Source organism: Pseudomonas sp. yb_2 (assembly GCF_043103905.1).
Lineage (GTDB): Bacteria > Pseudomonadota > Gammaproteobacteria > Pseudomonadales > Pseudomonadaceae > Aquipseudomonas > Aquipseudomonas alloputida.
This window is the reverse complement of sequence record NZ_JBICKH010000079.1, coordinates 1-50,336: the sequence shown is the minus strand read 5'-3', so window position 1 is coordinate 50,336 and position 50,336 is coordinate 1. Positions and strand designations below refer to the sequence as shown.

The window sequence follows — 50,336 nt, the reverse complement described above, 5'->3', positions numbered from 1 at the left end:
GCACTGACGAAACACCCCCATGAGGTATCCCCCGTGACACCCGCCATGCCTGACCAAGGCGCCGCCGGCATCGCCACCGCCGTCGCCGAAAGCGTGCAATACCAAGGCCGCAAGACTGCCCGCCAAGGCAGCGAACAGCGTCGCCAGTTGATTCTCGATGCCGCCATGCGCATTGTCGTGCGCGATGGCGTGCGCGGTGTGCGCCACCGGGCAGTGGCCGCCGAGGCCGGCGTGCCATTGTCGGCCACCACCTACTACTTCAAGGACATCGAGGACCTGCTCACCGATACCTTTGCCCAGTACGTCGAGCGCAGTGCGGCCTACATGGCCAAGCTGTGGGCCAATACCGAGGTGGTGTTGCGCCAGTTGCTGGCACAGGGCGATGGCAGCCCGCAGGCACGGGCGCGGCTGGCTGACGACGTGGCGCGCATGACTGCCGATTACGTTCAGCGGCAACTGCTGAACCGCCGTGACTTCCTGATGGCCGAGCAGGCTTTCCGCCAGGAAGCATTGCTGTGCCCGCGACTGGCTGAGCTGGTGTGCGCTCATGAGCAGATCCTGCTGCACGGCACCCGGCAATTGCTGCAGGTCGTGGGTTCGCGGCAGCCGGAGCAGGATGCACAGATGTTGACGGCGATTATCGAGCAGTTGGAATATCAAGGCCTGCTCAAGCAAGCGAATGCGCAAGCCGATGGGCAGATGCTCGCTATGCTTACCCGATACCTGCAGCTGGTGCTGGCATCGGCCTGAGCCGAGAACGACCTTTTCAAGGAGAACCTGATGAGAGCCTGGCGTGTGGTGTTGTTGACTTTGTCATTCCTGCTGCTGGGCGGTTGTCTGGTGACCTTCCATGAGCCTTTGCCCAGCAACCAGGCAGCGCCCAAGGCCTTGCTCGGCAAGTGGAGCAGCAAGGACGCCTGGGGGGAACCGTTGAAACTGGTGATCAGCCGTAGCGGTGGCGACGCCTACAAGGCGGTGGCCACGGCCAAGGGCAAGGCCCCTGAAGAATACGTGTTCACCGTGTCACGCCACGGCAACCGCTGGTACCTGTCGGCCGGCGTGCCCAAGCGCCTGGGTGGCAATTTCCTGATTGGCGGCTTCGATATCGTCGATGGCAAGGAACTGGTGGTCTACAACCTGGATGTCGAGCAGGTACAGCAGGCGGTGGACAAGAAGGAACTGAGCGGTCGTAGTACCGAAGTGCCGGAGGACAACGGCGACGGCGTGCTGATCGACAGCCCGGCGGCGCGGGTGCTGGCCTACCTGGACGACCCGGCCAACTCCGACCTGTTCGTCGAAGTGGCGCGGTTCCAGCGCTCGGGCAAATGACCGTGTTGGCGTCTTCGCGGGCTTGCCCGCGAAGAGGCCGGTACAGGTTTCGTGTACTAGAAAGGAGTTCCCGGTGGACGAATACCAGCAAACCATCCGCGCCCTGTCCGACCGCATCGTCGCGGCACAGACGCCGATCCGGGTCCTTGACGCGGTGAAGTGGGACGACAACATCCGCCAGGGCTTTCTCAAGGCCAAGGGCAAGGAGCCGCCGGCGGTTGATCGCGCCTACTACCAGTCGCGCCCGCTGTCGTTCGACTCCAGCGCGGTCAAGGCCGAGTTCCAGGGCATCGAGCGCGACATCATTCGCCAGTTGGGCCAGTTCAACCCGGTCGGGCAGATCATGAAGCGCATGTGCCGCGAATACCGCATGGTGGTTCGCATGCTCGAAGCGCGCGGTACCGAGGACTTCGGCCTGATCTCCCAGGAGCTGTACGGCGCCGCCTCGGATGCCTTCCACGCCGGTGACCCGACCCTGGCCGACCTTGGCCTGATGCTGTCGGACTACCTGAACAACATCGATGGCCGTGGTGACCTCAAGGATGAGCCAAAGAATCTCACCGCCAAGGAGGCGGTGGAGATCCTCCAGCACCGGCTGAACAACGTGTTCGGCGAGGCCGAAGGTACCATTCGCGTGTTCGAGTCCGACGGTATCGTCGCCGACGCCGCAGCCGGTGCCGACTACATCAAGGTGCGTGCCGATGCCATGTTCAACGCCCGCGATGTGCGCGCCCTGGAGGTGCACGAAGGGTTGGTGCACGTCGGTACCACGCTCAATGGCCTGAACCAGCCGATCTGTACCTTCCTGGCCAAGGGCCCGCCCTCGTCGACGGTAACCCAGGAGGGCCTGGCGATTCTCATGGAGGTGATCGCCTTTGCCTCCTACCCCAGCCGCCTGCGCAAGCTCACCAACCGCACCCGTGCCATCCACATGGTCGAGGAGGGCGCAGACTTCATGCAGGTCTACGGTTTCTTCCGCGAGCAGGGCTTTGAGATGGCGCAGAGCTACAGCAACGCCAGCCGGGTGTTCCGCGGCTCGGTGCCCAACGGCCTGCCATTCACCAAGGACTTGTCCTACCTCAAGGGCTTCATCATGGTTTACAACTACATTCAGTTGGCCGTGAAGAAGGGCAAACTGGAACAGATCCCGTTGCTGTTCTGTGGCAAGACCACCCTGGAAGACATGCGCACCCTGCGCCAACTGGTTGAGGAAGGGTTGGTCGAGCCGCCCAAGTACCTGCCTGAACAGTTCCGCGACCTGAGTGCGCTGTCGGCCTGGATGTGCTTCTCCAACTTCCTCAACCACCTGAGCCTGGATCGCATTGAAGCCGACTACGCGAACATTCTCTGAGCACTGCCGCCTGCTCGTCCTCGGCCTGGCCCTGCTGAGCCTTGGCGGCTGCAGCAGCCTGTTGTTCTACCCCGAGCGTGGTCAGGCCTTCACCCCTGAGCGTGCCAAGCTGGAATACCGCGATGTCACGCTGACCACTGCTGATGGCATCCGCCTTCACGGTTGGTGGCTGCCAGCCAAGGCCGGGGTCGAGGTCAAGGGCACGGTGCTGCACCTTCACGGCAACGGCGGTAACCTGCCAGGGCACCTGGGGGGTAGCTACTGGCTGCCGAAGCAGGGCTACCAGGTGCTGATGATCGATTACCGCGGCTATGGCTTGTCTCAGGGCCAGCCGAGCCTGCCGGAGGTGTACCAGGACATTGCTGCAGCCATGGCCTGGCTGCAGCAGGCGCCCGAGGTCAAGGGCAAGCCGCTGGCACTGCTGGGGCAGAGCCTGGGCGGTGCCATGGCCATTCATTACCTGGCGGCCCACCCCGAGCAGCGTCAGCGCTTCAGCGCCCTGGTGTTCGATGGTGTGCCGGCCAGTTACCGCGCGGTGGGGCGCTTTGCGCTCAGCACCTCCTGGATGACCTGGCCATTGCAGGTTCCGCTGTCGTGGCTGGTGCCGGACGGCGACAGCGCGATCCGCTCGATCGAGCGATTGAGCAGCCCGCCCAAGTTGTTTTTCCACAGCATCGACGACAACCTGGTGCCGATGGACAACGGCATCCGCCTGTATCAGCACGCGCCACCACCGCGGGTGCTGCAACTGACCCGAGGGGGGCACGTGCAGACCTTCGCCGACCCTACCTGGCGCCAGGTGATGCTGCGGTTCCTCGATGATCCCAGCCATTTCAACGGCCTGCGGCGGCTTGCCGAAGTGCCCAATTTCCCTGACGAGAAGAACAAGCAATGAGTGAAGAACGCAACGCCATCCCGCTGATCCTGACCGGCGTCGGCAGCATCATCGTGACGGTGGGGGCCTTGTGGTATTACGGTTACCTGCATTTCGCCAAGCCCGAAGATGCCCTGCTGCTGCAGGACTTCACCATGCTCAAGACCATCCCCGGCGAGGACTACAAGGTATCGCTGGACCCGGCGCCGCAAGTGGCCCAGTGCGTCGACGGCGTGCTGGTGCTGTTCGACACCCAGCAGAAAGGCCTGACCGGCGTGCTGGTGGACAACCGCAAGCGCGCGGTGCGCTGCATGGGCGAGGAAACACCGCAGCAGGTGCAGTGAGTGTTCGGCGCAGCATTTTTGGCGCCCGCGAGATCGAGCGCCGCCCGCGCGGCGCATCGCGAGCAAGCTCGCTCCTACATCAGTTTCGGGCCAGTTACGCCTGTGACAGACGCGCGCGACCGCCTTGTTTGTACGACGCGATATCGCGCCATGCGCCAAGGCGTTCGCGCGCAAATCCCACAGGAATAATTGGCCCGAAACAGATGTAGGAGCGAGCTTGCTCGCGATGCGCCGCGCGGGCGGCGCTCGATCTCACAGGCGGCACAACATTATCGGCGAACAAAGAAAAGCCCCGCGTCGATCGCGGGGCTTGTCCTTTCAGCTAGCCAGCCTTAGCGCTGAACCTGGCTCACCGAGCGTGGTGCCACCGGCTGGTTGTCGTTGGAGATGGTCACCTCCACCCGACGGTTCTGCGCACGTCCCGAGTTGCTCGAGTTGTCCGCTACCGGGTACTCCTTGCCATAGCCCTGGGAAACGATACGCGCCGGATCTACCCCGGCACGCACCAGTGCCATGCGCACGCTGTTGGCACGGCGCTCGGACAGGGTCTGGTTGTAGTTGGCCGAGCCGACGCTGTCGGTGTAGCCCTCGACGATCACCTTGCGTTCCGGGTTTTCCTGAAGGAACTGGGCCAGCTTGGTGATGTTCGGGTAAGCGCTGCTCTTGAGTTCGGCCTTGTTGAAGTCGAACAGCACGTCGCCGAAGGTTACCAGCGTTCCGCGGTCGGTCTGCTTGGCGTTGAGGCTGTCCTGCAGCTTGGCGATCTGCGCGTCGCGGGCATCCAGCTTGGCCTGGGCGCGCTGGGCCGAGGCATTCTTCAGTTCAGCTTCGGCGGTGCGCAGGGCAATGGTCTGCTTGGCCACTTCGACGCGCTGGTTGGTCAGGTAGGCCAATTGGTCGACTTTCTTCTCGTCTTCACGGTCCATGTAGGCCTTGTCGGCCTTGTTCAGCCAGTCCTGGGCGTCCTTGGTCTCCAGTGCCGCGACTTTGCTCGCTTGCGGGTCGCTCTGCAGCGAGGAGAAGTTGGTGCGGGCCGCTTCCAGATTGGCATTCGGATCGTGCGAGCAGGCAGCAAGACCGACGCTCAGGGCCAGCAGGGCGGGAATCATGACGTGTTTGCGCATAGTGTTCATCCTTTGATCGTGTGCGAAGGCTAAGGTTGGCGGGGCAGGGCTCACTGAACGCTGCGCAGGCCTTCCTCACGTACGTCCTGAACGCCCTGGCGGGCATCCTGCACGGCCTTCTGGGCTTTGGCTGCCTGGGCCTTGCGTTCGGCGAGGCGTGCATCCCACTCGGCCTGTTGGGCCAGGCGCTTGGCCTCGTCGTACTTCTTGTCGTGCATGGCGATTTCGGCTTGCTTGAACTTGTCCTGAGCCGCTTTCATTTCCACGGCGGCGAACTCGGTACCGCCAGCGCTGACGGCGGAGTTCACGGCGGACTGGGTAACGGCATACTGCTCGGTGGGCGGATTGCCCGCACAGCCGGCCAGGACCAGGCTACTGCCCAGCGCCAGCGCGGCCAGCTTGAACCCGCGCACATGAGTGGATGACAGTTGGCTAGTGCGGGTCTTCATGGTGGTCAGCTCCATTGGATCACTCCTGATAACGACGATGTCCGTAGCAGTCCATCGCTCAATCCCTGACATAACCGCGCGCTTCAGTTCAACGGTGCACGAGGGCAGTGTGCAGGGTTTTAGCGTGATGGCTATTGGCTCCGACTCGAAGGTTTTTCGAATAGTTCAGAAAAAAGCGCCGTGATCGGATAACTATTTCTGACTGATCGGTCAGTGCGATTTGCCTGGAACTTTCCCAGGATGGAGCGGTATTCCGGGCCTTGAGCAGGCCCGGAATGCTGGCGCGCAGGATTATTTGTCGCTGTCGACGGTCGCGTTGCTCAAGTTGTGCAGGTGCTGGCGGGACAGGGAGAGAAAGCGCGGCGTAGGACCAACGTCTTCGTACAACGGGTCGCCTTCTTCGTCGGTGGCGATGACCTGGCGACCCTGTACATAGGGGAAGCTGGCCTCCAGTTCTTCAAGGGCGGCGGCGACCAGTTCGCCGAGCAGTTCTTCGGCGGTGCGCTTGGGGTACATGTCGATCAGCGCGGCCAGGCGCGCTTCGGACTCCAGGTCCAGGTGCAGGACATGACCGGTACGGCTGAGGGTACCGGCGGCATTCTGTTCCCAGTGCTGGGCGAGTTCACGGATTTTCATGATGACCTCTGTTGACGCCTGGAAAGGCTGCACTGCATGGGAGTGCTGTGCTTTCACTTTAGTTTGGTTTGGCCGATCACGGCTTGCCATCGTCGCTCGGCTGTGGGCACTCTTGGGGGATACCGCTCGCTCCTGCACAGGGCGCGCTGAGGCTGATAGGGATGCAACGGAGAGAGCGCCAATGACCGATATCGATGTGCGTTTGCGTGAAGATGTCCATGTGTTGGGTGAACTGCTTGGCGAAACCATTCGCCAACAGCATGGCGATGCGTTCCTGCAGAAAATCGAGGACATCCGCCACAGTGCCAAGGCCGACCGTCGCGGCCCGGGTGAGCAGCTGAGCTCGACCCTGGCGGACCTGGCCGAAGAAGACCTGCTGCCCGTAGCGAGGGCCTTCAACCAGTTCCTCAACCTGGCCAACATGGCCGAGCAGTACCAGTTGATCCGCCGCCGTGACGCCGACCAGCCCGAGCCATTCGAAGCGCAGGTACTGCCCGAGCTGCTGGGGCGCTTGAAGCAGGCCGGCCACAGCAACGATGCCCTGGCCCGGCAACTGGCCAAGCTCGATATCCAGTTGGTGCTCACCGCACATCCCACCGAAGTGGCCCGTCGCACGCTGATCCAGAAGTACGACGCGATCGCCGGCCAACTGGCCGCACAGGACCATCGTGACCTGACCCCGGCAGAACGCCAGCAAGTGCGCGAGCGCCTGCGCCGGCTGATCGCCGAGGCCTGGCACACCGAGGAAATCCGCCGTACCCGGCCTACGCCGGTAGACGAAGCCAAGTGGGGTTTCGCAGTGATCGAGCATTCACTGTGGCATGCCATCCCCAGCCACCTGCGCAAGGTCGACAAGGCCCTGCTGGAGGCCACTGGCCTGCGCCTGCCGCTGGAGGCCGCGCCGATCCGCTTTGCCTCGTGGATGGGTGGGGACCGTGATGGCAACCCCAATGTAACGGCTGCTGTCACCCGCGAAGTACTCCTGCTGGCGCGCTGGATGGCCGCCGACCTGTTCCTGCGCGACATCGATGCACTGGCCGCCGAGTTGTCCATGCAGCAGGCCAACGACGCCCTGCGCAAACAGGTTGGCGACAGTGCCGAACCCTACCGCGCTGTGCTCAAGCAACTGCGCGACCGCCTGCGTGCGACACGCGCATGGGCGCATTCGGCCTTGACCAGCAACCAACCGGCCGGTGCCGACGTGCTGGTGGACAACCGCGAGCTGATCGCGCCGCTGGAGCTGTGCTACCAGTCACTGCACGAATGCGGTATGGGCGTGATCGCCGAGGGGCCGCTGCTCGACTGCTTGCGTCGTGCGGTGACCTTCGGCCTGTTCCTGGGCCGCCTGGACGTACGCCAGGACGCTGCCCGCCACCGTGATGCGCTGACCGAGATAACCGATTACCTGGGCCTGGGGCGTTACGCCGACTGGGATGAGGAGCAGCGCATCGCGTTCCTCCAGGCCGAGCTGAAAAACCGCCGGCCCCTGCTGCCTGCGCATTTCAAGCCGCAAGCGGACACCGCCGAAGTGCTGGCGACCTGCAGGGAAGTGGCCGCTGCGCCGGCCGCCTCGCTGGGGTCTTACGTCATCTCCATGGCCGGTGCCGCCTCGGATGTATTGGCGGTGCAACTGTTGCTCAAGGAAGCCGGCCTGACCCGCCCCATGCGTGTGGTGCCACTGTTCGAGACCTTGGCCGACCTCGACAACGCCGGCCCGGTCATGCAGCGCCTGCTTGGCCTGCCGGGCTACCGCGCGGGCCTGCGCGGCCCGCAGGAAGTGATGATCGGCTACTCCGATTCGGCCAAGGACGCCGGCACCACCGCTGCTGCCTGGGCGCAGTACCGGGCTCAGGAAAACCTGGTGCGTATCTGTGCCGAGCATCAGGTCGAGCTGCTGCTGTTCCACGGCCGTGGCGGTACGGTCGGGCGAGGCGGCGGTCCGGCCCATGCTGCGATCCTGTCGCAGCCACCGGGTTCGGTGGCGGGGCGTTTCCGCACCACCGAGCAGGGTGAAATGATTCGCTTCAAGTTCGGTTTGCCGGGCATCGCCGAGCAAAACCTCAACCTGTACCTGGCCGCCGTGCTTGAGGCCACGCTGTTGCCACCACCGCCCCCGCAGCCGGCCTGGCGTGAAGTGATGGACCAGTTGGCCGCCGATGGTGTCCAGGCCTACCGCAGCGTGGTACGGGAGAATCCCGATTTCGTCGAGTACTTCCGCCAGTCGACGCCAGAACAGGAGCTGGGGCGCCTCCCGTTGGGCAGCCGCCCGGCCAAGCGTCGCGCCGGGGGCATCGAAAGCCTGCGGGCCATCCCGTGGATCTTCGGCTGGACCCAGACCCGGCTGATGCTGCCGGCCTGGCTGGGCTGGGAAACGGCGCTGACCAATGCCTTGGCCCGTGGTCAAGGGGAGTTGCTGGCGCAAATGCGCGAGCAATGGCCGTTCTTCCGCACCCGAATCGACATGCTGGAAATGGTACTGGCCAAAGCGGATGCGCAAATTGCCGAGGCCTACGACGAACGTCTGGTGCAACCGCACTTGCGTCCTTTAGGTGCGCACCTGCGCGACCTATTGTCGCAGTCATGCCAGGTCGTGCTGGGTCTGACCGGGCAGCCGGTGCTACTGGCGCACAGCCCCGAGACACTGGAATTCATTAGCCTGCGCAATACCTATCTGGACCCGTTGCACCGCCTGCAGGCAGAGTTACTGGCCCGCTCGCGCAGCCGCGAAGCCGCTCTGGACAGCCCGTTGGAGCAGGCCTTGCTGGTGACCGTGGCGGGTATTGCCGCCGGGCTGCGCAACACCGGCTAAGGGCAAGCCCGGGTCATGTCTGGTGACGGCCATACAGGCCCGGCACAATGACGGGGAGGGCGGTTGCGCCAGGCGCAACCGCCTGCCCGGTCAGCCGCAAGTGGCGCATTCCTGCAACTTTGGGACGCTTGTCTGGCTGCCGGGCGCTGTGTATCTTGAGCAGCCTTCTGACCGATTTATGGTCATACCCGATTATCCGGACTTGGCCCTGGTCGCCGAATCCATTGAATTTCATACAAAAATTTGAGGAGCACAAGATGCGCGTAATTCTGCTGGGAGCTCCCGGGGCCGGTAAAGGTACTCAGGCAAAGTTCATCACCGAAAAGTTCGGTATTCCACAGATCTCCACCGGTGACATGCTGCGTGCCGCCGTCAAGGCCGGCACCCCGCTGGGCCTGGAACTGAAGAAAGTCATGGATGCCGGCCAGCTGGTCTCCGACGAGTTGATCATCAGCCTGGTGAAGGAGCGCATCGCTCAGCCTGATTGCGCCAACGGCTGCCTGTTCGACGGCTTCCCACGCACCATCCCACAGGCCGAAGCCATGGTCGCTGCCGGTGTCGACATCGATGCCGTGGTCGAAATTGCCGTGGACGACGAGGAAATCGTCGGCCGCATGGCTGGCCGCCGCGTGCACCTGGCCTCGGGCCGTACCTACCACATTCAGTACAACCCGCCGAAAGTGGAAGGCAAGGACGACGAGACCGGTGAAGACCTGATCCAGCGTGACGACGACAAGGAAGAAACCGTTCGCCATCGTCTGTCGGTCTACCACAGCCAGACCAAGCCGCTGGTGGATTTCTACCAGAAGCTGTCGGCTGCCAATGGCGGCAAGCCGAAGTACAGCCACATCGAAGGTGTCGGCTCGGTTGAAGCCATCACCGCCAAGGTCCTGGCAGCCCTAAGCTGATCCGGCGCCTGACGCACCTCGACAACGGCCCGCTTGCGGGCCGTTGTCGTTTGTAGGCCGCACAGCGCCCCCTCAGGACACAACGCCGCTGCTGCTCTATACTGCCGCTCTTTTTCATTCGCACCTGGATACCCGTTCGATGACCACCCTGCTGGCCCTGGATACCGCCACCGAAGCCTGTTCCGTCGCGCTGCTGCATGACGGCAAGGTGACCAGCCACTACGAGGTGATCCCGCGCATGCATGCCCAGAAGCTGCTGCCGATGATCAAGCAACTGCTGGCCGACTCTGGCGTGGCACTGAATACGCTGGATGCCATTGCCTTTGGCCGTGGCCCGGGCGCGTTCACCGGCGTGCGTATTGCCATCGGTGTGGTGCAAGGCCTGGCCTTCGCCCTCGAACGCCCGGTGCTGCCGGTGTCCAACCTGGCCGCTTTGGCCCAGGGTGCATTGCGCGAGCATGGCGTGCAGCAGGTGGCCGCTGCCATCGATGCGCGCATGGATGAGGTTTACTGGGGCTGCTACCAGGCCACAGCGGGCGAAATGCGCCTGGTCGGCCGTGAAGCCGTGTTGCCGCCCGAGCAGGTGGCGCTGCCGGCAGGCAGCAATGGCGAGTGGTTCGGTGCCGGTACCGGGTGGGGCTATGCCGATCGCCTGGCGGTACAGGTGGCGGCGAGCAACCCGGCTGCCTTGCCCAATGCTCTGGACATTCTCAGCCTGGCCACCTTTGCCTGGGCCCGTGGCGAGGCAATCGTCGCCGAGCAGGCGCAACCGGTTTATCTGCGCGATAATGTAGCCACGCCCAAGAAACACTGAGTGCTGTTCGTCGGTTATCGCCGAACACGCTAAAACCTTTTGCGCGATCTGTGGTCCAGTTATCACTCAAGCATTAGCGACGGAACCCTGATGCTGCTAAATTGCCATCATTGGTCCTGAGTGCTCATGCCATGCGTATCGACGGTTTCTCATCGCAGTCCTACCCGCTCAAGCGCACCTCGCGCAAAGCAGCGGTGCGTGACGAGGCCATCGACGATGCCGAGGTGATCGAGGAGGCAGAAGCTGCCCCGCAGGAAGCCACCGCCCGCCGCCCTGGTGGTGGACTGCCAGTCCGCCAGCAGGACATGGTTTTCCCTCGCGCCCGTGACCGCCGCACCGCCACCGCACTGGCCAGCTACCTGAGCACTGCCGGCTTTACTGACTGGGACATGGAAGTACTGGGGCTCGACCTGTACATTTGATGGATGAACCCCTTACCACTGCCTTACTTTCTCGGTTGCCCGTCGTGGAGCGAAAACGCCTGGCGCGACTACCTGTACCCCGCTGACGCCAACAGTAACCAAATGCTTGGCTTCTACAGCCAGGTGTTCAACGCCGTCGAAGGCAACACCACTTTCTACGCACGTCCCGCTCCCGGCACCATTGCCCGCTGGGCGCAGGTCATGCCCGAGCACTTTCGCTTCACTGCCAAGTTTCCGCGGGATGTCAGCCATGAAGGCGACCTGCGAGACCAGCTTGAGCCTGCCTTCGACTTCACCCGGCTGATGGCCCCGCTGGGCCGGCGCGTATCACCCTACTGGCTGCAGTTGCCGGCCCAGTTCGGCCCGGCGCGCTTGGGTGAGCTTTGTCACTTCCTTGATCAGATTGCCGTGCCCGTGGCTGTGGAAGTGCGCAACCAGGCCTTTTTTGCCAAGGGTGACGAAGAACGCCTGCTCAACCGCCTGCTCCACGAACGCGGTGTGGAGCGCATCTGTCTCGACCCACGTGCGCTGTTCAGTTGCACCTCGCGCGACCCTGCCGTGCTGCATGCGCAGTCGAAGAAGCCCAAGGTGCCTCCGCGGCCGGCAGCCTTCAGCCAGCACCCGCAGGTTCGCTTCATTGGTCATCCTGAACTGGAGGCCAATCACACCTTCCTTAGCCCTTGGGTAGAAAAAGTCGCCGCCTGGATCGAAGAAGGCCGCAATCCCTATATTTTCCTGCACACCTCGGACAATCGCCTGGCTGCGGCGCTGGCCCAGCGTTTCCATCAACGCCTGATGGCACGCCTGCCGGGCCTGGCACCTTTGCCGGAATTGCCGCGCGCCCCTGAGGTCGAACAATTGGGGCTACTCTGACCTTTCCCTGACTGCCGGAGGTTGAACCATGGATGTGCAAACCCTGCGAGCTGAGGCCTTCAAGGCGTTACACGAGCGCGACGGCGCGTTCGTCATCCCCAACCCGTGGGATGCCGGCTCCGCCAAGTTGCTCGCCAGCCTGGGTTTCGAGGCGCTGGCTACCACCAGTGCAGGCCTGGCCTTCAGCCTGGGCCGGCCAGACGCCGAAGGCGCCTTGAGCCTGGACGATACACTGGACAATGCCGGCGAGATCGTCGATGCCACCGCGCTGCCGGTGGCCGCCGATCTGGAAAACGGCTTTGGCGACTTGCCCGAAGACTGTGCCCAGACCATTCTGCGTGCCGCCGAAATTGGCCTGGTGGGCGGCTCCATCGAAGATGCCAGTGGCCGCAGCGATGCGCCCATCTATGACTTCGGCTTGGCTGTGGAGCGCGTGCGCGCCGCTGTGCAGGCTGCGCGAAGCCTGCCATTCCCGTTCACCTTGTGTGCCCGGGCAGAAAACCTGCTGCACGGACGCATGGACCTCGACGACACCATCCTGCGCCTGCAAGCCTATGCCGAAGCCGGTGCCGACGTGCTCTACGCCCCCGGGCTGCGCACCGTGGAGGAAGTCCGTGCCGTGGTGCAGGCAGTCGCACCGCGCCCTGTGAATGTGCTGATGGGCATGGCGGGCGTGCCGCTGAGCGTCAACCAGTTGCAGGACCTGGGCGTGCGCCGCGTCAGCGTTGGCTCGTCGCTGGCCCGTGCTGCACTCGGGGCCTTCTACCAGGCGGCGCAGGAAATTCGCGATGAGGGCACGTTCGGCTACGGTGAGCAGGCAAAGCCGTTTGCCCAGCTGAACGACCTGTTCCGCCGCTGATGAGGGCATTGCTGGCGCTACTGGCCGGCCTGCTGACGGTGGCCGGCCTGGCCTGGCACTTCGGCTGGAGCCTGCCTGCCACATGGAACCCCTGGGCGCCGCTGGACGTACGCCAGCCGCCCAACCTGCTGACCCCCTACAAACTGTCGCGCCTACGCGATGACCCAACGCTGTGCCGGCAGGCGCTGGAAACCAGCCACCTGCGTTACCGGGCACAAGCCGACAGCCCGGCGTCGGCCAACTGCCCGCTGCAGAACGTATGGCGCATCGAGGGCGGCCAGGCGCGGCTGAGCAGCAGCTTTCTGGCCAGTTGCCCGGTGGCGGTGGCCTATGCACTGTTCGAAAACCATGGCTTGCAGCCGGCGGCGCAGGAGGTGTTTGGGCAACCGGTGACGCAGGTCGATCACTTGGGCAGCTTTGCCTGCCGCAACGTCTACCACCGCAAGCAGGGCAGTTTGAGCCAGCACGCCACGGCCAATGCGCTGGACATCAGCGGTTTTCGCCTGAAGGACGGCCAGCGCATTATCCTGGCGCGTGACTGGCAGGCGGGCGGGCAGAAGGCGGAATTCTTGCGTCAGGTGCAGCAGGCCGCTTGCGAGAGCTTCAGCACGGTACTGGGGCCGGATTACAACGCTGCGCACCGCAACCACTTTCACCTGGACATGGGGCGCTGGCAGATCTGTCGTTAGCCTCAGGCGTACGCGCGCACGTTGTTCAGCACCACTGGGCGCGCCCAGTGGATGTCGAACGCCAGGTCATTCTGCTGCTTGGCCAGGGTGGCGTCGTCGAACGGTTCCGGGGCCGGGTCCAGCAGGTTGCTTTCCAGCTCGGCGATGGGCAGGAACAGTGACCGTGGCGTGGGGCCAGGGCCGGGTTCGGCGATCGGCTGACCCTGGTTCATCACCACCGGGCGCAGCCAGCTGTTGTTGATGTCGAGCTGACGCTGCTGCTCGATCAGTTCCATGGCGCTGAACGGCTCGGGGGCGGGCGGCAGCAGCTTGGCTTCAAGCTCGGCCTTGGGCAGAAACAAAGGTTCGGGCGGCGCCACGATGGTGTCGTGCACCGGGCAGGCGCGCTGGGCGTCGATCAACGCCAGGGCACGGGCCCCGCCGATGGGTTCGCCGCTGTCCTGGTCGTACTGCACGAACGACTGGCTGATGCCGTCTACGGGCTCTTCCTGCTGCTCGGCCATCGCCCGGGCAAAGAAATCCTGCCACAGGTGGCTGACGCCCCCGAGTGCCTGGGTGTTGTGCTGACTGTAGTTGCCGACAGGCGACAAATAGGTCAAGCCGATGGGAAGAGTATCTGACATGGCAGTCGTGCGCGCTGTGCTCTGGCAGAATAGCGGGATATTGCCTGTATCGGCCGTGGCTGCCGATTCATTAAGGGCTTGGTTTGATTTTTCGGGTGTGAACGATGGAAGAGCAAGGCACGGGTATCAGGGTCGAGGCGATGACAGCTGAGTATGCGCAACAGGCCAGGGCGTGGGCTGAACGCCTGGGCCTGCCGCTGCAGGACGATACCGCCGCCTTCGCGGTGCAGGTGGGCGCCGACGGCTTGCAGATTCAGCAACTGGGCCCGCAGGCGCCTGGGCCGGTGCGTGTGGACTTCGTCGAAGGCCAGGCTGCGCATCGCCGCCAGTTTGGTGGTGGCAACGGGCAGATGATCGCCAAGGCTGTGGGCATTGCCCAAGGTATCCGGCCGCAGGTACTGGATGCCACGGCGGGGCTGGGCAAGGACGCGTTCGTGCTGGCCAGCCTTGGCTGCCAGATGACCCTGATCGAGCGCCAGCCGCTGATTGCCGCGCTGCTGGAGGACGGCCTGGTGCGGGCGCGAGCGGACGAAGAAGTGGGCCCGATTGTCGGGCGCATGCGTCTGCTGACCGGCAACGCCATCGAGCGCATGCGCGCCTGGGAAGGGGAGGCGCCGCAGGTGATCTACCTCGACCCGATGTTCCCCCACCGTGACAAGAGCGCCCTGGTGAAAAAGGAAATGCGCGTGTTCCGGCCTTTGGTGGGCGATGACCTGGATGCCCCGGCCCTGCTCGAAGCCGCCCTGGCGCTGGCCAGCCACCGGGTGGTGGTGAAACGCCCGCGCAAGGCACCGATCATCGACGGGCCGAAGCCGAGCCATAGCCTTGAGGGTAAGTCGAGCCGGTATGACATTTATCCGAAGAAGGCGTTGAAAAACTGATAGGGTTTTTTGAATAAGCCTTATCAATTCCAGATTAATAATTGTGTTCGGATTGCATACGCTTTTGGATCAATGTAATTGCCTGTGAAGTCGAGGTAGGTTGGCGATGGTGAGCTGATTTTTGGCCACGTATGCGATGGCTCACTAGGTATTATAAAGGGAGAGAAGGAGGTAGGGGTGACATATCGCGACTTCTTGCCTTCGACCTTTTCCAGTACCAGCGTTGTCAATTTTGACTCTTGGAGGGCAGCGTTCAAAGATCTTTCTTCACCTTTCTTTCTCAAAGTGCTGGAGCTCGCCTGTATCTCGGCACTTGCTTTATATTTTTGATAGTCAATGTGCTCTTTGAGTATTCTGTATTCTCGTTTTGTAAGATTTGGGTTCTCTTGATCCAGACGGGGTATTATGTTTTTTGCCTTATAACCGCCGAGTATAAGTTTCACCAAGGAGTACATTCCACTGGGATCCGATTTGTTTACAGGGTCATTTTCACAGTAGGCGTAAGCATTGATCCCCCCTTTTTCAAAGGGTGACAAGTTGTCTCGACTGTGAAAGCGCATCAGTCCTGGATTGAACAGGCGATGACCATTGCCCAGTAAGTAGCCTATGGCAGAGGGTAACCAGTTCTGGCCTGTGAATCGAGATAGTAAGGGGTTGGTAGGCGGGCAATTGTCATTGCCGTAAGGGCTGTAGTTGATGTTTCTCTGGCTTTTCGAGCCAATGCTGACTGTTGATTCTTGTGCGTCGGTGGCCAATAGACGTACTTGTGGAGGGGTATTTGTCGTTTCGCTTAGATTCCAGTTATTGGCGCTGAGCAATGTCTGGTGAGTACTCCCTGTATACCAGGTTGAAAGCTTATTATCCTTATAGAACAAAATCAGTCTGTGCGCTGGCATGGTGGTGCGTTCATATTAATGAGTTAGATATGAACCTACCGGGAGTTTTTCTGTTTGGCTACTGGCAGAAATGCTAGGTAGGCGCATTGGTTAAACAGGTTCGGCTGATTGGTGAATATGGCCCGTTGTGCGCCTCTATCGCGACACAAGGCCCCCTACAATGGCCTGTGTCCAACACCGATCAGTGTGTAGGAGCGGGTTTACCCGCGAATACGGTGGCGGCGGAAACGGTGAACGGCAGGTGGGAATTGGCCGGCAGGCCCGGCCCTTTCGCGGGTAAACCCGCTCCTACAGGGGGACGTGACAGGTGTTTTCAGGGTGGAAAGCCCGCAAGAATACTGCTACCACCTCTCGCACATGTGCTTCGGCCTCATCTCCCTCCAGCGGCCCCGCACAACCCAGCAGCAAGCGGTAATCTGGCGCCCCCTTGACCAGGCAGAAGAAGTGCTCCGCCGCCCTCAATGGGTTGTCGATGCGCAGCAGTCCGCGCTCATGTGCCCCGCGCAGTAGCGCTTCCATGCCTGCGAGCACGCGCTTGGGCCCGGCTTCGTAGAAGTACTCGCCAAAACTCGGGTCCAGGCTGCCCTGGGCCATGATCAGGCGGCTGAGCTTGACCGCTTCGTCACTGCTGATAAGCGCCTGGAAGTTGCGGGCAATGGTCAGCAGCACGTCTTCCACCGGCACCCCCTCGGGATACTCGAACAGCAAGTCAGGCAACTGGATCTGGCAGGTGGCCATGACCGCCGAGCAGAACAGGGTCTGCTTGTCGGTGAAGTGGCTGTACACGGTGAGCTTTGAAACACCTGCCGCCGCAGCGACCGCATCCATGCTGGTGTTGGCATAGCCAAGGCTGAGGAACAGCGCCTTGGCCGCTTCGAGAATCGCCTCGCGCTTGGCCAGGTCCTTGGGCCGGCCCGGGCCGATGGGTGCGTCGTTGAGCATTGTGGTCTGCATCTGGTTTAAGAATCCCCATCTTAACGGGTCAGCCGCGATACGGCTAAACCTAGCTCACATTTACCTGCGGCCTGCCAGCGTTCAGTTGATCGACAGGGTGGGCGTTCAGCCGCCGCTTGATCTCACCGGCGCCAGAGGGCTCCAGCCAGGTCGTCGAAAAGCCAGAGCATGCCCTTCCCGGCATCGTTGCGCTGATTTAATATACCAGCCAGTACAAATATTAAATGTGCACTCCGCGAAAGGATTCATCATGTTGCGCCATGCCTTGTCCATCGCTCTGCCCGCCGCCGCTGCCCTGCTTCTGGCGGCGTGTGGTCAGGAAGCCGCCCCACCCGCCGCGCCGCGCCCGGCGCTGGTGGTGCAGCCACAGCCGGCCGAAGCCGCTGCCGACAGTTACCCCGGCGAAGTGCGCGCGCGCTTCGAGCCGGAGCTGGCCTTCCGCATTGGCGGCAAGGTCAGCAAGCGTCTGGTGGAGGAGGGGCAGCGGGTCAAGGCCGACCAGCCGCTGGCCGAACTGGACCCGCAGGACGTGCGCCTGCAACTTGAAGCCAACCGCGCCCAGCTGGCGGCTGCCGAGGCCAACCTGGCATTGGTGCGCGCCGAACGCGACCGCTATCAGAAGCTGCTGGAACGGCAGATGGTCAGCCACTCCCAGTTCGACAACGCCGAAAACCTCTACCGCGCCGGCCTTGCCCGTCTGAAGCAGGCCAAGGCCGAGTTCGAGGTGGCGGGCAACCAGGCCGAATATGCCGTATTGCGTGCGCCGCAGGCCGGGGTGATTGCCAAGCGCCAGGTTGAAGTGGGCCAGGTGGTCGCCGCCGGGCAGACCGTGTTTACCCTTGCCGCCGATGGCGAGCGAGAAGTAGCCATCGGCCTGCCGGAGCAGCAGTTCGCCCGCTTCGCTGTGGGCCAACCGGTGAGCGTGGAGTTGTGGTCGCACCCGCAGGCGCGTTTCCAGGGGCGCATTCGCGAGCTGTCACCGGCCGCCGACCCGCGTTCGCGCACGTTCGCGGCGCGCATCGCCTTTACCACGTCCGCCGTACCGGCTGAACTGGGCCAGAGCGCCCGGGTTTTCATCGCCAAGGACGGGCTGATCCCGCTGGCGGTACCGCTGTCGGCCGTGACTGCGGAAAACGGTCAGGCCTATGTCTGGCGAGTGAACAAGGAAAGCCGCCTGGAGCGGGCGACCGTGCGCCTGGGGGCTTATGGCAGCGACAGTGTGCCGGTGCTCGAAGGCCTGGACCCGGGTGACTGGGTGGTTGCCGCTGGTGGCCATGTACTGCGCGAGGGCCAGGAGGTACGCCCCGTTGACCGCAGCAACCGTGTAGTGAACCTGACGGCCAAGGAGTAAGTCCCGATGGGTTTCAACCTTTCTGCCTGGGCGCTGCGCAACCGCCAGATCGTCCTGTTCCTGATGATCCTGCTGGCCGTCATTGGCGCCATGTCGTACACCAAGCTTGGCCAGAGCGAGGATCCGCCATTCACCTTCAAGGCCATGGTCATCCGCACCCTGTGGCCAGGCGCCAGCGCTGAAGAAGTGTCGCGACAGGTGACCGAGCGCATCGAAAAGAAGCTGATGGAAACCGGTGAGTACGAGAGAATCGTCTCGTTCTCTCGCCCCGGCGAATCGCAGGTTACTTTCATGGCCCGCGACTCGCTGCACTCCAAGGACATCCCCGAGTTGTGGTACCAGATCCGCAAGAAGGTTGCGGACATTCGCCACACCTTGCCGCCGGAGATCCAGGGCCCGTTCTTCAACGACGAGTTCGGCACCACCTTCGGCAATATCTATGCGCTGACTGGCGAAGGCTTTGACTATGCGGTGCTCAAGGACTACGCCGACCGTATCCAGATCCAGTTGCAGCGGGTCAAGGATGTGGGCAAGGTCGAGCTGATCGGCCTGCAGGACGAGAAAGTCTGGATCGAGCTGTCCAACCTCAAGCTGGCCACCCTCGGCGTGCCGCTGGAAGCCGTGCAGAAGGCGTTGCAAGAGCAGAACGCGGTGAGCACCGCCGGTTTCTTCGAGACGCCCAGCGAGCGCTTGCAACTGCGCGTGAGCGGGCGTTTCGACAGTGTCGAGCAGATCCGCCAGTTCCCCATTCGCGTGGGTGATCGCACCTTCCGGATTGGTGATGTCGCCGAGGTGCACCGTGGCTTCAACGACCCACCTGCACCGCGCATGCGCTTCATGGGCGAGGATGCCATTGGCCTGGCGGTTTCGATGAAAGACGGTGGCGACATCCTGGTACTGGGCAAGGCCCTGGAAGGCGAGTTCGAGCGCCTGGCGCATAACCTGCCTGCCGGCATGGCGCTGCGCAAGGTTTCGGATCAACCGGCGGCGGTCAAGGCCGGTGTGGGCGAGTTCGTGCAGGTGCTGGTCGAGGCGTTGGTCATTGTGCTGCTGGTGAGCTTCTTCTCGCTGGGCCTGCGCACTGGCCTGGTGGTGGCGCTGGCCATTCCGCTGGTGTTGGCCATGACCTTTGCCGCCATGCATTACTTCGGCATCGGCCTGCACAAGATTTCCCTGGGCGCGCTGGTGCTGGCCCTGGGCTTGCTGGTGGACGACGCGATCATTGCCGTGGAGATGATGGCGATCAAGATGGAGCAGGGCTATGACCGCCTCAAGGCAGCCAGCTATGCCTGGACGAGTACGGCCTTCCCGATGCTCACCGGGACGCTGATCACGGCAGCGGGCTTTCTGCCGATTGCCACCGCGGCCTCCAGCACCGGCGAATACACCCGGTCGATCTTCCAGGTGGTCACCATCGCTTTGCTGACCTCTTGGGTGGCGGCCGTGGTGTTCGTGCCTTACCTGGGTGAGCGCCTGCTACCCGACCTGGCCAAGCTGCATGCCGCGCGCCATGGCAAGGACGGCCATGCGCCAGACCCCTACGCCACCCCGTTCTACCAGCGCGTGCGACGGCTGGTGGAATGGTGCGTACGGCGGCGCAAGACGGTAATCCTGCTGACCGTTGCCGCTTTTGTCGGCAGCCTCCTGCTGTTCCGCTTCGTACCCCAGCAGTTCTTCCCGGCTTCCGGGCGCCCGGAACTGATGGTTGACCTGAAGCTGGCCGAAGGCGCCTCGCTGGCCAATACCGCCGAGCGGGTCAAGCAACTGGAGGCGCTGCTCAAGCAGCAGGACGGTATCGACAACTACGTGGCCTATGTGGGCACCGGCTCGCCGCGCTTCTACCTGCCGCTGGACCAGCAACTGCCGGCAGCCAGCTTCGCCCAGTTCGTGGTGCTGGCCAAGTCGATGGAAGACCGCGAACGCCTGCGCAGTTGGCTGATCAGCACGGTGGACCAGCAGTTCCCTGACCTGCGCGCGCGGGTCACGCGTCTGGAAAACGGCCCACCCGTGGGCTACCCGGTGCAGTTCCGGGTCACTGGCGAGCATATCGAGAAGGCCCGCGCACTGGCCCGTGAAGTGGCTGACAAGGTGCGCGAGAACCCGCATGTGGTGAACGTGCACCTGGACTGGGAGGAGCCCAGCAAGGCGGTGTTCCTCGAAATCGACCAGGACCGCGCCCGTGCGCTGGGCGTGAGCACTTCGCACCTGGCCAGCTTCCTGCAAAGCTCGCTGATCGGCACCACGGTCAGCCAGTACCGCGAGGACAACGAGCTGATCGAGATCCTGCTGCGCGGCACCCTCCAGGAGCGCAGCGAGCTGGCCAATCTGGGCAGCCTGGCGTTGCCCACCGACAATGGCCAGAGCGTGGCGCTGTCGCAGGTGGCGACCCTGGAGTACGGCTTTGAAGAAGGCATTATCTGGCACCGCAACCGCTTGCCGACGGTGACCGTGCGTGCCGATATCTACGACCAGGAGCAGCCTGCGACGCTGGTGAAGCAGATTTTGCCGACCCTGCAGGAAATTCGCGCCAAGCTGCCCGATGGCTACCTGCTGGAGGTGGGCGGCACGGTGGAGGACTCCGAACGTGGGCAGAAATCGGTGAATGCCGGTATGCCACTGTTTATCGTGGTAGTCCTGAGCTTGTTGATGATCCAGCTGCGCAGTTTCTCGCGCACGGTGATGGTGTTCCTCACCGCGCCGCTGGGGCTGATCGGTGTGACCCTGTTCCTGCTGGTGTTCCGCCAGCCGTTCGGCTTTGTCGCCATGCTTGGCACCATTGCGTTGGCGGGAATGATCATGCGCAACTCGGTGATCCTGGTGGACCAGATCGAGCAGGACATAGCAGCGGGGATGGAGCGTTGGCAGGCGATCATCGAGGCAACGGTGCGGCGCTTCCGGCCGATCGTGCTGACCGCGCTGGCGGCGGTGCTGGCCATGATCCCGTTGTCGCGTAGTGTGTTCTACGGGCCGATGGCGGTGGCGATCATGGGCGGGCTGATCGTGGCCACGGTGCTTACACTGCTGTTCCTGCCGGCGTTGTATGCGGCGTGGTTCAGGGTGAAGAAGGGCTGAAGGCCGCAGGGGGAGGGCTTAGCCCTCCCTTCGCGGGTAAACCCGCTCCTACATCGCGCCGAAGACCTTCTTGGCCAGGCTGGTAGCCGCCGCTGCCGGGTTCTGGCGAATGTTCTGCTCCTGTTTGCCGATCATCTCGAACAGGCCATCCAGCGCCTTCTCGGTCACGTAGTTCTCGATATTGGCGTCATCCTTGACCAGCCCCAGGCCTTTGGCCTGGGCGGCGAAGGCATTGTACTGCTGGGCCACGCCAACCTTGTCGGTGGCCTGCTTGACGATTGGCAGGAACTTGGCGCGGATCTGCTCGCGGCTGCTCTTGTTCAGGTACTGGGTGGCCGAGTCGTCACCGCCGCTGAGAATGCCCTTGGCATCGGTCACGCTCATGTTCTTCACGGCATCCACCAGAATCGCCTGGGCCTGCGGCACGGCGGCCTCGGCGGCTTTGTTCATGCTGGTTTCCAGGGCTTCGACCTGTTCACCCTTGCCGAACATCTTCATCGCCTTGGCGGCTTTGCCCAGGTTGCCTGGCAGCTCGATGCGCACGTCCGGGTTGTTGCTGAAGCCGCCTGGGGTGCTCAGTTGCTTGACGGCCAGTTGCGCACCTTGGGTCAGGGCATCTTTCAGGCCGCCGGTGGCATCTTTCTGGCTGAGGTCGCCCAGCGACAGGGCCAGGGCACTGGCCGACAGCAGCAGGCCGGCGCACAGGGTGGTGAAGCGCAGGGAAGTGCGGATCATGAAGCTTTCCTTGTAAACGGATGAGTACGGGTATCAGCGAACCTGATCTACCTTGATGCGTACCGATTGCGGGTCACTGCCATCGAGCGCGACACCGTGGTGTTCGGTATTGATGAACAGCAACTTGCCATTCAGCTCAATGCGCGCACTTACCGCATAGCGCTGGCCAGGCTTGACCTGCGCGGGGTCATAGGTGAGATGGAACGGCAGCGGCACGTTGCCTTTGACCGGGCCGGCCTGGCGCGCCAGGGTCACGGCAGGGGCGTCCATCAGCGACACATCCTGCAGTTCCACGCTCAGGGTGGCGGCAGGCGGCAGGGCAATGCGCTGCAGGTAGAAGACTTCACCGTCCAGGCTGGCCTGGTTGGGTGGGGTTTGGCTGGAGCAGGCTGCAAGCAGGGATGCGCAACACAGCATAAAGAGCTTTTTCATGGAATCTCCGGTGTCCTTGGAGCTGGCTTGTGGCCAACCCCACGGACTTTAGCGGATTTTGCCGACCGATGAACCGTTAGAGGGTCGAAGTTTCCAGCCCGTCGTCACGGTGCAGGGCCACCTGGCGGATCGACAGGCGCAGCTCGGCCGACAGTACTCGCTTGGCCACGCCCTCGGCCAGCTCGCCGAGCTTGTCGTGATAACTCAGCTTGCCTTGCGCGTCGGCGTGCAGCACGCCTTGCTGAAGCAAGGTCTGAATGAAGTGGCGGAACAGCGTCTTGTCGAAGAACTCCGGTGCGTTCAGGCCATGCAGGATCGACAGGCGCTGGGCCATCATCACGCACAGGTCTTCCAGCGCTTCGGCGCTCAGGCTGTTCTGCCCGCTGTTGATCAGCAGCGAGGTTGCCATGTAGAAGCGCTGCAGGGTCTGGGTGATGGTGCGGGCGAGCAGGGTCAGCAACACGAACTGCCGCGAGCTGGGCGCCGGGCGCACGTACAGGTCGTTGTCCTGGCGCAGCAGGCCCTGTTCCACCAGCGCGACCAGCCATTGGTCGATGACCTCGTCCAGCTGTTCTGGCGTCCAGCGCAGGAACAGTTCGGCCTGTAGGTAGGGGTAAAGCGCGTGCACATACTGGCCCAGCAGTTCACGGCTCATGCGTGAACTGCTGAGGAAGAAGCTGGCCAGCAGCGCCGGCAGGGCGAAGATGTGCAGCACGTTGTTGCGGTAGTAGGTCATCAGCACCGCGTTGCCTTCATCCAGGTAGAGGATGCGGCCCAGGGCGTCCTTCTGCTCGGCCACCAGGTTCATGCTGCGCACATGTTCGATCAGTGCCTGGCCGTCGCCCTCGGGCAGGGTGGTGTGCGGCGAGTAGGGCACTTGGCGCAGCAGCGCCAGGTACAGGTCGAGTACGCGGATCAGGGCGCGCTCGTCCAGGGCAAGGCGGCTGGTCGACAGCAGTGCCAGGGCCACCAGGTTGACCGGGTTGATGGCGGCCGCCTCGTTGAGGTGACGGGCCACGGTTTCTCCCAGGCGGGCGGTGGTGGCGTTGAGCCAGTCCGGCCGGTACTGCGGACCGTGATCCTGTTCACGCCAGCCGGGCTGCTGCTGGTCGAGGAAACCAGCCAGGCGGATGGGTTCGCCGAAGTTGACGTAGACCTGGCCAAAGCGCTGCTTGAGTGCGCCGAACACCTTGAAGATGTCCAACACCGACTCCTTCTTCTTGCTGGCGCCGCGCAGTTCGCCCAGGTAGGTACGGCCTTCGAGCACGCGCTCGTAGCCGATGTACACCGGCACGAACACGATTGGCGTACGCGACGAACGCAGGAAGCTGCGCAGGGTAATGGCCAGCATCCCGGTGCGCGGCTGCAGCATGCGCCCGGTGCGCGAGCGGCCGCCTTCGACGAAGTACTCGACCGGGAAGCCCTTGGTGTACAGGGTATGCAGGTACTCATTGAACACCGCCGTGTAAAGCGGGTTGCCCTTGAACGTGCGGCGCATGAAGAAGGCGCCACCACGGCGTAGCAGGTTACCCACCACCGGCATGTTGAGGTTGATGCCTGCAGCCACGTGCGGCGGAGTGAGGCCGTTGCGGAACAGCAGGTACGACAGCAGCAGGTAGTCGATGTGGCTGCGGTGGCATGGCACGTAGATCACTTCATGGCCAGGGGCGATACCCTGCACCTGTTCGATGTGGTTGACCTTGATGCCGTCGTAGATCTTGTTCCAGAACCAGCTGAGCACCACTTCGAGGAAGCGGATGGCGGTATAGGTGTAGTCCGAGGCTATCTCGTTGCCATAGCGCAGTGCCTGGGCCTCGGCTTTGGCCAGCGGCAGGTTCTCGCGCTGCGCTTCGTCGGCAATCGCCTGGCGCACTTGCGGGGCATGGACCAGGCCTTTGACCAGGGTGCGTCGGTGCGAGATGTCCGGGCCGATGACGGCAGTCTTGAGGTTGCGAAAATGCACGCGCATCAGGCGCTGGGCCATGCGCACGGTGCGCTCGTGGCCTTTGTTGTGCTGCACCAGTTCGCGCAGGTGGATTGGCGCGGAGAACTGTACCCGGGTCTTGCGCCCCAGGATCAGTACGGTCAGCAGCCGGCGCAGGCGCCCGGTTACCGCCCAGCTGTCGGCGAACAGCAGCTTCCAGGGGCTGGACTCGCTGGCCGGGGTCTGGCCCCAGAACACGCTGACAGGAATGATCTGCGCATCTTCTTCGGCATGCTGGCTGACGGCAGCCACCAGGCGCTCGAGCGTGGGCGGGGCGCCGCTTTTGTCCTGGCGGCCGAGCCAGTCCGGGTCGGGGGTCAGGTAGAAGAACGCGGCGGGTTCCTGCAGTGGGCCGACGGCTACCGGCAGCACCGGGCGCGGCAGCCCCGCCTTGGTGCACTCGTGGTCGAGCACGGCCAGGTCGGTGAGCGCGGGCGAGGGCAACGCATAGAACACCGGCCGGCTGCGGTCGAGGTTGAGGGTCATGGAAGACTGGTTGATGGTCTCGGAGCGCACCCACAGGTACAACAGGCGACGCAGGCCGCCGAATATCAGGCGGTGCAGGGGGGAACGGGTCATGGGGTGTGTGCCCTGGGTGTGATTTTCAGGTGAGTATTCTGCTATTTAGTCTGCCGTATCGGCGTAAGTTCAGCAAAATTCGGCCAACGACGGGACCGTCATCAATTTTTTTTGTTCTGTGTCATATACTCGGCCTGCCACTTGCAGGATATTTCGGCAAGCGGCGTTGGCACGGGGCAGGTGACCTCGTGCCTGCAAGGCGATCTTCACAATAAAAATCCGGAGTAGTTCAGATGTCGTCTCGTGAGACTGGGAATGTAAAGTGGTTCAACGATGCCAAGGGTTATGGCTTCATTCAGCGCGAAGGTGGTGCGGATGTGTTCGTCCACTATCGGGCGATCCGCGGTGAGGGGCATCGTACCCTGGTCGAAGGGCAGCGGGTGGAGTACGCCTGCGTGCAGGGCCAGAAAGGCCTGCAAGCCGAAGACGTAGTGGGCCTCTGAGCCTCTGGTTTCAAGCCGTAGGAGCGGGCTTGCCCGCGAAGCAGCCACCACGGTGGCTGCCACGGGCATAGCCCGTATTCGCGGGTAAACCCGTTCCTACAGAAACGAGCAAGCCTGCCGTTTCATGATGTACGCCAGGTGATTTCCTCTTCACCGTCGGCGCTGATGCGGACCCAGCGGTCAGCATCTTCTTCCCCGTCTTCCTCGACCCAGCCACCCGGCGCGCAGCGCACTTCCACACCCAGCGCGGCAAATGCGGCGCGGGCGCAGGCAACGTCATCGGCCCACGGCGTCTGGTCGCTTTCCAGATACAGGCTGTTCCATTTCCCTACAGCCTTGGGTAACCAAGTGACCGGAATGTTACCGGCCTGGCATTTGAAGGTATGGCCTTTCTGCTTCCACTCGGTGCACGGGCCGATTGCCTGGGCGAGCCACTCGGCAATCTGCTTGTGGTCGACGTCGGCGTCCTTCAGGTAGATCTCGATATCAGGTTGACGCATAAGGGCTCCGGGTGTGCTCAGTCTTGGCGCACGAAATAGTCATAACGCATGGAAACCGTGACCTCGAACGGCTCGGGCTGGTCGATCACCCGGGCACGTTTTTCGGCGCTGGCGCGCCAGCCGTGTGGGGTCATGGCCAGCAGGTCGGCGCGGGCCTTGGGCGCGGCCAGGCTCAGGCGGAACTCGAGGGTTTCGCTGTGGGCGTGGGCCATGCCTTCAGGGACCAGGGCCAGGTGCTTGTCGTCGGCGTAAGGGCGTACTTCATCGTAGAGCACTTCACGCAGTTCCATCAGGTGGCCGCTGGTGGGGCCGACTCGCATCAGGCCGCCGCCGGGGCTGAGCAAACGCTTGGCCTCGGCCCAGTCCAGCGGGCTGAAAACGCTGGCGATGAACTGGCAACTGGCGTCGGTCAGCGGCACGCGGGCCATGCTGGCGACCATCCAGGTGACCGCCGGTGCTCGGCGGCAGGCACGCTTGACCGCTTCGCGGGAGATGTCCAGCGCATAGCCGTCGGCGGCTGGCAAGGCCTGGGCGATCTGTGCGGTGTAGTAACCCTCGCCGCAGCCGATGTCCAGCCAGGCGCCAGGCTGGCGCTCGGCGGCCAGCTCGGCCAGGCGGCGGGCGACCGGCGCGTAATGGCCGGCGTCGAGAAAGTCGCGGCGTGCCTCGACCATCGCCTGGTTGTCACCGGGGTCGCGGCTGTTCTTGTGCTGCACCGGCAGCAGGTTCAGGTAACCCTGGCGGGCGCGGTCGAAGCGGTGGCCGGCCGGGCACACCACTCCATTGTCGAGCCGGCTCAGCGGCGCCTGGCAAAGCGGGCAGGCAAGCATCAGGCGAGCAACCGGACCAGGGTCTGGTAGTAGATTTCGGTCAGCAGATCGAGGTCGCTGGCCAGGATCCGCTCGTCAACCTGGTGGATGGTGGCGTTGACCGGGCCGAGTTCGACCACCTGGGTGCCCATGGTTGCGATGAAGCGGCCATCGGAAGTGCCGCCGCTGGTGGAGGGCTGGGTATCGCGACCGGTGACGCCCTTGATGCTGGCCGCCACGGCGTCGAGCAGCTCGCCTGGTTCGGTCAGGAACGGCAGGCCCGACAGTGCCCAGTCGACCGACCAGTCCAGTTCATGCTTGTCGAGAATCGCCGACACTCGGGCCTGCAGGCCTTCGACGGTGGACTCGGTAGAGAAGCGGAAGTTGAACAGCGCGGTCAGCTCGCCCGGGACCACGTTGGTGGCGCCGGTGCCGGAATTGAGGTTGGAGATCTGGAAGCTGGTTGGCGGGAAGAACGCATTGCCTTCGTCCCAGTGCTCGGCAGCCAGTTCCGCCAGGGCCGGGGCGGCCAGATGGATCGGGTTGCGCGCCAGGTGCGGGTAGGCCACATGGCCCTGTTTGCCGCGTATGGTCAGCTTGGCGCCCAGCGAACCGCGGCGACCGTTCTTGACCACGTCACCCAGCAAGGTGGTGCTGGACGGTTCGCCGACGATGCACCAGTCCAGGCGCTCGTTGCGCGCTTTCAGGCGCTCGACCACCGCTTTGGTGCCGTGGTGGGCGGGGCCTTCCTCGTCGCTGGTGATCAGAAACGCGACCTTGCCGCGGTGGTTCGGGTAGTCCTGCACGAAGCGCTCGCTGGCGATGACCATGGATGCCAGGCTGCCCTTCATGTCGGCGGCGCCACGGCCGCAGAGCATGCCGTCGGCGTCGATCAGTGCCTCGAAGGGTTCATGCTGCCATTGCTGGACCGGGCCGGTAGGCACCACATCGGTGTGGCCGGCAAAACACAGTACCGGGCCGTCCTGGCTGCCGTGGGTGGCCCAGAAGTTGTCGACGTCTTCAATGCGCATCGGCTCCAGCTGGAAACCGACGGCGCCCAGACGGTTCATCATCTGCGCCTGGCAATCGGCGTCGACGGGGGTGACCGAGGGGCGACGGATCAGGTCGCAGGCCAGTTGAAGGGTAGGCGAGAGCTCGGCAGGGGCCGTCATGGGGGACTCCGGGGCAAGGCAAGGCGGGGAAATCTGAGGGGCGTTATCTTATATCAAATGGTTTCGGGCAGCACGGCCCAATCGCGGGCACGCCCGCTCCCCCAGGTACCGCACAGCTCTGAATGCCTGTGCCAGGCCTGTGGGAGCGGGCGTGCCCGCGAATGGGCTGCACAGGTCAGCCCAGGCAACTTCAAGCCTGCTGCGCTTCGGCAGCCTTTTCTGCGGGCTTGGGCAACGACGACAGGAACGCCATCACCAGCGCTGCCACATAAGGCAACGACTGCACCAGCAACATTGCCACCCAGAAGCGCATGTCCGAGCTCGGCAGCCCCTGAACCAGGTAGATGCCCAGCGCCGCGCCCCATAGCAGCAACATGATGAACAGCTCTTCACGGGCTTCGGAAATCGCCACCAGCAACCCGTGGCTGTCAGCGTTCTTCGGCGTGCGGAAGAACGGCATGCTGCTGGTGAAGAAACCATACAGTACCGCCTTGGCGATGGTGTGCGACAGCGCCAGCCCGGCCAGCGCAGCTGCGAAGGCATCCTTGAGGTTCACCCCCACCGCTCGGCGGTACAGGAAGATGATCTTGCCGACCTTGAAGAAGAACAGCGCCAGCGGCGGGATGGCGAAGATCATCAGGGGCGGATCGACCCGATGCGGCACGATGATCATCGCCGCCGACCACAACAGCGCGCCGATGGTGAAGAAGATGTTCATGCCATCGGCGATCCACGGTAGCCAGCCGGCCAGGAAGTGGTAGCGCTGGCCGCGGGTCAGCTGGCTGCCTTTGCCGCGCAGCAGCGCGCCGGCGTGGTGCTTGATGATCTGGATGGCGCCGTAGGCCCAGCGGAAGCGTTGCTTCTTGAAGTCGATGAAGGTGTCGGGCATCAGGCCCTTGCCGTAGCTGTTGTGGGCGTAGGCCGCGGACAGGCCTTTCTCGAACACGCGCAGGCCCAGTTCGGCGTCCTCGCAGATGCACCACTCGGCCCAGCCCAGTTCTTCCAGCACACTGCGCCGGGTCATGGTCATGGTGCCGTGCTGGATGATCGCGTCACGGTCGTTGCGGGTGACCATACCGATGTGGAAGAAGCCCTTGTATTCGCTGTAGCACAGCTTCTTGAAGGCGCTTTCGTGCTGGTCACGGTAATCCTGCGGTGACTGCACCACGGCAATTTTCGGGTCGGCGAAGTGCGGCACCATGTGCTTGAGCCAGTTGCGGTCGACGCAGTAGTCCGAGTCGATTACCGCGATCACTTCGGCGTCCTTTGCCGTGTGCGGGATCAGGTAATTCAGCGCGCCACCCTTGAAGCCGGCCAGTGGCGCGACGTGGAAGAACTTGAAGCGCTCGCCAAGCTTTTCGCAGTGGGCCTTGAGCGGCTCCCACACGGCCGGGTCCTTGGTGTTGTTGTCGATCACCAGCACTTCGTAGTCGGGGTAGTCCAGGGCGGCCAGGGCGTCCAGGGTCTGTTTCACCATCTCAGGTGGCTCGTTGTAGCACGGCACATGCACCGACACCTTGGGCCGGTAGGCACTGTCGGCCTGCACGGGCAGGAATTCGCGTCGGCGCTTGTGTATCCAGACCGCCTCGGCCAGTTCGTGGGCCTCGGTGAGCAGCACGATGAACACGCCCAGCGCGCCGAGGGCCAGCAGCACGCCCACGGTCAGGCTGAACCAGGTGCTGTATTGCTGGCTGTAGTCGTAGGCGATCCACACCAGCACCGACCCGCACAGGAAAGTGATGAACGTCAGGAAGGTACGGCCACGCTGGCGCAGGGCCGAGCCATCGATGAACAGCACCATCAGGGCGATCATTGCCAGCACCACCGACGCCACTGCCAGGGCCCGCCACTGCGGGATCGCCACCACAGGGCCGTCGAAGTTGAACTTCTGCTGGCGTTCGGCGTTGTAGACGCCCCAGTAGGCGCCTACCGACCCTTCGTCGCTGGCCTTCCAGGGTTGGTCATAGGCTTCAATGACAAAGTAGTTGTAGCCACGGCGGTTGAGGGTATTGACCAGGGTGCGCAAGTAGATGGCCTGGTCGGCCTGTGTGGCATCGGCACCACCGCGCATGCGGCCGTTGCTCGGCCAGCCGACTTCCGACAGCAGCAGGGGTTTGCGCGGGAACTGGTGCTTCAGTTCACGGGCGCGGTCGAGGACGAACTCGACCGAATCCTTCATCGGCACGAACTCCCAGTAGGGCAGGATGTGCGCGGCAATCAGGTCGACGTGCCTGGCCAGCTCAGGATGTTCCTTCCAGATGTGCCATTGTTCACTGGTGGTCACGGGCACCTTCACGGCTGCGCGTACGCGGTCCAGGTATTTGATCAGGTTTTCCGGTGTGACCTCTTCACGGAACAGCGCCTCGTTGCCGACCACCACCCGCACCACGCTGCGCGACGTGTTGGCCAGCTGGATGGCCGTGGCGATTTCACGTTCGTTGCGCTCCAGGTCCGGGCTGATCCATATCCCCAGCGTCACCCGCAGGCCGAACTCCTCGGCCAGGCGCGGGACGTCGGCCTGGGTGCCTTCCACGGTATAGATACGGATGCTGTCGGTCAGTTTGCTCAGTTGCTCCAGGTCCTGGCGCATTTCGTCGTCGGTGGGGTACTGCCCCTTCTGTGGGCTTTCGCCCAGGCGGAACGGCGAATACGAAAAGCCAGAGATCTGTTCTGGCCAGGCGGGGGCGGAGACCGGGCGGTTGATCAGTGCCCAGAACCCGGTGAACAGTGCGGCGATGGCCAGCACCACTACCAGGTTCAGGCCGAATTTACGTGAAGACATCGTCGTCCATTCATGTGGAAGTGATAGGACATTAAAGCAGGGTTGGTAGTCTCTTTCCTAACGATGCAGGTCAAGGGTTCACTGGCATATAATGCGCGCCGGTTTTTTGGGGTATGAACATGAGCACAGAAGATCCACGCTTTGCCGGCGTTGCCCGGCTGTATGGCGACCAGGGGCTGCAACGTCTGGGCCAGGCCCATGTGGCTGTGGTCGGTATTGGCGGGGTGGGCTCGTGGGTGGCCGAAGCCCTGGCACGCAGCGGCGTAGGCGAGATTACCCTGTTCGACCTGGACGATGTCTGCGTCAGTAACACCAACCGCCAGGCCCATGCGCTGGAAGGGCAGGTGGGGCGGCCCAAGGTCGAGGTCATGGCCGAGCGCCTGCGGGCGATCAACCCAGGGTGTACGGTGCATGCGGTGGCCGACTTCGTCACCCGCGAGACCATGGCCGAGTACATCACCGAGCACCTCGACTGCGTGATCGACTGCATCGACAGCGTCATGGCCAAGGCGGCGCTGATCGCCTGGTGTCGCCGGCGCAAGATTGCCATTGTCACTACCGGTGGCGCGGGTGGGCAGATCGACCCGACGCAGATCCAGATCGCCGACCTGAACAAGACCTTCAACGACCCATTGGCTTCACGGGTGCGTTCCACCCTTCGCCGCGACTACAACTTCTCGCGTAATGTCAGCCGTAACTATGGCGTGCCGTGCGTGTTCTCCAGTGAACAGCTGCGTTACCCCAAGGGTGATGGCAGCGTTTGCCTGCAGAAAAGCTTTGTCGGTGAAGGTGTGCGGCTGGACTGCTCGGGTGGCTTTGGCGCGGTGATGATGGTGACTGCGGCCTTTGGCATGGTAGCGGCGAGCAAGGCGATAGAAAAACTGGTGGCTGGAGCGCGCCGGCCGTCGGAACGGGTCAAGCCTGAATAAGACCGCGTGGGTTTCTTCGCGGGCCTGCCCGCTCCCACAGATACTGCATCTCTTCCAAGCATGATGCCGTACCTGTGGGAGCGGGCGGGCCCGCGAAGCAACCAGCGCCGATTCAGCGGTTGGACGCCAACTCCGCCATCCGCTGCAACACCGCATGCAGCCCATTGCTGCGCGACGGCGACAATTGGCGCTCCAGCCCGAGCTGGGTAAACCACTCGCGCAGATCAATCCCGGCCAGCTCCTCACTGGCCAGTCCCTGCACCCGCACCAGCAACAGCGCCAGCAGCCCACGCAACAAGCGGGCATCGCTGCTGGCCTTGAACCGCCACACGCCCTCGATCTGCTCGGCCACCAGCCATACCAGGCTCTCGCAGCCATGCACCCGGTTGGCCTCGGTCTTTTCGGCGTCTGCAAGCGGCTCCAGGCGGTCACCCCACTGCATCAACAGCCGCGCACGCTGTTCCCAGCCTTTGCCCTGTTGAAACGCTTCCAGCGCTTGGTGCGCCTGTTCCGGCAGGCTCATCGCAACAGCTCCAGGCCTTGGTCCAGCGCGTCGAAGAAACGCTGCACGTCATCGCTGTCGTTGTACAAACCCAGCGATACCCGTATCGCGCCTTCCAACCCCAGCCCCTTCAGCAGTGGCATGGCGCAGTGGTGACCGGCACGCACGGCAATGCCCTGTTCAGTCAGCAAATGAGCAATATCGGCGTTGTGCACGCCCTCGATGACGAAACTGGCCAGGGCCGTCTGCGGTGCGCCCAACACCCGCACGCCCTCGCGGTCGCCCAGGCCACGCAGCAGGTGCTGGTGCAGGCTGGCTTCATGCGCTGCGACCGCATGGGCATCGAGGCTGGCCAGATAGTCCAGTGTCGCGCCCAGACCGATCACCCCGGCAATCGGCGGCGTACCCGCTTCGAAGCCCAGGGGCGCGGGACGGAAGCTGGCGCTGTGGTACTCGGCCAGCTGCACCATCTCGCCACCGAACTGCCAGTGGCGCAACAGCTCCAGGGCCTGGGCGCGGCCATAGAGCACGCCGACGCCGTCCGGACCGTACAGCTTGTGGCTGGAAAACACATAGAAGTCGCAGCCCAGTTGCTGCATGTCCTGGCGACCATGCACCACGCCCTGGGCACCATCGACCACCGTCAGCGCGCCTTGGGCGCGGGCATGGGCCAGCAGCGCTGGCAGCGGTTGCCAGGTACCCAGCACGTTGGACAGCTGGCTGATGGCGAGCACTCGGGTGCGCGGGCCGATCAGTTGCAGTGCCTGGTCCTGGTCGATACGACCATGGGCGTCCAGTGGCAGCACCACCAGGTGCAGGTTGCGCCGGTGCGCCAGCTGTTGCCAGGGCAGCAGGTTGGCATGGTGCTCCAGGGCACTGATGGCAATTTCGTCACCGGCTTCGAGGCGGTGCTCCAGGCCATAGGCCAGCAGGTTCAGTGCCGAGGTGGCGCCGTGGGTGAACACGATCTGCCGCGAGTCTGCGGCATTGAGCCAGGCGGCGACCTTGTCGCGGCTGGTTTCGAAGGCCTGGGTCGCCAGCGCACCGGGCAAATGCTGGGCACGGTGCACGTTGGCCGCGCCATGGCCGTAGTAATGGCTCAGGGCATCGAGCAAGGCTTGCGGCTTCTGGGTGGTGGCGGCGCTGTCCAGATAGGTCTGGTGCTGCCGTTGCAGGGCGGCGATGGCGGGGAAGTCGGCACGCCAGGGAGAGGGCTGGAACATGTTTGCGAGGCCTGGAATGAAAATCGGGTCTGGTGCATTGGCGCCAGACCCGATCTTAACACCTCAAACCCGGCAGGGTTCTCAGTTGTGAGCGTGCAGCGCTTCGTTCAGCTCGATGGCCGACTTGTGGGTCTTGCACTCTACCGCGCCGTTCAGCGAGTTGCGGCGGAACAGCAGGTCGGTCTGGCCGGCCAGGTCGCGGGCCTTGACCACTTTGACCAGTTCGTTGTTCTCGTCCAGCAGGTTGACCTTGGTGCCCGCGGTGATGTACAGGCCGGCTTCGACGGTGTTGCGGTCGCCCAACGGAATACCGATACCGGCGTTGGCGCCGATCAGGCAGCCCTCGCCGACTTTGATGACGATGTTGCCGCCACCGGACAGGGTGCCCATGGTCGAGCAGCCGCCGCCCAGGTCCGAGCCCTTGCCGACGAATACGCCAGCGGAAACGCGGCCTTCGATCATGCCCGGGCCTTCGGTGCCCGCATTAAAGTTGACGAAGCCTTCGTGCATGATGGTGGTGCCTTCGCCAATGTAGGCGCCCAGGCGCACACGGGCGGTGTCGGCGATGCGCACGCCGGCCGGGACCACGTAATCGGTCATTTTCGGGAACTTGTCCACCGAGAACACTTCCAGCAGCTCGCCCTTCAGGCGTGCTTCCAGTTGCAGCTCGGCCAGTTCGCCCAGGTCGACCGCGCCCTGGTTGGTCCAGGCCACGTTAGGCAGCAGCGGGAAGATACCGGCCAGGCTTACGCCATGCGGCTTGACCAGACGGTGCGACAGCAGGTGCAGCTTGAGGTAGGCCTCTGGGGTCGAGCTCAGGGCAGCGTCTTCGGCCAGCAGGGTGGCGACCAGCGGCTTGTGGCTCTCTGCCAGGCGGGTCAGCAGGGCGGCCTGGGCAGCGTCCACGCCTTTCAGGGCTTCGGCCAGTTGTGCGGCCTGGGCGTTGCTGAAGGCGATGGCCTGGTTGCCACCTTCGTAACCGAGAACAGGGGCTACTGCAGCAACCAGTTCGGCGCTCGGGTTGAGCAGCGGTTGTGCGTAGAACACTTCCAGCCAGGCGCCCTGGCGGTTCTGGGAGCCGACACCGAAGGCCAGGCTGAACAGGGTATTGGACATGTGATTACCTCGTGCGAAATAGGGTGGGGGCTCAGGCCAGGGCAGCGGCGTACAGGTCGGGCTTGAAGCCAACCAGGGTACGCGCGCCAAGGTCGAGCACCGGGCGTTTGATCATCGACGGCTGGGCCAGCATCAGCTCGACGGCCTTGGCCTGGTCGAGGTCTGCCTTGCTGGCGTCGTCCAGCTTGCGGAAGGTGGTGCCGGCACGGTTGAGGATGACTTCCCAGCCGTGTTCGTCGCACCAGCGGTTCAGGCTGTCACGGTCGATGCCTTGGGTTTTGTAATCATGGAATTCGTAGGCGATGGCTTTGTCTTCGAGCCAGGTACGCGCCTTTTTCATGGTGTCACAGGCTTTGATGCCGTAGAGCGTGTAGGTCATTGTGTACATTGGGGTTGCAAGTAGCCCCAATCTCTCCGTTTTTCGATGTCAGTCGCGGGATTATGCGGGAACGATCCTCGCGGCGCCACGCCCGTGGCGCCCCTGTTTATTGATCAGGATGTGTTCAAGCGACCAGACGCTGGACCGACCCGATGATCTCATCGCCGTGTTGCTGTTCGGCTGTGCGCAGATCGAAGGCCGTCTGCAGGTTGAGCCAGAACTCAGGGGTGGTGTCCAGGCAGATGGACAGGCGCAGTGCCATGTCGGCGGAAACACCGCCCCGTTCGCGCAGGATGTTGTTGACGGTTGGCGTTGCTACACCCAACGCCCTGGCCAGAGCCGCGGCGCTGAAGCCCATTTCCTTCTGGAACTCCTCCCGCAGGATTTCACCCGGATGGATTGGACGCATACCGTTCTTGAGCATGATGCACCTCAGTGGTAATCGACAATTTCAACGTTAACTGGCCCGTGCTCTGTCCAGGTGAAGCACAACCGCCATTGGTCATTTACACGGATACTGTGCTGGTCGGCGCGGTTGCCGCTCAGTGACTCGAGGCGATTGCCAGGTGGCGACCTAAGGTCTCGCAACTCTGTTGCGGCATCGAGCATGGCCAGCTTGCGCTCCGCGACTGACTTGATATCTGACCAACGCCGTGTCTTTCCCGTTGTGAAGAGCGCTTCCGTGTCGGCACAGCTAAAGCTTCGAATCATGAGCTGAATGCTTAACGTTATTCGTTAATTTCGATTATACGACGGGATCGCTGTAGTTCAAGTCTTCAATGACGGGCACGCGACTCGCAAGCTCCGGTCACATCTGCTGGGTATCATCATGTTACATATTCCCCCGTCACCTGCGACTATCGTGCAGCGGCCCCGAACCGTCGGTCGCCGCTAACATATTGTTCCAATGGCGATGTTTCGCCTTGCTATCGTTTCTGGTTCTCAAAGGAAGCCTTACCGGATGCAGTCCGCCTACACCGTCCTTATCCTGCTGACCCTGGTCAGCCTGTCGAAGCTGGTCGGCCGTGTGATCCCACTGCCATTGCCGCTGGTACAGATTGCCGCCGGTGCCTTGCTGGCGTGGCCGACGCTGGGCCTGCATGTAGCCCTTGACCCCGAATTGTTCCTGTTCCTGTTCCTGCCTCCGCTGCTGTTCGCCGACGGCTGGCGCATCCCCAAGCGTGAGTTATGGCGCATTCGTGGCCCGGTAGTGGCGCTGGCCGTGGGGCTGGTGTTGTTCACCGTGGTCGGCGCCGGTTACTTCATCCACTGGTTGCTGCCGAGCATCCCGTTGCCGGTGGCCTTCGCCCTGGCCGCAGTGCTTTCGCCGACCGACGCCGTGGCCGTTTCGGCCATTGCCCAGGACCGCCTGCCCACTCCCCTGATGCACATGCTGCAGGGCGAGGCGCTGATGAACGACGCGTCGGGCCTGGTAACCTTCAAGTTCGCCTTGGCGGCGGCGATCACCGGGGTGTTTTCGTTGGCTGACGCCAGCTTCAGCTTCGTGTTGGTCGCACTGGGCGGGCTTGCGGTGGGCGTGGTACTGAGCTGGTTGATCGGTCGCCTGCGCATGTGGATGATCACCCGGGGCTGGGACGATCCGGCTACCCATGTGGTGTTCATGTTGCTGCTGCCGTTCGCAGCCTACGTGCTGGCCGAGCGCCTGGGCGTTTCGGGTATTCTCTCGGCGGTGGCGGCCGGCATGATGCAGAGCTGGCTCGACCTGCTGCCGCGTCAGACCAGTACCCGCCTGCTTAACCGCAGTGTCTGGTCGTTGCTGGAGTTTGCCTTCAATGGCCTGATCTTCCTGTTGTTGGGCTTGCAGTTGCCAGACATCATCAAGGCCGTGGTCAGCCACGAAGCGACCCTCTGGCCGACATTGGCCTACCGCTGTCTGGACGTGGTGGCGATCTTTGCCGCACTGATTATGTTGCGGTTCATCTGGGTCCAGAGTATCTGGCGCTCGATCGGTGTGGTCCGTCGCTGGCGCGGCAAGCCGGCACTGGTGCTGATGCCTACGGCGCGTTCCTGCTGGTTGCTGACCTTGGGGGGTGTGCGCGGCGCTGTCACCCTGGCGGGTGTCATGTCGATCCCGTTGCTGATAGGGGCTGGTACAGCGTTCCCGGAGCGTGACCTGCTTATCTTCATTGCTGCGGGGGTAATCCTGCTGTCGTTGATCAGCGCCTGCATCGCGCTGCCGATATTACTGCGCGGGGTGACCAAGAGCCCTGACGAGCGCTTGCACCAAGAGGTGCAGGAGGCCTGGCGGCGCACAGCCGAGGCGGCGATTCATGCCTTGGAGGCAGAAGAGGTGATCGACAGCAACGCACCGCAGGATGCTGCGCAGGCAACGTTGGCGACCGAGTTGAAGGCGCGCTTGATGGCTGAATACCGGGATGAGCTGGAAAGCTACGACGACAGTGCTGAAGCCAAAGCCCTGGCCGCACAGATGGACTTGCTGGAGCGGCGTTTACGCTTGCGTGCCCTGAGGGCGCAGCGGTTGGAGCTGTACAACCTGCATCGTCAGCACCTGGTGGGGGATGAGGTGGTGCGGCAAGTACTGGGTGAGCTGGATATGAGTGAGGCGAACCTGGGTTCAGTCAAGTAGACCCTATCAAGGCCCTTCGCGGGCGCGCCCGCTCCCACAGGTACTGCGCTGCGCTTGAAATCAGCGCTGTACCTGTGGGAGCGGGCGTGCCCGCGAAGGGGTTGATCAGCGGTTTTGCAGGAAGGTGCGAATCCGCTCGGCCGCCTCGATGCATTCGGCCAGCGGTGCAACCAGTGCCATGCGCACGCGCCCGGCACCCGGGTTCACCCCATCCACCTCGCGTGACAGGTACGACCCCGGTACCACGGTCACATGCTGGGCTTCGAACAGGTCACGGGTGAACTCGGCATCGTCGCCCGGTACCTTGGCCCACAGGTAGAAACTGCCGTCCGGGCGCTGCACATCCAGTACCGGCTGCAGAATATCCAGCACGGCATCGTATTTGGCGCGGTATTGGTCGCGGTTCTCGCGTACATGCGCCTCGTCCTGCCAGGCGGCGATGCTGGCCAGCTGGGTTTGCACCGGCATCGCGCAGCCGTGGTAGGTGCGGTACAGCAGAAACGGCTTGATGATCTGGGCATCGCCCGCGACGAAGCCCGAGCGCAGCCCAGGCAGGTTGGAGCGCTTGGACAGGCTGTGGAACACCACGCAGCGCGCAAAATCGCTACGACCAAGCTCGGCGCATGCCGACAGCAGGCCTGGCGGTGGCGCATCCTCGTCGAAGTACAGCTCGCTGTAGCACTCGTCGGCGGCGATCACGAAGTCGTGTTCGTCAGCCAGGGCAATCAGCTTCTTCAGGGTGTTCATCGGCACCAGCGCACCGGTAGGGTTGCCTGGCGAGCACAGGAACAGGATCTGGCAACGCTTCCACACCTCGGCCGGTACGGCGTCGAAGTCCGGGTTGAAACCGTTGTTTTCCAGGCAGGGCAGGTAGTGCGGGGTGGCACCGGCCAGCAGCGCTGCGCCTTCGTAGATCTGGTAGAACGGGTTGGGGCTGATCACCAGGCCGTCATCGGCGCGGTTGACCACGGCCTGGGTGAAGGCGAACAGCGCTTCACGGGTGCCGTTGACCGGGAGGATGTGGCGGTCAGCGTCCAGCCAGCCGGCGGGCACGCCAAAGCGTCGTTCGCACCACTGGCCGATGGCCTGGCGCAGGGCTGGCAAACCAAGGGTGCTGGGGTAAACCGCCAGCTTGTCGAGGTTGTCGGCCATGGCCTGGGCGACGAACGCCGGCGATTCGTGCTTCGGCTCACCGATCGACAGGGCGATGGCGCGTTTGTCCGCCGCAGGCTTCACGCTGCCCAGCAGGGCGCGAAGCTTTTCGAACGGATAGGGCTGAAGCTGGGTCAAGGCATGGTTCATCGGCGCAAGGTCTCGTCAATCGTCTAATCGTTAAAAGGTCACGCGGGTCTGGCTGGTGTCGCTACCTTGGCCGGCCTGCAGTTGCTGCACGATGGCTTCCTGCAGGCGGCTGCACAGCTGCGGGTCTGACAGCGGCTGGTTGTCGGCATCGGTAATGAAGAACACGTCTTCTACCCGCTCGCCGAGGGTGGCGATCTTGGCGTTTTGCAGTGACAGGTCGAACTCCAGGAAGATCCGCCCCAGCCGGGCCAGCAGGCCCGGGCGGTCTGGCGCGGTGATTTCGAGGATGGTCACCGGCCGCTGGGCATCGTTGAGGATGGTCACTTGCGGCGGGAAGTCGAAGTGCTTGAGCTGCCGCGGTACCCGGCGCTGGATGATGGTCGGGTAGTCCTCGGGGTTGCGCAGCGCTTCGGTCAGGCCATCGCGAATCTGCTTGACCCGCTGTGGGTTGTCGCCGATCGAGCCACCGTCGTTGTCCAGCACAATGTAGGTGTCGAGGGTGAACTGGCTGCTCGACGTGATGATCCGCGCGTCGTGGATGTTCAGGTTCAACTGCGACATGGCCGCCACCGTCACGGCGAAGAAATCGTGCTGGTCGGGGGCATAGATGAAGATCTGCGTGCCGCCTTCGAACTCGCGCTGGGTGGTTTCCTTGATCAGCACCAGCGGCCCGCCATCGGCCGGTTGCTGCAGGATCGCATCCGTGTGCCAGGCCACGTCGGCGGCGGTGTGCTTGAGGAAATAGTCATCGCCCAGTTGCGCCCATAGCTGCTCGACGTCGTCCGGGTCGGTGCCCTCGCGCACCAGGATGTCCAGCGCTGAGGACTGGGTCTGGCGAATCTGCTCTTCGCGGTCCAGCGGGTTTTCCAGGCCGCGGCGCAGGGCACGCTTGGTCTCGGTGTACAGCTGGCGCAGCAGGCTGGCCCGCCACGAGTTCCAAAGGCTCGGGTTGGTGGCGTTGATGTCGGCCACGGTCAGTACGTACAGGTAGTCAAGGCGCGTCTCGTCGCCCACGTGCAGGGCAAAGTCGTTGATCACCTGCGGGTCGGACAAGTCCTTGCGCTGAGCGGTGGTCGACATCACCAGGTGGTTCTGCACCAGCCAGACGATCAGGCGGCTGTCCCAGGCCGGCAACTGGTGCCGTTCGCAGAACTTCTGCGCGTCCACTGCACCGATTTCCGAGTGGTCGCCCTGGCGACCCTTGCCGATGTCGTGGTACAGCCCGGCCAGGTAGATCAGCTCGGGTTTGGGCAGGCGCCCCATGAGCTTGCTGGCCAGCGGGAATTTCTCGGACACCGGCGTGTATTGCAGCTTGCGCAGGTGCTTGATGAGGTTGAGGGTATGCGCGTCGACCGTATAGATGTGGAACAGGTCATGCTGCATCTGCCCGACGATCAGGCCGAACTCTGGCAGGTAACGGCCGAGAATGCCGTAGCGGTTCATCCGGCGCAGGTTGCGGTGGATGCCGATTTCGCACTTGAACAGCTCGATGAACAGGCTGGTATTGCGGATGTCGGTGCGGAACGTGTCGTCGATCAGGTGGCGGTGTTCGCGCAGCAGGCGCACGGTATCGGCACGCACGCCCTTTATCTCGGGGTGCTGGGCCATCAGCACGAAGATTTCCAGCATGGCAAATGGCGTGCGTTTGAACACGTTCGGGTGGGTGGCCTCGATATAGCCGTCATGCAGGCGGAACCGCGCATTCAGCGGCTGGGTGCTGCCACTTTCCTCATCGGCGAGGATAACCTCTTCGAAGTGCTGGATGATCAGGTCGCACAGCTGGCTGATGCTCATCACCACCCGGTAGTACTGCTGCATGAACTGTTCGATCGCCCGCTTGGGGTTTTCATCGCTGTAGCCCAGCAGCGTGGCGATGCTGCGCTGGTGGTCGAACAGCAGGCGGTCTTCGGCGCGTCCGGCCAGCATGTGCAGGGCGTAACGGACTTTCCAGAGGAAGTCCTGGGACGAAGCCAGCAGTTCATTCTCGCTTTCCAGCAAGAAGCCTTCGCCGGCCAGTGCGTGCAGGTTGAGCGTCCCGTACTGGCGGCGGGCCACCCACAGGACCGTCTGGATGTCACGCAGGCCACCTGGCGAACCCTTGACGTTGGGTTCGAGGTTGTACTCGGTGTCGTTGTACTTGTGGTGGCGGGCCTTGAGTTCGGCGCGCTTGGCCAGGAAGAACTCCTTGCTCGGCCACATGTGCGCGGTGCTGGTGACTTCCAGCATGCGCTGGCGCAAGGCCTCGGGACCGGCGATGGTGCGGCTTTCCATCAGGTTGGTGATCACCGTCAGGTCGGCGCGGGCCTGTTCGGCGCATTCGTCGACGGTGCGCACGCTCTGGCCGACTTCCAGGCCAATGTCCCACAGCAAGGTCAGAAAGCGCTCGATGGCGTCACGGTACTGCTCGTGCTCGGCTGCGCCCAGCAGAATCAGCAGGTCGATGTCCGAGTGCGGGTGCAGTTCACCGCGCCCGTAGCCGCCCACCGCAACCAGGGCAATGCCGCTCTGGTCGCCCCAGTCGAACTGGTTCCACGCCTGTTGCAGGATATTGTCGACGAGCCAGGCGCGGGCCTCGATCAGCGGGCGGATGTCGCTGCCGGCGCGAAAACGTTTGTCGAGCACCTCGCCGGCCAGGCGGATGGCTTTCTTGAAGGCGGCGATGGGGCTCGCCTTGAGGGCCAGTTCCGCCTGGAACTGGCCACGGTCGAACAGCTCGGGGTCCACCTGGGGCATCGCGTCACGTTCCTGTCGTGGGGTGGCCTGTCGGGGTGCGGTCAGGCCGAAGTGCGCGGGATGGTGTCGTCCTTGCGCAGGGTGAAGATCTCGTAGCCAGTGGCGGTCACCACCAAAGTGTGTTCCCACTGGGCCGAGAGCTTGCGGTCCTTGGTGATGGCGGTCCAGCCGTCGCCCAGCACCTTGGTGTCGGCCTTGCCCTGGTTGATCATCGGCTCGATGGTGAAGGTCATGCCTTCCTTCAGCTCCATGCCCGTGCCAGCGCGGCCATAGTGGAGGATCTGCGGCTCTTCGTGGAACACCTTGCCGATGCCATGACCGCAGAACTCGCGTACCACCGAGAAACCGTTCTTTTCCGCGTGCTTCTGGATCACTTCACCGATGTCGCCCAGGCGGCAGCCCGGCTTGACCAGCTCGATGGCCTTGTACATGCATTCCTGGGTGACCTTGGACAGGCGCTCGGCCCAGACCGGCACGTTACCGACGTGGAACATGCGGCTGGTGTCGCCGTGGTAGCCGTCCTTGATCACGGTGACGTCGATATTGAGCGTGTCACCGTCCTTGAGCGGCTTGTCGTTGGGGATGCCGTGGCAGACCACATGGTTGATCGAGGTGCAGATCGACTTCGGGTAGCCCTTGTAGTTGAGCGGTGCCGGGATGGCCTGCTGAACGTTGACGATATAATCGTGGCACAGGCGGTCGAGCTCTTCGGTGGTGACACCGGGCTTGACGTGTTCTTCGATCATTTCCAGCACTTCGGCGGCCAGGCGGCCAGCGATGCGCATCTTCTCGATGTCTTCTGCGGTCTTGATGGTGACGGTCATTACAGGCTCTCTACGGCGCCGTGCACGGCGCGAACAAACGGGAAAGGCCGGATTCTAGCAGAGCAGGGCGCCGATCGGTCGGGATAAAGGCGGCCATGCTGTTGTCTACAGCTGGCATTCTGGCGCGAAAGCCGGGGTGCTGCAAAAAGTGCTGACAGACGCAACAGTATCCGGGTTCCGTTCGCTCGCGGTCTGTGGTATAAAATGCGCCGCTTTCGGGGACGACCCCGTCAGCACTTAACCCACACACGTGTCGACACGATGACCTGGGTGCCCCGAGTTGCAGAATTCGCGGGTTGGTCATTGGGATACGTGGAGGCCCAACCCGACTTATCAAGGAACTATCATGTCCCAAGTCAACATGCGCGATATGCTGAAGGCCGGTGTGCACTTCGGCCACCAGACCCGTTACTGGAACCCGAAAATGGGCAAGTACATTTTCGGCGCGCGTAACAAGATCCACATCGTCAACCTGGAAAAAACCCTGCCAATGTTCAACGACGCTCTGTCGTTCGTAGAGCGCCTGGCCCAGGGCAAGAACAAGATCCTGTTCGTCGGCACCAAGCGTTCCGCCGGCAAGATCGTCGCCGAGCAAGCAGCTCGTTGCGGTTCGCCGTACGTTGACCACCGTTGGTTGGGCGGCATGCTGACCAACTACAAGACCATCCGCGCTTCGATCAAGCGTCTGCGCGACCTGGAAACCCAGGCCGAAGACGGCACTTTCGCCAAGCTGACCAAGAAAGAAGCCCTGATGCGCTCCCGCGACCTGGAAAAACTGGATCGCAGCCTGGGTGGCATCAAGGACATGGGCGGTCTGCCAGACGCTCTGTTCGTTATCGACGTTGATCACGAGCGCATCGCGATCACCGAAGCCAACAAACTGGGTATCCCGGTCATCGGCGTTGTCGATACCAACAGCAGCCCGGAAGGTGTTGACTACATCATCCCAGGTAACGATGACGCCATTCGCGCTATCGAGCTGTACATGACTTCGATGGCTGACGCAGTCATCCGCGGCCGCAACAACGTTGCCGGCGGCACCGAAGTTTACGCTGAAGAAGCGGCTGCACCTGCTGCTGAGTAATAGGCGCTAGCGTCTACTTGGCACGCAAAAAGGGGGCTTTGCCCCCTTTTTGCCACCTTGAAATCCTGCTGTCAGCATCGGCCCCGCATCATGGGCCTGCTGAAATGAAAACAGCGGATTTGCAGAATTGAACGCCCGTGATTGACGGGTGGAATGGTTGAAAAACTTTCCAAGAGGATTTTGAAATGGCAGCAATTACTGCAGCGCTGGTAAAAGAACTGCGCGAGCGTACCGGCGAAGGCATGATGGATTGCAAAAAGGCCCTGGAAAAGGCCGGCGGCGACATCGAGAAAGCCATTGACGACATGCGTGCCTCGGGCGCCATCAAGGCCGCCAAAAAGGCTGGCAACGTCGCTGCTGAAGGCGCTATCGCCGTCAAGACCGACGGTACTTCCGCCGTCCTGCTGGAAGTGAACTCGCAGACCGACTTCCTGGCCCTGCAAGACGACTTCAAGAACTTCGTGGCCGAAAGCCTCGAAGAAGCCTTCGCCCAGAAGCTGACCGACGCCGCTCCGCTGATCGCCTCGCGTGAAGCTGCTCGTGAAGCCCTGGTTGCCAAGTGCGGCGAGAACGTCAACATCCGTCGCCTGGTGCGCGTTGAGGGTGACGTTGTCGGTGCCTACCTGCACGGCAACAAGATCGGCGCTGTCGTCGTTCTGAAAGGCGGTGACGTGGAGCTGGCGAAGAACATCGCCATGCACGTTGCAGCTTCGAACCCTGAGTTCCTGGATTCGTCGGAAATCTCCGCCGAGGCCATCGAGCGCGAGAAGAATGTCTTCCTGCAGCTGAACGCCGACAAGATCGCCGGCAAGCCGGAAAACATCGTTGAGAACATGATCAACGGTCGTATCACCAAGTTCAAGGCCGAAGCCTCGCTGAAAGAGCAAGCCTTCGTCATGAACCCGGAAATCAAGGTTGGCGAGCTGGCCAAGAAAGCCGGTGCTGAAATCGTTTCCTTCACCTACTTCAAAGTAGGCGAAGGCATCGAGAAGCCAGTCGACGACTTCGCTGCTGAAGTTGCCGCTCAGGTCGCTGCTGCCAAGCAGTAAGACAGCCCCGTCTGTCGCCCCAAAGAGGCTGCCCGCTCACGCGCGCAGCCTCTTTGTCAAAACGGGGAGGGGTTTATACGACTCCCTCTTCGCTGGCACCGAAGCGGTGCCACGCTACAGTTAGCAGGCTGCAAACAGCCCGCACGAATTTTCTAAAAGTACGCCGCAGGAGAGACTCGCAATGGCTCAGCAGGTGAGTGGTCGCCAACCTCGCTATAAACGCATTTTGCTCAAACTTAGCGGCGAGGCCCTGATGGGCTCGGAAGACTTCGGGATCGACCCGAAAGTGCTGGATCGCATGGCGCTTGAAGTTGGCCAGCTGGTAGGGATCGGTGTCCAGGTCGGCCTGGTGATCGGTGGTGGCAACCTGTTCCGCGGCGCCGCGCTCAGCGCAGCCGGCATGGACCGCGTCACGGGTGACCACATGGGGATGCTGGCTACCGTGATGAACGGCCTGGCCATGCGCGATGCGCTGGAGCGCTCGAACATCCCGGCCCTGGTCATGTCGGCCATTTCCATGGTGGGTGTCACCGATCATTACGATCGCCGCAAAGCTATTCGTCACCTCAACTCCGGGGATGTGGTAATTTTCTCCGCCGGTACCGGCAACCCGTTCTTCACCACCGACTCCGCGGCCTGCCTGCGCGCCATCGAAATCGATGCTGACGTGGTGCTGAAGGCGACCAAGGTCGATGGCGTGTACACTGCCGATCCATTCAAGGACCCGCATGCCGAGAAATTCGATCACCTGACCTACGATGAGGTTCTGGATCGCAAGCTGGGTGTGATGGACCTGACCGCAATCTGCCTGTGCCGTGACCACAAGATGCCATTGCGGGTATTCAACATGAACAAGCCTGGCGCCCTGCTGAACATTGTGGTGGGTGGCGCTGAAGGCACACTGATCGAGGAAGGCCAAGCATGATCAACGACATCAAGAAAGACGCGCAGGAGCGCATGGGCAAGTCCATCGAAGCCCTGTCCCGCAACCTGGCTGCAATCCGCACCGGTCGCGCTCACCCAAGCATCCTGGACAGCGTCAAGGTTACCGCCTGGGGTAGCGAAATGCCGCTGAACCAGGTCGCCGCGATCACCGTCGAAGATGCCCGCACCCTGAAGATCGTCGCTCACGACAAGAACCTCAGCGCTGCCATCGAAAAGGCCATCCTCACCTCCGATCTGGGCCTTAACCCGTCCAGCGCCGGTACCACCATCCGTGTGCCGATGCCGGCCCTGACCGAGGAAACCCGCAAGGGCTACACCAAGCAGGCCAGCGGTGTTGCCGAGGATGCCAAGGTAGCCGTGCGCAACGTGCGCCGCGACGCCCTGGCTGACCTGAAAAAGCTGACCAAGGACAAGGAAATCAGCGAAGACGAAGAGCGTCGCGCCGCGGACGAGATCCAGAAGCTGACCGACAAGTTCGTCGCCGAAGTGGATGCTGCCTTCAAAGCCAAGGAAAAGGACCTGATGGCCGTCTAAGGCCGGGGTTTTTTAATGGAAAAGACCAAGCCAGCGGCGCCGTCCTCGGTGCCGCGTCATGTCGCGATCATCATGGATGGCAACAACCGCTGGGCGAAAAAACGCCTGCTGCCCGGCGTGGCCGGGCACAAGGCGGGTGTGGATGCCGTTCGCGCGGTCATCGAAGTCTGTGCCAAGTCCGGGGTCGAGGTACTGACCCTGTTCGCCTTCTCCAGCGAGAACTGGCAGCGCCCTGCCGAAGAGGTCGGTGCGCTGATGGAGCTGTTCTTCTCGGCGCTGCGCCGTGAGGCCAAGCGCCTTGACGAGAACAACATCAGCCTGCGCATCATCGGCGACCGTTCGCGTTTCCATCCTGAACTGCAGGCCGCCATGCGCGAGGCCGAGGCAGTGACCGCTGGCAACAACCGTTTCATTCTGCAGATAGCAGCCAACTACGGTGGCCAGTGGGACATCGCCCAGGCTGCCCAGCGGCTGGCGCGGGAAGTGCAAGCCGGGCACCTGCGCCCGGAAGACATCACCCCGGGTCTGCTGCAGACCTGCCTGGCAACCGGCGACCTGCCGCTACCGGACCTGTGCATTCGCACCGGTGGCGAGCACCGCATCAGCAATTTCCTGTTGTGGCAGCTGGCCTATGCCGAGTTGTACTTCTCCGACCTCTACTGGCCGGACTTCAAACACGAGGCCATGCGCAATGCCCTGGCCGATTTCGCTTCGCGCCAGCGCCGCTTCGGTAAGACCAGCGAGCAGGTCGAGGCTGGAGCTCGTGCTTAATGCTTAAACAACGCATCATTACTGCGCTGATCCTGCTGCCGGTCGCGCTGGGTGGTTTCTTCCTGCTCAATGGCGGTGATTTCGCCCTGTTCATCGGCTTCGTAGTGACCCTCGGTGCCTGGGAGTGGGCGCGCCTTGCCGGGCTGATGGCCCAGCCGCTGCGCATTGCCTATGCAGCGGTGGTCGCGGGGGCGCTGATGCTGCTGCACATCCTTCCGGAACTGGCGCCCTGGGTGCTGGGCGCTGCCGTGATCTGGTGGGGGCTGGCCACCTGGCTGGTGCTTACCTACCCGCGCAGCAGCGACCTGTGGGCCAGTGCGGCCTGTCGGTTGTTGATCGGCCTGCTGGTGTTGCTGCCGGCCTGGCAAGGGCTGGTGCTGCTCAAGCACTGGCCCTTGGGCAACTGGCTGATCCTGTCGGTCATGGTGCTGGTGTGGGCCGCCGACATCGGTGCGTACTTCTCTGGCCGGGCATTCGGCAAGCGCAAGCTGGCTCCGCAGGTCAGCCCGGGCAAGAGCTGGGAAGGCGTGTACGGTGGCCTGGCGGTCAGCCTGTTGATTACCCTGGGTGTCGGCATCAGCCGCGACTGGGGCTTTGGTCAGATCCTGCTGGGCCTGTTGGGCGCTGCGTTGCTGGTGATGTCCTCGGTGGTCGGTGACCTGACCGAGAGCATGTTCAAGCGTCGCTCCGGTATCAAGGACAGCAGCAATCTGCTGCCCGGGCATGGAGGTGTGCTCGATCGCATTGACAGCCTGACTGCCGCAATCCCGGTCTTCGCCGTGCTGTTGTGGGCTGCCGAATGGGGTGTGATGTGAGTCGCCCGCAACGTATAACCGTGCTCGGGGCCACCGGCTCCATTGGCCTGAGCACGCTGGATGTGATTGCGCGTCATCCTGACCGTTATCAAGCGTTTGCCCTCACTGGCTATTCGCGCATCGACGAGCTGTTGGCGCTATGCGTGCGTCATCGTCCGGCCTTCGCTGTGGTGCCGAGCACCGAGGCGGCGGTGAGGTTGCGTGCGAGTCTGGCTGCGGCCGGTTGCACCACCGAGGTGCTGGAAGGTGAGGCCGGGCTTTGCCAGGTGGCGTCGGCCGCTGAAGTGGATGCAGTGATGGCAGCCATTGTCGGTGCTGCCGGCCTGCGCCCCACGCTGGCGGCGGTCGAGGCGGGCAAGAAGGTGTTGCTGGCCAACAAGGAAGCACTTGTGATGTCCGGCGCACTGTTCATGGAGGCGGTGCGGCAAAAGGGTGCCGTGCTGCTGCCGATCGACAGCGAACACAACGCTATCTTCCAGTGCATGCCAGGCGACTACGCCCGTGGCCTGAGTGCCGTCGGTGTGCGCCGGATCCTGCTTACCGCGTCCGGCGGGCCGTTCCGCGAAACGCCGGTCGAGGCGCTGCTGGACGTGACTCCGGAGCAAGCCTGTGCGCACCCCAACTGGTCCATGGGGCGCAAGATCTCCGTGGATTCGGCCAGCATGATGAACAAAGGCCTCGAGTTGATCGAAGCCTGCTGGTTGTTCGATGCCGTGCCGTCCAAGGTTGAGGTGGTGGTGCACCCGCAGAGCGTGATCCACTCGCTGGTCGACTACGTGGACGGTTCGGTACTCGCGCAGTTGGGCAACCCGGACATGCGTACGCCAATCGCCAACGCGTTGGCCTGGCCGGAACGGATCGATTCCGGGGTTGCCCCTCTGGACCTGTTCGCCATCGCCCGTCTGGATTTCCAGGCGCCCGACGAACAACGCTTCCCTTGCCTGCGCCTTGCACGGCAGGCTGCCGAGGCCGGCAACAGCGCGCCTGCCGTGCTCAATGCGGCCAACGAAGTCGCGGTCCAGGCATTTCTTGAACGGCGCATCCGCTTCCCGGAGATCGCGGGTATGATCGAACAGGTACTCGACCAGGAACCCGTCGTACCGCTGCCGTCGCTGGATGCGGTATTTGCCGCCGATCAGCGTGCCCGGGAGCTTTCCCGTGAGTGGCTGAGGCGTCACGGCCGCTGATGCAGGCCCGTCAAGGTTCGTGAGGGGGCTGGGCAGGATGCCGGCCCGCTGAACATCATTCGGAGATGGACATGACAGCGCTCTACATGATTATCGGCACCCTCGTGGCTTTGGGTGTGCTGGTCACTTTCCACGAATTCGGTCACTTCTGGGTGGCGCGCCGCTGCGGCGTCAAGGTGCTGCGTTTCTCGGTGGGTTTCGGCACGCCGCTGCTGCGGTGGCATGACCGCCACGGCACCGAGTTCGTTGTTGCGGTCATTCCTCTGGGTGGCTACGTCAAGATGCTCGACGAGCGCGAAGGCGATGTGCCGCCAGCGCTGGCCGGGCAGTCGTTCAACCGCAAGTCGGTGCGCCAGCGTATTGCGATTGTCGCGGCAGGCCCGATCGCCAATTTTCTGCTGGCTATCCTGTTTTTCTGGGTGCTGGCGATGCTGGGTACCCAGCAAATCCGCCCGGTTATCGGCGCGGTCGACAGTGGCAGCCTGGCAGCATCTGCAGGGCTGACCGCAGGTCAGGAAATCGTTTCTGTAGATGGCAAGCCGACCAACGGTTGGTCGGCGGTCAATTTGCAGCTGGTTCGTCGTCTGGGCGAGAGCGGTACCTTGCAGATTGGCGTGCGCGATGAGGGCGCCAGCGCCGAGCGCCAGCTGCAGGTCAAGCTGGACAGTTGGCTCAAGGGCGCCGACGAGCCGGACCCGATTCAATCCCTGGGACTGCGCCCTTGGCGCCCGGCGATCACCCCGGTGCTGGCCGAGATCGATCCGAAGGGGCCGGCTGCCGCTGCGGGCCTGAAAACCGGTGACAAGCTGCTGGCTCTGGATGATTTGGCAGTGACCGAATGGCAGCAGGTAGTCGACCACGTGCGCGCCCGTCCGGATGCCAAGGTCATGGTGCGAGTGGAGCGCGACGGCGCTGCCCTGGAGCTGCCGGTGACCTTGGCCCGCAAGGGGGAGGGCAAGGCAGTCGGTGGCTATCTTGGCGCTGGTGTCAAAGGTGGCGAATGGCCTGCCAACATGCTCCGCGAAATCAGCTACGGCCCGCTGGATGCGGTGGGTGAGAGCTTGTCGCGTACCTGGAACATGAGCGTCCTGACCCTTGAATCGCTGAAGAAAATGCTGTTCGGGGAGCTCTCGGTAAAAAACTTGAGTGGACCGATAACCATTGCTAAAGTGGCGGGCGCTTCAGCCCAGTCCGGCGTGGGGGATTTCCTGAATTTCCTGGCCTACCTGAGCATAAGCCTGGGGGTTCTTAACCTGCTGCCCATTCCAGTACTGGACGGGGGGCATTTGCTGTTTTACCTGGTCGAGTGGGCGCGCGGTCGTCCGCTGTCGGATCGGGTGCAAGGTTGGGGGGTTCAGATCGGTATCAGTTTGGTCATAGGGGTGATGTTGCTCGCCCTGATCAACGATCTGGGTCGACTATAAAGCTTCGCTCAATTGCGAACCTGCCGTTCTGTGACGGCAGGTTGTTTATTGCCAGTTGGAATAAAAGGACTTCATGAAACGTCTGCTGCTAACTGCGGTCATGTCCGCACTGATGATCGCTGAAGTTCACGCCGAGTCCTTCACCATCTCCGATATTCGCGTCAACGGCCTGCAGCGGGTTTCCGCCGGCAGTGTGTTCGGTGCCTTGCCGCTGAAC

48 protein-coding genes and 1 pseudogene are annotated in these 50,336 nt (G+C 63.0%); 27 read left to right on the top strand and 22 right to left on the bottom strand.

Annotation, left to right across the window (positions count from 1 at the left end; genetic code table 11):
• The first annotated feature begins 45 nt into the window (after positions 1-45).
• From ACF8FB_RS22255 to ACF8FB_RS22235, 5 genes are all read left to right on the top strand, one after another.
• On the top strand, positions 46-750 hold the full coding sequence (locus ACF8FB_RS22255; RefSeq protein ID WP_019437363.1) for a TetR/AcrR family transcriptional regulator: 705 nt from the start codon (positions 46-48) through the stop codon (positions 748-750).
• 30 nt (positions 751-780) lie between these two features.
• Positions 781-1,329, top strand: coding sequence for a hypothetical protein (locus ACF8FB_RS22250; RefSeq protein WP_104962446.1), 549 nt, complete (start codon positions 781-783; stop codon positions 1,327-1,329).
• Between the two features lie 73 nt (positions 1,330-1,402).
• Positions 1,403-2,680, top strand: coding sequence for a flavohemoglobin expression-modulating QEGLA motif protein (locus ACF8FB_RS22245; RefSeq protein ID WP_003252215.1), 1,278 nt, complete (start codon positions 1,403-1,405; stop codon positions 2,678-2,680).
• Positions 2,652-3,575 carry an alpha/beta hydrolase gene (locus ACF8FB_RS22240; protein ID WP_392512001.1) on the top strand — a complete coding sequence of 308 codons (924 nt, stop codon included), beginning with the start codon at positions 2,652-2,654 and terminating at the stop codon, positions 3,573-3,575. The genes ACF8FB_RS22245 and ACF8FB_RS22240 overlap by 29 nt, the downstream gene beginning before the upstream one ends.
• Positions 3,572-3,898, top strand: coding sequence for a hypothetical protein (locus ACF8FB_RS22235; protein ID WP_003252219.1), 327 nt, complete (start codon positions 3,572-3,574; stop codon positions 3,896-3,898). Before ACF8FB_RS22240 ends, ACF8FB_RS22235 begins: the two co-directional genes overlap by 4 nt.
• Positions 3,899-4,230: 332 nt before the next feature.
• Here the strand turns inward: ACF8FB_RS22235 and ACF8FB_RS22230 are convergent, their stop codons facing one another.
• From ACF8FB_RS22230 to ACF8FB_RS22220, 3 genes are all read right to left on the bottom strand, one after another.
• Complete coding sequence (locus ACF8FB_RS22230; protein ID WP_020190165.1) at positions 4,231-5,022, bottom strand: OmpA family protein; 792 nt, start codon at positions 5,020-5,022, stop codon at positions 4,231-4,233.
• 50 nt (positions 5,023-5,072) lie between these two features.
• The gene (locus tag ACF8FB_RS22225) at positions 5,073-5,486 is read right to left on the bottom strand and encodes a DUF4398 domain-containing protein (protein ID WP_185280023.1); all 414 of its coding nucleotides are present in this window, start codon (positions 5,484-5,486) and stop codon (positions 5,073-5,075) included.
• A 276-nt stretch (positions 5,487-5,762) separates the two neighbouring features.
• Positions 5,763-6,107, bottom strand: coding sequence for a hypothetical protein (locus ACF8FB_RS22220; RefSeq protein WP_021785939.1), 345 nt, complete (start codon positions 6,105-6,107; stop codon positions 5,763-5,765).
• Positions 6,108-6,288: 181 nt separating this feature from the next.
• Between ACF8FB_RS22220 and ppc the strand changes: the two genes are divergently transcribed.
• The 7 genes from ppc (at position 6,289) to ACF8FB_RS22185 (ending at position 13,481) form a co-directional block, all read left to right on the top strand.
• On the top strand, positions 6,289-8,916 hold the full coding sequence (gene ppc / locus ACF8FB_RS22215; protein WP_104962445.1) for a phosphoenolpyruvate carboxylase: 2,628 nt from the start codon (positions 6,289-6,291) through the stop codon (positions 8,914-8,916).
• A gap of 257 nt (positions 8,917-9,173) precedes the next feature.
• Positions 9,174-9,824, top strand: a complete 651-nt coding sequence (gene adk / locus ACF8FB_RS22210; protein WP_004575467.1) for an adenylate kinase — start codon at positions 9,174-9,176, stop codon at positions 9,822-9,824.
• A gap of 139 nt (positions 9,825-9,963) precedes the next feature.
• On the top strand, positions 9,964-10,638 hold the full coding sequence (tsaB, locus tag ACF8FB_RS22205) for a tRNA (adenosine(37)-N6)-threonylcarbamoyltransferase complex dimerization subunit type 1 TsaB (RefSeq protein WP_010952598.1): 675 nt from the start codon (positions 9,964-9,966) through the stop codon (positions 10,636-10,638).
• 131 nt (positions 10,639-10,769) lie between these two features.
• Positions 10,770-11,060, top strand: a complete 291-nt coding sequence (locus ACF8FB_RS22200; RefSeq protein ID WP_350298653.1) for a hypothetical protein — start codon at positions 10,770-10,772, stop codon at positions 11,058-11,060.
• Positions 11,061-11,063: 3 nt separating this feature from the next.
• The gene (locus ACF8FB_RS22195) at positions 11,064-11,933 is read left to right on the top strand and encodes a DUF72 domain-containing protein (RefSeq protein ID WP_392511998.1); all 870 of its coding nucleotides are present in this window, start codon (positions 11,064-11,066) and stop codon (positions 11,931-11,933) included.
• Between the two features lie 28 nt (positions 11,934-11,961).
• The gene (locus ACF8FB_RS22190) at positions 11,962-12,792 is read left to right on the top strand and encodes an oxaloacetate decarboxylase (RefSeq protein ID WP_392511997.1); all 831 of its coding nucleotides are present in this window, start codon (positions 11,962-11,964) and stop codon (positions 12,790-12,792) included.
• Positions 12,792-13,481: an extensin family protein gene (locus tag ACF8FB_RS22185; RefSeq protein ID WP_392511995.1), complete on the top strand. Its 690-nt coding sequence runs from the start codon at positions 12,792-12,794 to the stop codon at positions 13,479-13,481. Before ACF8FB_RS22190 ends, ACF8FB_RS22185 begins: the two co-directional genes overlap by 1 nt.
• Before the next feature lie 2 nt (positions 13,482-13,483).
• Here ACF8FB_RS22185 and ACF8FB_RS22180 read toward each other — a convergent pair whose 3' ends face one another.
• Complete coding sequence (locus ACF8FB_RS22180; RefSeq protein WP_019752422.1) at positions 13,484-14,104, bottom strand: hypothetical protein; 621 nt, start codon at positions 14,102-14,104, stop codon at positions 13,484-13,486.
• 104 nt (positions 14,105-14,208) lie between these two features.
• On the opposite strand from ACF8FB_RS22180, the gene ACF8FB_RS22175 reads away from it, so the two are divergent.
• Positions 14,209-14,985, top strand: a complete 777-nt coding sequence (locus ACF8FB_RS22175) for a class I SAM-dependent methyltransferase (RefSeq protein WP_392509289.1) — start codon at positions 14,209-14,211, stop codon at positions 14,983-14,985.
• A gap of 23 nt (positions 14,986-15,008) precedes the next feature.
• Here the strand turns inward: ACF8FB_RS22175 and ACF8FB_RS22170 are convergent, their stop codons facing one another.
• Both ACF8FB_RS22170 and ACF8FB_RS22165 read right to left on the bottom strand, forming a co-directional pair.
• Positions 15,009-15,803 carry an RHS repeat-associated core domain-containing protein gene (locus ACF8FB_RS22170; protein ID WP_392511993.1) on the bottom strand — a complete coding sequence of 265 codons (795 nt, stop codon included), beginning with the start codon at positions 15,801-15,803 and terminating at the stop codon, positions 15,009-15,011.
• A 366-nt stretch (positions 15,804-16,169) separates the two neighbouring features.
• A complete protein-coding gene (locus tag ACF8FB_RS22165) occupies positions 16,170-16,835 on the bottom strand; it encodes a TetR/AcrR family transcriptional regulator (protein ID WP_392509287.1) in 666 nt (221 codons plus the stop codon).
• A 250-nt stretch (positions 16,836-17,085) separates the two neighbouring features.
• Here ACF8FB_RS22165 and ACF8FB_RS22160 point away from each other — a divergent pair, with 250 nt between their 5' ends.
• Both ACF8FB_RS22160 and ACF8FB_RS22155 read left to right on the top strand, forming a co-directional pair.
• Positions 17,086-18,186, top strand: a complete 1,101-nt coding sequence (locus tag ACF8FB_RS22160) for an efflux RND transporter periplasmic adaptor subunit (RefSeq protein ID WP_392509286.1) — start codon at positions 17,086-17,088, stop codon at positions 18,184-18,186.
• A gap of 6 nt (positions 18,187-18,192) precedes the next feature.
• Entirely contained in the window at positions 18,193-21,258 is a 3,066-nt protein-coding gene (locus ACF8FB_RS22155; protein ID WP_392511991.1) for an efflux RND transporter permease subunit, read from the top strand.
• A 48-nt stretch (positions 21,259-21,306) separates the two neighbouring features.
• Here the strand turns inward: ACF8FB_RS22155 and ACF8FB_RS22150 are convergent, their stop codons facing one another.
• The 3 genes from ACF8FB_RS22150 to plsB form a co-directional block, all read right to left on the bottom strand.
• Positions 21,307-21,993: a DUF4197 domain-containing protein gene (locus tag ACF8FB_RS22150; protein WP_392511989.1), complete on the bottom strand. Its 687-nt coding sequence runs from the start codon at positions 21,991-21,993 to the stop codon at positions 21,307-21,309.
• A gap of 33 nt (positions 21,994-22,026) precedes the next feature.
• Positions 22,027-22,425: a YbaY family lipoprotein gene (locus ACF8FB_RS22145; RefSeq protein ID WP_392511987.1), complete on the bottom strand. Its 399-nt coding sequence runs from the start codon at positions 22,423-22,425 to the stop codon at positions 22,027-22,029.
• Between the two features lie 76 nt (positions 22,426-22,501).
• Positions 22,502-24,988 (bottom strand): glycerol-3-phosphate 1-O-acyltransferase PlsB, encoded by a 2,487-nt coding sequence (plsB, locus tag ACF8FB_RS22140; protein ID WP_392511985.1) that lies wholly within the window; start codon positions 24,986-24,988, stop codon positions 22,502-22,504.
• A gap of 233 nt (positions 24,989-25,221) precedes the next feature.
• On the opposite strand from plsB, the gene ACF8FB_RS22135 reads away from it, so the two are divergent.
• Positions 25,222-25,431, top strand: coding sequence for a cold-shock protein (locus tag ACF8FB_RS22135; RefSeq protein WP_003252255.1), 210 nt, complete (start codon positions 25,222-25,224; stop codon positions 25,429-25,431).
• 122 nt (positions 25,432-25,553) lie between these two features.
• On the opposite strand, the gene ACF8FB_RS22130 is transcribed toward ACF8FB_RS22135, so the two are convergent.
• The 4 genes from ACF8FB_RS22130 to ACF8FB_RS22115 all read right to left on the bottom strand — a co-directional run bounded on the left by ACF8FB_RS22130 (position 25,554) and on the right by ACF8FB_RS22115 (position 30,694).
• Positions 25,554-25,931: a hypothetical protein gene (locus tag ACF8FB_RS22130; RefSeq protein WP_010952612.1), complete on the bottom strand. Its 378-nt coding sequence runs from the start codon at positions 25,929-25,931 to the stop codon at positions 25,554-25,556.
• Positions 25,932-25,948: 17 nt separating this feature from the next.
• Positions 25,949-26,761 carry a putative RNA methyltransferase gene (locus ACF8FB_RS22125; RefSeq protein WP_003252259.1) on the bottom strand — a complete coding sequence of 271 codons (813 nt, stop codon included), beginning with the start codon at positions 26,759-26,761 and terminating at the stop codon, positions 25,949-25,951.
• Entirely contained in the window at positions 26,761-27,912 is a 1,152-nt protein-coding gene (gene dapE, locus ACF8FB_RS22120) for a succinyl-diaminopimelate desuccinylase (protein WP_004574734.1), read from the bottom strand. The genes ACF8FB_RS22125 and dapE overlap by 1 nt, the downstream gene beginning before the upstream one ends.
• 190 nt (positions 27,913-28,102) lie before the next feature.
• Positions 28,103-30,694 (bottom strand): glycosyltransferase, encoded by a 2,592-nt coding sequence (locus ACF8FB_RS22115; protein WP_180689359.1) that lies wholly within the window; start codon positions 30,692-30,694, stop codon positions 28,103-28,105.
• A 119-nt stretch (positions 30,695-30,813) separates the two neighbouring features.
• On the opposite strand from ACF8FB_RS22115, the gene tcdA reads away from it, so the two are divergent.
• Positions 30,814-31,623, top strand: a complete 810-nt coding sequence (tcdA, locus tag ACF8FB_RS22110) for a tRNA cyclic N6-threonylcarbamoyladenosine(37) synthase TcdA (RefSeq protein ID WP_392511983.1) — start codon at positions 30,814-30,816, stop codon at positions 31,621-31,623.
• A gap of 112 nt (positions 31,624-31,735) precedes the next feature.
• Here the strand turns inward: tcdA and ACF8FB_RS22105 are convergent, their stop codons facing one another.
• The 6 genes from ACF8FB_RS22105 to graT form a co-directional block, all read right to left on the bottom strand.
• The gene (locus ACF8FB_RS22105; protein ID WP_003252266.1) at positions 31,736-32,146 is read right to left on the bottom strand and encodes a SufE family protein; all 411 of its coding nucleotides are present in this window, start codon (positions 32,144-32,146) and stop codon (positions 31,736-31,738) included.
• Positions 32,143-33,348 carry a cysteine desulfurase gene (locus tag ACF8FB_RS22100; protein ID WP_010952615.1) on the bottom strand — a complete coding sequence of 402 codons (1,206 nt, stop codon included), beginning with the start codon at positions 33,346-33,348 and terminating at the stop codon, positions 32,143-32,145. The genes ACF8FB_RS22105 and ACF8FB_RS22100 overlap by 4 nt, the downstream gene beginning before the upstream one ends.
• Positions 33,349-33,429: 81 nt before the next feature.
• Positions 33,430-34,464, bottom strand: a complete 1,035-nt coding sequence (gene dapD, locus ACF8FB_RS22095; RefSeq protein ID WP_004574732.1) for a 2,3,4,5-tetrahydropyridine-2,6-dicarboxylate N-succinyltransferase — start codon at positions 34,462-34,464, stop codon at positions 33,430-33,432.
• A 31-nt stretch (positions 34,465-34,495) separates the two neighbouring features.
• The gene (locus ACF8FB_RS22090) at positions 34,496-34,843 is read right to left on the bottom strand and encodes an ArsC family reductase (protein ID WP_003252272.1); all 348 of its coding nucleotides are present in this window, start codon (positions 34,841-34,843) and stop codon (positions 34,496-34,498) included.
• 124 nt (positions 34,844-34,967) lie between these two features.
• Positions 34,968-35,267, bottom strand: coding sequence for a type II toxin-antitoxin system antitoxin GraA (graA, locus tag ACF8FB_RS22085; RefSeq protein ID WP_010952669.1), 300 nt, complete (start codon positions 35,265-35,267; stop codon positions 34,968-34,970).
• A gap of 8 nt (positions 35,268-35,275) precedes the next feature.
• Positions 35,276-35,554 carry a type II toxin-antitoxin system toxin GraT gene (gene graT, locus ACF8FB_RS22080; protein ID WP_350298663.1) on the bottom strand — a complete coding sequence of 93 codons (279 nt, stop codon included), beginning with the start codon at positions 35,552-35,554 and terminating at the stop codon, positions 35,276-35,278.
• A 250-nt stretch (positions 35,555-35,804) separates the two neighbouring features.
• Between graT and ACF8FB_RS22075 the strand changes: the two genes are divergently transcribed.
• Positions 35,805-37,451 carry a Na+/H+ antiporter gene (locus ACF8FB_RS22075; protein WP_049587427.1) on the top strand — a complete coding sequence of 549 codons (1,647 nt, stop codon included), beginning with the start codon at positions 35,805-35,807 and terminating at the stop codon, positions 37,449-37,451.
• A gap of 105 nt (positions 37,452-37,556) precedes the next feature.
• On the opposite strand, the gene dapC is transcribed toward ACF8FB_RS22075, so the two are convergent.
• From dapC to map, 3 genes are read right to left on the bottom strand one after another with little or no spacing between them, the layout of a single operon-like run.
• Entirely contained in the window at positions 37,557-38,753 is a 1,197-nt protein-coding gene (gene dapC / locus ACF8FB_RS22070) for a succinyldiaminopimelate transaminase (RefSeq protein ID WP_180689363.1), read from the bottom strand.
• Positions 38,754-38,783: 30 nt separating this feature from the next.
• Positions 38,784-41,486 (bottom strand): [protein-PII] uridylyltransferase, encoded by a 2,703-nt coding sequence (locus tag ACF8FB_RS22065; RefSeq protein WP_010952673.1) that lies wholly within the window; start codon positions 41,484-41,486, stop codon positions 38,784-38,786.
• A 41-nt stretch (positions 41,487-41,527) separates the two neighbouring features.
• Positions 41,528-42,310 carry a type I methionyl aminopeptidase gene (map, locus tag ACF8FB_RS22060; RefSeq protein ID WP_003252286.1) on the bottom strand — a complete coding sequence of 261 codons (783 nt, stop codon included), beginning with the start codon at positions 42,308-42,310 and terminating at the stop codon, positions 41,528-41,530.
• A gap of 346 nt (positions 42,311-42,656) precedes the next feature.
• Between map and rpsB the strand changes: the two genes are divergently transcribed.
• The 9 genes and pseudogenes from rpsB to ACF8FB_RS22015 form a co-directional block, all read left to right on the top strand.
• On the top strand, positions 42,657-43,394 hold the full coding sequence (gene rpsB / locus ACF8FB_RS22055) for a 30S ribosomal protein S2 (protein ID WP_003252287.1): 738 nt from the start codon (positions 42,657-42,659) through the stop codon (positions 43,392-43,394).
• Positions 43,395-43,579: 185 nt separating this feature from the next.
• A complete protein-coding gene (tsf, locus tag ACF8FB_RS22050; protein WP_010952674.1) occupies positions 43,580-44,443 on the top strand; it encodes a translation elongation factor Ts in 864 nt (287 codons plus the stop codon).
• 181 nt (positions 44,444-44,624) lie between these two features.
• Complete coding sequence (gene pyrH / locus ACF8FB_RS22045) at positions 44,625-45,368, top strand: UMP kinase (RefSeq protein WP_003252294.1); 744 nt, start codon at positions 44,625-44,627, stop codon at positions 45,366-45,368.
• Positions 45,365-45,922 (top strand): ribosome recycling factor, encoded by a 558-nt coding sequence (gene frr, locus ACF8FB_RS22040; RefSeq protein WP_003252296.1) that lies wholly within the window; start codon positions 45,365-45,367, stop codon positions 45,920-45,922. Before pyrH ends, frr begins: the two co-directional genes overlap by 4 nt.
• A 15-nt stretch (positions 45,923-45,937) precedes the next feature.
• Positions 45,938-46,693, top strand: coding sequence for a polyprenyl diphosphate synthase (gene uppS, locus ACF8FB_RS22035; protein WP_010952675.1), 756 nt, complete (start codon positions 45,938-45,940; stop codon positions 46,691-46,693).
• A complete protein-coding gene (locus tag ACF8FB_RS22030; RefSeq protein ID WP_392509279.1) occupies positions 46,693-47,508 on the top strand; it encodes a phosphatidate cytidylyltransferase in 816 nt (271 codons plus the stop codon). The genes uppS and ACF8FB_RS22030 overlap by 1 nt, the downstream gene beginning before the upstream one ends.
• Positions 47,505-48,695, top strand: a complete 1,191-nt coding sequence (gene ispC / locus ACF8FB_RS22025) for a 1-deoxy-D-xylulose-5-phosphate reductoisomerase (protein ID WP_049587431.1) — start codon at positions 47,505-47,507, stop codon at positions 48,693-48,695. Before ACF8FB_RS22030 ends, ispC begins: the two co-directional genes overlap by 4 nt.
• A 71-nt stretch (positions 48,696-48,766) precedes the next feature.
• Positions 48,767-50,119, top strand: a complete 1,353-nt coding sequence (gene rseP, locus ACF8FB_RS22020; protein WP_392511979.1) for an RIP metalloprotease RseP — start codon at positions 48,767-48,769, stop codon at positions 50,117-50,119.
• 73 nt (positions 50,120-50,192) lie between these two features.
• Positions 50,193-50,336, top strand: a pseudogene (locus tag ACF8FB_RS22015) (outer membrane assembly protein); the annotation flags it as partial.

Excerpts from the sequence above, each read along its gene's own strand:
- ACF8FB_RS22160 (WP_392509286.1), top strand. The coding sequence starts at position 17,086 with ATGTTGCGCCATGCCTTGTCCATCGCTCTGCCCGCCGCCGCTGCCCTG.
- ACF8FB_RS22105 (WP_003252266.1), bottom strand. The coding sequence starts at position 32,146 with ATGAGCCTGCCGGAACAGGCGCACCAAGCGCTGGAAGCGTTTCAACAG.
- ACF8FB_RS22090 (WP_003252272.1), bottom strand. The coding sequence starts at position 34,843 with ATGACCTACACGCTCTACGGCATCAAAGCCTGTGACACCATGAAAAAG.
- dapC (WP_180689363.1), bottom strand. The coding sequence starts at position 38,753 with ATGAACCATGCCTTGACCCAGCTTCAGCCCTATCCGTTCGAAAAGCTT.
- ACF8FB_RS22255 (WP_019437363.1), top strand. The coding sequence starts at position 46 with ATGCCTGACCAAGGCGCCGCCGGCATCGCCACCGCCGTCGCCGAAAGC.
- dapE (WP_004574734.1), bottom strand. The coding sequence starts at position 27,912 with ATGACGGCCCCTGCCGAGCTCTCGCCTACCCTTCAACTGGCCTGCGAC.
- tsf (WP_010952674.1), top strand. The coding sequence starts at position 43,580 with ATGGCAGCAATTACTGCAGCGCTGGTAAAAGAACTGCGCGAGCGTACC.
- rseP (WP_392511979.1), top strand. The coding sequence starts at position 48,767 with ATGACAGCGCTCTACATGATTATCGGCACCCTCGTGGCTTTGGGTGTG.
- ACF8FB_RS22165 (WP_392509287.1), bottom strand. The coding sequence starts at position 16,835 with ATGCAGACCACAATGCTCAACGACGCACCCATCGGCCCGGGCCGGCCC.
- uppS (WP_010952675.1), top strand. The coding sequence starts at position 45,938 with ATGGAAAAGACCAAGCCAGCGGCGCCGTCCTCGGTGCCGCGTCATGTC.
- ACF8FB_RS22065 (WP_010952673.1), bottom strand. The coding sequence starts at position 41,486 with ATGCCCCAGGTGGACCCCGAGCTGTTCGACCGTGGCCAGTTCCAGGCG.
- map (WP_003252286.1), bottom strand. The coding sequence starts at position 42,310 with ATGACCGTCACCATCAAGACCGCAGAAGACATCGAGAAGATGCGCATC.
- plsB (WP_392511985.1), bottom strand. The coding sequence starts at position 24,988 with ATGACCCGTTCCCCCCTGCACCGCCTGATATTCGGCGGCCTGCGTCGC.
- ACF8FB_RS22225 (WP_185280023.1), bottom strand. The coding sequence starts at position 5,486 with ATGGAGCTGACCACCATGAAGACCCGCACTAGCCAACTGTCATCCACT.
- graT (WP_350298663.1), bottom strand. The coding sequence starts at position 35,554 with ATGATTCGAAGCTTTAGCTGTGCCGACACGGAAGCGCTCTTCACAACG.
- ACF8FB_RS22185 (WP_392511995.1), top strand. The coding sequence starts at position 12,792 with ATGAGGGCATTGCTGGCGCTACTGGCCGGCCTGCTGACGGTGGCCGGC.
- ACF8FB_RS22180 (WP_019752422.1), bottom strand. The coding sequence starts at position 14,104 with ATGTCAGATACTCTTCCCATCGGCTTGACCTATTTGTCGCCTGTCGGC.
- ACF8FB_RS22135 (WP_003252255.1), top strand. The coding sequence starts at position 25,222 with ATGTCGTCTCGTGAGACTGGGAATGTAAAGTGGTTCAACGATGCCAAG.
- dapD (WP_004574732.1), bottom strand. The coding sequence starts at position 34,464 with ATGTCCAATACCCTGTTCAGCCTGGCCTTCGGTGTCGGCTCCCAGAAC.
- ACF8FB_RS22100 (WP_010952615.1), bottom strand. The coding sequence starts at position 33,348 with ATGTTCCAGCCCTCTCCCTGGCGTGCCGACTTCCCCGCCATCGCCGCC.
- ACF8FB_RS22190 (WP_392511997.1), top strand. The coding sequence starts at position 11,962 with ATGGATGTGCAAACCCTGCGAGCTGAGGCCTTCAAGGCGTTACACGAG.
- ACF8FB_RS22155 (WP_392511991.1), top strand. The coding sequence starts at position 18,193 with ATGGGTTTCAACCTTTCTGCCTGGGCGCTGCGCAACCGCCAGATCGTC.
- ACF8FB_RS22030 (WP_392509279.1), top strand. The coding sequence starts at position 46,693 with ATGCTTAAACAACGCATCATTACTGCGCTGATCCTGCTGCCGGTCGCG.
- ACF8FB_RS22230 (WP_020190165.1), bottom strand. The coding sequence starts at position 5,022 with ATGCGCAAACACGTCATGATTCCCGCCCTGCTGGCCCTGAGCGTCGGT.
- ACF8FB_RS22195 (WP_392511998.1), top strand. The coding sequence starts at position 11,064 with ATGAACCCCTTACCACTGCCTTACTTTCTCGGTTGCCCGTCGTGGAGC.
- ACF8FB_RS22220 (WP_021785939.1), bottom strand. The coding sequence starts at position 6,107 with ATGAAAATCCGTGAACTCGCCCAGCACTGGGAACAGAATGCCGCCGGT.
- tcdA (WP_392511983.1), top strand. The coding sequence starts at position 30,814 with ATGAGCACAGAAGATCCACGCTTTGCCGGCGTTGCCCGGCTGTATGGC.
- ACF8FB_RS22115 (WP_180689359.1), bottom strand. The coding sequence starts at position 30,694 with ATGTCTTCACGTAAATTCGGCCTGAACCTGGTAGTGGTGCTGGCCATC.
- ACF8FB_RS22200 (WP_350298653.1), top strand. The coding sequence starts at position 10,770 with ATGCGTATCGACGGTTTCTCATCGCAGTCCTACCCGCTCAAGCGCACC.
- ACF8FB_RS22075 (WP_049587427.1), top strand. The coding sequence starts at position 35,805 with ATGCAGTCCGCCTACACCGTCCTTATCCTGCTGACCCTGGTCAGCCTG.
- frr (WP_003252296.1), top strand. The coding sequence starts at position 45,365 with ATGATCAACGACATCAAGAAAGACGCGCAGGAGCGCATGGGCAAGTCC.
- graA (WP_010952669.1), bottom strand. The coding sequence starts at position 35,267 with ATGCTCAAGAACGGTATGCGTCCAATCCATCCGGGTGAAATCCTGCGG.
- ACF8FB_RS22175 (WP_392509289.1), top strand. The coding sequence starts at position 14,209 with ATGGAAGAGCAAGGCACGGGTATCAGGGTCGAGGCGATGACAGCTGAG.
- ACF8FB_RS22125 (WP_003252259.1), bottom strand. The coding sequence starts at position 26,761 with ATGCTTGCCTGCCCGCTTTGCCAGGCGCCGCTGAGCCGGCTCGACAAT.
- ACF8FB_RS22145 (WP_392511987.1), bottom strand. The coding sequence starts at position 22,425 with ATGAAAAAGCTCTTTATGCTGTGTTGCGCATCCCTGCTTGCAGCCTGC.
- ppc (WP_104962445.1), top strand. The coding sequence starts at position 6,289 with ATGACCGATATCGATGTGCGTTTGCGTGAAGATGTCCATGTGTTGGGT.
- ACF8FB_RS22235 (WP_003252219.1), top strand. The coding sequence starts at position 3,572 with ATGAGTGAAGAACGCAACGCCATCCCGCTGATCCTGACCGGCGTCGGC.
- ACF8FB_RS22250 (WP_104962446.1), top strand. The coding sequence starts at position 781 with ATGAGAGCCTGGCGTGTGGTGTTGTTGACTTTGTCATTCCTGCTGCTG.
- ACF8FB_RS22130 (WP_010952612.1), bottom strand. The coding sequence starts at position 25,931 with ATGCGTCAACCTGATATCGAGATCTACCTGAAGGACGCCGACGTCGAC.
- tsaB (WP_010952598.1), top strand. The coding sequence starts at position 9,964 with ATGACCACCCTGCTGGCCCTGGATACCGCCACCGAAGCCTGTTCCGTC.
- ACF8FB_RS22150 (WP_392511989.1), bottom strand. The coding sequence starts at position 21,993 with ATGATCCGCACTTCCCTGCGCTTCACCACCCTGTGCGCCGGCCTGCTG.
- adk (WP_004575467.1), top strand. The coding sequence starts at position 9,174 with ATGCGCGTAATTCTGCTGGGAGCTCCCGGGGCCGGTAAAGGTACTCAG.
- rpsB (WP_003252287.1), top strand. The coding sequence starts at position 42,657 with ATGTCCCAAGTCAACATGCGCGATATGCTGAAGGCCGGTGTGCACTTC.
- pyrH (WP_003252294.1), top strand. The coding sequence starts at position 44,625 with ATGGCTCAGCAGGTGAGTGGTCGCCAACCTCGCTATAAACGCATTTTG.